Origin of the sequence: Streptomyces sp. SID5643 (assembly GCF_009872555.1) — a bacterium.
Lineage (GTDB): Bacteria > Actinomycetota > Actinomycetes > Streptomycetales > Streptomycetaceae > Streptomyces > Streptomyces iakyrus.
In genome coordinates this window covers 56,586-101,127 of record NZ_WWIC01000051.1, presented here as the reverse complement: position 1 = coordinate 101,127, position 44,542 = coordinate 56,586, and the positions used below count along the sequence as shown (strand labels likewise).

At 72.0% G+C, this 44,542-nt stretch carries 35 protein-coding genes and 2 pseudogenes; 26 read left to right on the top strand and 11 right to left on the bottom strand.

What is annotated here, in order from left to right; genetic code table 11:
- The 4 genes and pseudogenes from GTY56_RS05920 to GTY56_RS05905 form a co-directional block, all read right to left on the bottom strand.
- Positions 1 to 621: pseudogene (locus tag GTY56_RS05920) on the bottom strand (RHS repeat-associated core domain-containing protein); the annotation flags it as partial.
- Between the two features lie 292 nt (positions 622 to 913).
- The gene (locus GTY56_RS05915) at positions 914 to 2,215 is read right to left on the bottom strand and encodes a cation:proton antiporter (RefSeq protein ID WP_237524395.1); all 1,302 of its coding nucleotides are present in this window, start codon (positions 2,213 to 2,215) and stop codon (positions 914 to 916) included.
- A 164-nt stretch (positions 2,216 to 2,379) separates the two neighbouring features.
- Positions 2,380 to 2,571, bottom strand: a complete 192-nt coding sequence (locus GTY56_RS39795; RefSeq protein ID WP_202509769.1) for a hypothetical protein — start codon at positions 2,569 to 2,571, stop codon at positions 2,380 to 2,382.
- 505 nt (positions 2,572 to 3,076) lie between these two features.
- Positions 3,077 to 3,598, bottom strand: coding sequence for a nitroreductase family deazaflavin-dependent oxidoreductase (locus GTY56_RS05905; protein ID WP_161363168.1), 522 nt, complete (start codon positions 3,596 to 3,598; stop codon positions 3,077 to 3,079).
- A 171-nt stretch (positions 3,599 to 3,769) separates the two neighbouring features.
- Here GTY56_RS05905 and GTY56_RS05900 point away from each other — a divergent pair.
- From GTY56_RS05900 to GTY56_RS05875, 6 genes and pseudogenes are all read left to right on the top strand, one after another.
- Positions 3,770 to 4,869, top strand: a pseudogene (locus tag GTY56_RS05900) (PP2C family protein-serine/threonine phosphatase).
- A 34-nt stretch (positions 4,870 to 4,903) separates the two neighbouring features.
- Positions 4,904 to 5,440: a MarR family winged helix-turn-helix transcriptional regulator gene (locus GTY56_RS05895; RefSeq protein ID WP_161363166.1), complete on the top strand. Its 537-nt coding sequence runs from the start codon at positions 4,904 to 4,906 to the stop codon at positions 5,438 to 5,440.
- 229 nt (positions 5,441 to 5,669) lie between these two features.
- Positions 5,670 to 6,338, top strand: coding sequence for a hypothetical protein (locus GTY56_RS05890; RefSeq protein ID WP_161363164.1), 669 nt, complete (start codon positions 5,670 to 5,672; stop codon positions 6,336 to 6,338).
- A gap of 240 nt (positions 6,339 to 6,578) precedes the next feature.
- Positions 6,579 to 7,892, top strand: coding sequence for a bifunctional 3-oxoadipate enol-lactonase/4-carboxymuconolactone decarboxylase PcaDC (pcaDC, locus tag GTY56_RS05885; RefSeq protein WP_161363162.1), 1,314 nt, complete (start codon positions 6,579 to 6,581; stop codon positions 7,890 to 7,892).
- 34 nt (positions 7,893 to 7,926) lie between these two features.
- Positions 7,927 to 8,562, top strand: a complete 636-nt coding sequence (locus tag GTY56_RS05880) for an MBL fold metallo-hydrolase (protein WP_161363160.1) — start codon at positions 7,927 to 7,929, stop codon at positions 8,560 to 8,562.
- 45 nt (positions 8,563 to 8,607) lie between these two features.
- Positions 8,608 to 9,387 carry an exodeoxyribonuclease III gene (locus GTY56_RS05875; protein WP_161363158.1) on the top strand — a complete coding sequence of 260 codons (780 nt, stop codon included), beginning with the start codon at positions 8,608 to 8,610 and terminating at the stop codon, positions 9,385 to 9,387.
- 5 nt (positions 9,388 to 9,392) lie between these two features.
- Here GTY56_RS05875 and GTY56_RS05870 read toward each other — a convergent pair whose 3' ends face one another.
- On the bottom strand, positions 9,393 to 11,159 hold the full coding sequence (locus GTY56_RS05870) for a GDSL-type esterase/lipase family protein (RefSeq protein WP_161363156.1): 1,767 nt from the start codon (positions 11,157 to 11,159) through the stop codon (positions 9,393 to 9,395).
- A gap of 221 nt (positions 11,160 to 11,380) precedes the next feature.
- Here GTY56_RS05870 and GTY56_RS05865 point away from each other — a divergent pair, with 221 nt between their 5' ends.
- Together GTY56_RS05865 and GTY56_RS05860 are read left to right on the top strand one after the other, a co-directional pair.
- Positions 11,381 to 11,788 (top strand): DUF6278 family protein, encoded by a 408-nt coding sequence (locus tag GTY56_RS05865; protein WP_107453738.1) that lies wholly within the window; start codon positions 11,381 to 11,383, stop codon positions 11,786 to 11,788.
- 140 nt (positions 11,789 to 11,928) lie between these two features.
- Positions 11,929 to 12,672 carry an amino acid ABC transporter ATP-binding protein gene (locus tag GTY56_RS05860; RefSeq protein ID WP_161363154.1) on the top strand — a complete coding sequence of 248 codons (744 nt, stop codon included), beginning with the start codon at positions 11,929 to 11,931 and terminating at the stop codon, positions 12,670 to 12,672.
- Positions 12,673 to 12,894: 222 nt separating this feature from the next.
- Here the strand turns inward: GTY56_RS05860 and GTY56_RS05855 are convergent, their stop codons facing one another.
- A complete protein-coding gene (locus GTY56_RS05855; RefSeq protein ID WP_161363152.1) occupies positions 12,895 to 14,463 on the bottom strand; it encodes a CocE/NonD family hydrolase in 1,569 nt (522 codons plus the stop codon).
- A 116-nt stretch (positions 14,464 to 14,579) separates the two neighbouring features.
- Positions 14,580 to 15,341 carry a hypothetical protein gene (locus tag GTY56_RS05850; RefSeq protein ID WP_161363151.1) on the bottom strand — a complete coding sequence of 254 codons (762 nt, stop codon included), beginning with the start codon at positions 15,339 to 15,341 and terminating at the stop codon, positions 14,580 to 14,582.
- A 104-nt stretch (positions 15,342 to 15,445) separates the two neighbouring features.
- On the opposite strand from GTY56_RS05850, the gene ggt reads away from it, so the two are divergent.
- Positions 15,446 to 17,248 carry a gamma-glutamyltransferase gene (ggt, locus tag GTY56_RS05845; protein ID WP_161363149.1) on the top strand — a complete coding sequence of 601 codons (1,803 nt, stop codon included), beginning with the start codon at positions 15,446 to 15,448 and terminating at the stop codon, positions 17,246 to 17,248.
- 48 nt (positions 17,249 to 17,296) lie between these two features.
- On the opposite strand, the gene GTY56_RS05840 is transcribed toward ggt, so the two are convergent.
- Positions 17,297 to 19,834 carry an ATP-dependent Clp protease ATP-binding subunit gene (locus GTY56_RS05840; protein ID WP_161363148.1) on the bottom strand — a complete coding sequence of 846 codons (2,538 nt, stop codon included), beginning with the start codon at positions 19,832 to 19,834 and terminating at the stop codon, positions 17,297 to 17,299.
- Between the two features lie 179 nt (positions 19,835 to 20,013).
- Positions 20,014 to 20,781: a type I methionyl aminopeptidase gene (gene map, locus GTY56_RS05835; RefSeq protein ID WP_161363146.1), complete on the bottom strand. Its 768-nt coding sequence runs from the start codon at positions 20,779 to 20,781 to the stop codon at positions 20,014 to 20,016.
- A gap of 32 nt (positions 20,782 to 20,813) precedes the next feature.
- Between map and GTY56_RS05830 the strand changes: the two genes are divergently transcribed.
- The 9 genes from GTY56_RS05830 to GTY56_RS05790 all read left to right on the top strand — a co-directional run bounded on the left by GTY56_RS05830 (position 20,814) and on the right by GTY56_RS05790 (position 32,421).
- Complete coding sequence (locus tag GTY56_RS05830; protein ID WP_161363143.1) at positions 20,814 to 21,065, top strand: helix-turn-helix domain-containing protein; 252 nt, start codon at positions 20,814 to 20,816, stop codon at positions 21,063 to 21,065.
- A 98-nt stretch (positions 21,066 to 21,163) separates the two neighbouring features.
- Positions 21,164 to 23,317, top strand: coding sequence for a hypothetical protein (locus tag GTY56_RS05825; RefSeq protein ID WP_161363142.1), 2,154 nt, complete (start codon positions 21,164 to 21,166; stop codon positions 23,315 to 23,317).
- Positions 23,318 to 23,487: 170 nt separating this feature from the next.
- Complete coding sequence (locus GTY56_RS05820; protein WP_161363140.1) at positions 23,488 to 24,330, top strand: nitrilase-related carbon-nitrogen hydrolase; 843 nt, start codon at positions 23,488 to 23,490, stop codon at positions 24,328 to 24,330.
- A complete protein-coding gene (locus GTY56_RS05815) occupies positions 24,327 to 25,613 on the top strand; it encodes an aminotransferase class III-fold pyridoxal phosphate-dependent enzyme (RefSeq protein ID WP_161363137.1) in 1,287 nt (428 codons plus the stop codon). Before GTY56_RS05820 ends, GTY56_RS05815 begins: the two co-directional genes overlap by 4 nt.
- A gap of 28 nt (positions 25,614 to 25,641) precedes the next feature.
- Complete coding sequence (locus tag GTY56_RS05810; RefSeq protein WP_161363135.1) at positions 25,642 to 27,240, top strand: PucR family transcriptional regulator; 1,599 nt, start codon at positions 25,642 to 25,644, stop codon at positions 27,238 to 27,240.
- A 155-nt stretch (positions 27,241 to 27,395) separates the two neighbouring features.
- Positions 27,396 to 28,238 carry a nitrilase-related carbon-nitrogen hydrolase gene (locus GTY56_RS05805; protein ID WP_161363133.1) on the top strand — a complete coding sequence of 281 codons (843 nt, stop codon included), beginning with the start codon at positions 27,396 to 27,398 and terminating at the stop codon, positions 28,236 to 28,238.
- A gap of 76 nt (positions 28,239 to 28,314) precedes the next feature.
- A complete protein-coding gene (gene hydA, locus GTY56_RS05800; protein ID WP_161363130.1) occupies positions 28,315 to 29,718 on the top strand; it encodes a dihydropyrimidinase in 1,404 nt (467 codons plus the stop codon).
- Positions 29,719 to 29,729: 11 nt separating this feature from the next.
- Positions 29,730 to 30,752 carry a TIGR03842 family LLM class F420-dependent oxidoreductase gene (locus GTY56_RS05795; RefSeq protein WP_161363129.1) on the top strand — a complete coding sequence of 341 codons (1,023 nt, stop codon included), beginning with the start codon at positions 29,730 to 29,732 and terminating at the stop codon, positions 30,750 to 30,752.
- A gap of 148 nt (positions 30,753 to 30,900) precedes the next feature.
- On the top strand, positions 30,901 to 32,421 hold the full coding sequence (locus tag GTY56_RS05790; RefSeq protein WP_161363127.1) for an NCS1 family nucleobase:cation symporter-1: 1,521 nt from the start codon (positions 30,901 to 30,903) through the stop codon (positions 32,419 to 32,421).
- A gap of 26 nt (positions 32,422 to 32,447) precedes the next feature.
- On the opposite strand, the gene GTY56_RS05785 is transcribed toward GTY56_RS05790, so the two are convergent.
- Positions 32,448 to 33,116 carry a hypothetical protein gene (locus tag GTY56_RS05785; RefSeq protein ID WP_161363125.1) on the bottom strand — a complete coding sequence of 223 codons (669 nt, stop codon included), beginning with the start codon at positions 33,114 to 33,116 and terminating at the stop codon, positions 32,448 to 32,450.
- 265 nt (positions 33,117 to 33,381) lie between these two features.
- Here GTY56_RS05785 and GTY56_RS05780 point away from each other — a divergent pair, with 265 nt between their 5' ends.
- From GTY56_RS05780 to GTY56_RS05765, 4 genes are all read left to right on the top strand, one after another.
- A complete protein-coding gene (locus tag GTY56_RS05780) occupies positions 33,382 to 35,208 on the top strand; it encodes a gamma-glutamyltransferase family protein (RefSeq protein WP_161363123.1) in 1,827 nt (608 codons plus the stop codon).
- A gap of 125 nt (positions 35,209 to 35,333) precedes the next feature.
- On the top strand, positions 35,334 to 36,179 hold the full coding sequence (locus GTY56_RS05775) for an inositol monophosphatase family protein (RefSeq protein ID WP_161363121.1): 846 nt from the start codon (positions 35,334 to 35,336) through the stop codon (positions 36,177 to 36,179).
- Positions 36,180 to 36,358: 179 nt separating this feature from the next.
- Complete coding sequence (locus tag GTY56_RS05770; RefSeq protein WP_161363120.1) at positions 36,359 to 37,768, top strand: phytoene desaturase family protein; 1,410 nt, start codon at positions 36,359 to 36,361, stop codon at positions 37,766 to 37,768.
- Positions 37,765 to 38,274: an O-acetyl-ADP-ribose deacetylase gene (locus GTY56_RS05765; RefSeq protein WP_161363118.1), complete on the top strand. Its 510-nt coding sequence runs from the start codon at positions 37,765 to 37,767 to the stop codon at positions 38,272 to 38,274. The genes GTY56_RS05770 and GTY56_RS05765 overlap by 4 nt, the downstream gene beginning before the upstream one ends.
- Before the next feature lie 18 nt (positions 38,275 to 38,292).
- Here GTY56_RS05765 and GTY56_RS05760 read toward each other — a convergent pair whose 3' ends face one another.
- On the bottom strand, positions 38,293 to 39,126 hold the full coding sequence (locus GTY56_RS05760) for a class II glutamine amidotransferase (RefSeq protein WP_161363116.1): 834 nt from the start codon (positions 39,124 to 39,126) through the stop codon (positions 38,293 to 38,295).
- Positions 39,127 to 39,316: 190 nt separating this feature from the next.
- On the opposite strand from GTY56_RS05760, the gene GTY56_RS05755 reads away from it, so the two are divergent.
- The 4 genes from GTY56_RS05755 (at position 39,317) to GTY56_RS05740 (ending at position 44,505) form a co-directional block, all read left to right on the top strand.
- Positions 39,317 to 41,980 (top strand): winged helix-turn-helix domain-containing protein, encoded by a 2,664-nt coding sequence (locus GTY56_RS05755; RefSeq protein ID WP_161363114.1) that lies wholly within the window; start codon positions 39,317 to 39,319, stop codon positions 41,978 to 41,980.
- A gap of 124 nt (positions 41,981 to 42,104) precedes the next feature.
- A complete protein-coding gene (locus GTY56_RS05750) occupies positions 42,105 to 43,664 on the top strand; it encodes an MFS transporter (RefSeq protein ID WP_202509775.1) in 1,560 nt (519 codons plus the stop codon).
- Positions 43,664 to 44,182 (top strand): hypothetical protein, encoded by a 519-nt coding sequence (locus tag GTY56_RS05745; RefSeq protein ID WP_161363111.1) that lies wholly within the window; start codon positions 43,664 to 43,666, stop codon positions 44,180 to 44,182. The genes GTY56_RS05750 and GTY56_RS05745 overlap by 1 nt, the downstream gene beginning before the upstream one ends.
- A 125-nt stretch (positions 44,183 to 44,307) precedes the next feature.
- Entirely contained in the window at positions 44,308 to 44,505 is a 198-nt protein-coding gene (locus GTY56_RS05740; protein ID WP_161363109.1) for a DUF8691 family protein, read from the top strand.
- Positions 44,506 to 44,542 lie beyond the last annotated feature (37 nt).

Genomic DNA, 44,542 nt, shown 5'->3' with positions numbered 1-44,542 from the left:
GTGCGTGCGCTTGCCCGTGTCGTCGGCGAGGCCGAGGACGTTGCCGGTGGCGTCGGTGAGGTAGTAGTAGGACTTCCGCACCCAGGCGTCATGGAGTTCAAGGTGTCCGCCGGTTCGCGGATGAATCCGGTTCGACGCCGTTGGCCGTCGTGGACGCCAGACCCAGTGCGGTGTGGTGGCACCAGGTCGAACCCAGCTTCGTGCGCGCGGAGTTGTCCGTGCCCGCGTGGACCAGGTCGTAGCTCTTGCCGCCGCGGTGATGGCGGAGAGCTGGCTGCGGTCCGTCCACGCCTCGTTCGTGCGGGCGGTGGTGCTCGCGCCTGCCGTCTCCTTGCCGAGCTTGTCGTAGGACCAGCCCGTGGTGGAGCCGTTCTTGCCGGTCAGCTCGGAGGCGTCGTCGTTGGTGTAGGTGGTGCCGCCGGGGCAGGCGTTCTTGCTGCCGTCCTGGGAGGAGAGGTTGCCGGCCCTGTCCCAGCAGTACAGCCACGACGCCTTGCGGGCACCCGTGGAGTCGGCTTCCAGGGCGTGGCGCAGGCGGTCCTGGGAGTCGTAGTCGTAGGTGGTCTTGTACTTGGTGAGGTTGTCGGTGCGGGTGCGGATCTTGGTGGTGTCCTTGCCCACGGTGTTCTTGTAGCCGTAGGTCAGGGCGTCGGCGGCAGGGTTTCACCCGGGCTTGCCCAGCCGCCGGCAGGGCGGTGACCATACAGCGGCACGCCTCTTAGCTGTCGCCATACTGGACCGGCCTGGTCCGTCGCCGCGCCCTGGACCTGTACGAGGCGATCCCTGCCAAGCACCACCGCGAGAGCTGCTGTACGGGAACTACGCGACGTCGGGGCCCGACTAACAGCGAAGGCCGCGGACGGGCAAGCCCGGTCCCGTCGCCGTGAAGGCATTCTCCTTCCTGGGGCCGCGATCAGCGGGGCGGCTCATCTCTCCCGCCCTCAGCTTGGGACGGACTCGGGTGCAACGGGAGAGAGCCCCGGATGGGGTGAGCAGACCTGTCACGGGCGGTAGCGGGAGCCGAATCGTCGCTGGGGATGCCCGCGATGTCCTCGACCTTGAAGAGACGGGCGATCGGCACATCGGTGGAGCTGTGGGCGACGATCGAGAAGGCGATGCACACGGCGATCAGGGTGAATGCCTCCTGGCCCTGCGGGATCCCGGCCTGGAGCACCAGCAGGCCGTACACGACGGAGGCGAAGCCCTTGGGCCCGAACCAGGCGGCGACCAGCTTCTCCTGCCGGGTGAACCGGGTGCCGAGCAGCGACAGCAACAGCGAGGCCGGCCTGATCAGCGCGATCGCGAGCACCACGGTGACATAACCGCCGAAGGACAGGGCGCCGAACAACTGCGGTGTCAGCAGCGCCCCGAACACCAGCAGCGCGGCGAACTTGGCCAGCTCCGCAAGCATCTCGCCGAGCGGCTCGAACACCTCCTTCGCCTCCAGCGACCGCGCGGTGAGCACCGCTCCAGCGGAGAACGCCGCGAGGTAGGGGTTGGCGTGCGTGAGGTGGCACAGGGCGTAGAGGATCACGCCGATGGCCAGGGGCAGCAGCGGCTGCAGCTTGGGCTCGGCGCCCAGCAGCCTGAACCGTACGAGCTCGATCACCACGAAGGGCAGGACCACGCCGAAGACGAGGCCGAGCACCAGCTCCAGCGCGATCTTCCCGAGCGACGCCTCCGCGTGCCCGGAGGTCGGCCCGGCCGCGGCGATGAGGATGAGGACCACCGGCAGGGCGAGCCCGTCGTTGATGCCGCTCTCGACGTTGAGCAACTGCCGCAGCTTCGACGGGACTTCCTTGCGGCCGACGATGGCGGAGGCGAACACCGGGTCAGTGGGCGCGAGTACGGCACCGATCAGGAAGGAGGTCGTCCAGTCCAGGCCCACCAGGAAGTGCGTGATCAGCGCCATGCCGACGAACGCCAGCGGCATGCCGAGCCCGAGGGCGCGGGCCGGGTTGCGCCAGTTCTCCCGCAGCTTGGGGAAGGAGACGTGCATGCCGTCGGTGAACAGCACCGCGAACAGCGCCAGGTCGGCCGTGCCGGACACGATCTCGCTGTCCGGCGTGATGTGGATGAGCCCGAGGAACCCGTCACTGACGAGGGCTCCGCCGACGAGGAAGAGGAAGGACGTGGACAGCACGGTCCGGGCGGCGAGCCCCGACAACAGGACCGCTATGAGCAGCGCCACCCCGAAGACCACGATGAGCACCATGACCAGAACCCCCGATCGGCGAAGAGACGTGTCCTCTGACCGCCGACCAGACTTCCCGGCACACCGCTGGGAACCCTACAGGTCGTTGACGCCACATTGACAGGTCCGTGGCGTACATCCATGACGCGCCGTAGGTTGCCGGGTTCCGGAAGGGCGAGGCTCCTTCACCCGATGGGTGCGGTCGGCGCCGGTTCGACGGCGGTGGACCCCGGGCTGGTCGTGGGGAGGGCCTCCGGCACTTCCTCCACTTCCTGGACCGTACCGCCGCGCGGCCCGTCGTTCGGTGTGCCCGCCATGGTGGACAGCAGTGACCAGGCCCCGAGAGCCAGGCCGATGGCCGCGACCGTCGCGATCACGCGGCCCGCACGGCGGAGTCTGGCGGGGCCGTCGAGCTCTCGCCAAGTCGGCCCTGAGCCTTCGGGCTGCCACAGGTCACCCACGGCATCCGACCTGTGGTTCGTCGGTGCGTGATCCGGACTCCGGCCAGGCGGGTTCTGTCGGCCGGCGGCGAGTCGGCGAGGTGGACGGGCCGATGCCCGTTCCTGTGCGGAGGGCTCCTTGGGGGCGGACTCGCGGATGGCGCGCTCGTTGTCCGTCAGGAACTTCAGCCAGACATCACCGGCGCGGGACGGCGTGGCATCCGAGCCGTCCGGCGTCCCTTTACTGTCGGGTTCTGGCGTGGTCACGTCCCTGTTTCCTCCTGGAAGGGCCGTGCGACCGGTGGGGCCGCCGCATCCTGTAGGGGGCCGGCCCACGGCCGGAAGGTTGTCCTGTGCCGATCGGCCGTCGGCCGGCCCTTGGTCCCCGATATTTGCATAGTGCAAAATATGATCACCAGTGCTCTTGAGTGACGTTTCGATATCACGAGTTCCTGCGCGCGGCCCGACCGTACCCGCCGGAGGCTTCGAGTCGCATGAAGGGGACGGCCTGTCCTGCCTCGCGGAACGATGCCTCGCCGCCGGCAACGGGGAGTCCCGTGAACGCGCACAGCCGGCGGGCGGTGCGCGGGTGTCTGCACGCGTAGCCGGCCATGATGTCGGAGCCTTCCTCGGGCGGCAGGAAGTGAGCGGTGACCGCGTGCGGGCGGTTTCCGAACCGGATCAGGGTCTGGGGCTGGGCACGCAGGTTCAGATACCAGTCGGCCCCCGCGCCGAAGCCGGAGGCGACCGTCCAACTCGGCTCCGCCGGGTCGAAGGACACCACTTCCAGAACCGTCATGCGGTCGAGGCCGGAGACCCGGCCGGTGTGGTGCAAAAGCAGCAGCCGCTTTCCGAAGAGAGGGCCGAGCCCCGCGCGGTAGAGCAGGATCGGCAGGCGCAGGGCCAGGCGTCGCCACCCGCTGGGAGGCCGTGGGCGGCGGGGCTCGGTGTCTCTGGCGGCCATGCTGGGGCCTTCCATGTGTCGGGAATGACGTCTTTCGGACTCGATCGAGTAAAGGACCCCCGGCAGGAGTCGTGCCGCGGAAGCCACCTTTGCATAGTCTAAAGGTCGGGGAGGGGCGCCTGCGGGGAAGACCGGCGGCTCTCGACAGCCGCGACATCGCAGGAGTGCCGCATGAGCGACCGGAAGCCGCCGTCGAGCTGGACGCTGCTGTCCTGCATGCCGGTCCTGGTGATGGCGATGGTCGCGGTGACGGACGTCGTGGCAGGGCCCGGTGTCGGATTCCTGCCGCTGGTCTCTCTCGGGCCGGCCTTCTCCGGGCTGGTCGGAGGGTGGCGCCGTACGGCCTGGTTCGGGCTCGCGGCCCTGGTGCTGTGCGTCGCGCTCGGGCTGTACGACGGGCTGTTCGACGGACGTCGGGGCTACACCGCGCTGGCCTCCGTGGCCGGTGTCACCGGTGTGGGTGTCGCGGCCGCGGTGATGCGCTCGCGCCGGGAGGCGGAGCTGGCCAGCGTTCGGTCGATCGCGGAGGTCGCCCAGCGGGTACTGCTGCGGCCGGTGCCGTTGACCGCGGGCCCGCTACAGGCGGCGGTGTCGTACACATCGGCGGTCGCCGAAGCCCGGATCGGCGGGGACCTGTACGAGGTGGTGGCCTCCCCGCACGGCGTGCGGGTCATCGTGGGAGACGTCCAGGGCAAAGGTCTGGCCGCGGTGGAGACGGCAGCGGTGGTGCTGGGCGCCTTCCGGGAGGCGGCGTACGACGAGGCCGATCTGTCGGGCTCGGCGAGCGCTTGGAACGCAGCGTCGCCAGGGAGCTGGAGGGGGAGAAGTTCGTGACCGCGATCCTCGCCGAGATCGGCACGGCTCACGAGGCGGTCTTCCTCAACTACGGACATCCGGCCCCGATGATCGTTCGCAGGGACGGCACGGTCGACTTCCCGCAACCGGACTCGTTCGCCCTGCCGTTGGGCCTCGGGACGCACGGAAGCGAGGGCCCGAAACCCTATCGGGTGGGCTTCTCCCCAGGGGAGCAGCTTCTGCTGTACACCGACGGCGTCACCGAAGCCCGCGACGAGGACGGCCGCTTCTATCCCGTCGGCGAGCGCGCGCACCTGCTGAAGGACCCGGACGCGCACCGCGCCCTGGAGACCTTGCGCGAGGATCTCGCCCAGCACTCCGTCGGACCGCCGCACGACGACGCCGCGATGCTTCTGCTGCGCTACCACGGTCATGGGGACGGTCAGGGGGAAGGAAAATCTGGTTCCGTCACGTGAGTGAGCAGGTACGTCCGCACGGTAGAAAGGACGCATGCCGGAGCGTGAGACCCCTACGGGGGCGATGGACGACGTGGACGTGGTGACCCGGTCGGTGCTGACCGCGTCCCGCCTGCTGGTGGGGATCTCCGCGCGCTCCCTCGCCGCTGTCGAGGAAAGGGTGACACTGCCGCAGTTCAGAATGCTCGTGGTGCTCTCCACCCGCGGCGCCACCAAGCTCGTCACGCTCGCCGACCTGCTCCAGGTCGCCCCGTCCACCGCCATGCGGATGGTCGACCGGCTGATCGCCGCCGGGCTCGCCGACCGGCAGTCCAACCCCGGCAACCGCCGCGAGACCCTGCTTCGGCTCACGGAGGAGGGCCGCCGCACGGTCGCGGACGTCACCGGACGCCGCCGCGCCGCGATCGCCGAGATCGTGGAGCGGCTCACCCCGACACAGCGACTGGCCCTCATCGAGGCGCTGGCCGCCTTCAACGAGGCCGGGGGAGAGCCTCTCGCCCCGGCCCAGGACGAGACGGAGTCGCACCCGCTGGGGTGGGCGATGGATGTTCCCGTGGCCGGCGACGCCTGACGCGCTCGGGTCGGTCTTCTCCGCCCGCGGCCTGTTTTGCATAATGCAAGGGAATCGTGAGGAGAACTGGCCTTGCCGGATCCCGGCAATGGAGACCCCGCGGGCCCGTCCGGAGCGGGGCAGTGCGGTGCGTTCCCCTGGCGCACCAGGATGGCGGAGGCCGAAGCGAGGCGGAAGGGGGCGCATGAAGCGTGGACAGCACTCTGCCAACACGGCGGAACCTCACCTGATGGCGCGTCTGCGCAGCATGGTGTGGGGGCCGGCCGAGTTCGTCGGGCCGCCGCCGATCCGCCTGACCGCGAAGGGCTTCCTCGCGGGAGGTCTGGCGGCGGGTGCGATCGTCGGCAGTGCGGTCGCCGGTGCCTGGTACGGGATCACCGGGCTTGCCGCAGGCGAGGGCGGCCTGATCTGCGCCGCCCTGCTCGTCCTGTACCTGTGCCGGCTGCGGGCAGGTCGTGCCCTGGTCGGTGTCGCCGCGGTGCTCGCGGTCTGCCTCGCCCTCCAGACGCCCCAGGCCGCGGCGGGTTTCGTGCTGGCGGAGCGGGGGCGCGTGGAGTCCGTAGTGGTGACCTCGGTCAATGGCGGCTCGACGGATGTCTCCGGCCGTGGCCGCTACCTCTGCTCGGTGATCGACCGGCACGGCGTTCCCATGAAGGTCCGTATCTGGCGCGGCTGCGAGCAGACCACCCGGCCTGGTGACGCGATCGCCGTCGTGTACGACGCGAAGGGACGGGTCCCGCCGCGTGGTGCGGAGGGAGGAGGGTCCGCCCTCGACGCCCTGAGCGGACTCGGCGGCTGGCTGGCCGGGCTCGTGTCCGCATGTGTGGTCGGCGTCGTGCGTTCCTACCGGCTCACTCTTTCTTCCCGGCCGAGCGGCTCGGCTCCTACGATGCCCTGAGGCCGACCGAGGGGGCGCACTCCGGTTCCGTCGGTCCCGTGGGGCGACCCGATACGAGCAACGCCCTCGGCGGCCGGAGCGGCGCGGCGGAGGGCTGGAGTTGCTCACACTGGGGCGTGCACCGCCCGATCATCCGATGCCTCAAGCGGTATGCCGCCCGCGAGGTCTTCAACCTGGTCAGACCGGTTTCCCACACCCCCGCGTTATAGGGGCGTCGTGACAGATGAGAGGCTCAGACGGGTGAGCGAGACACCACCGAACACCCTGCAATACCGCTTTGACGGGCCGGAGGAGGCCCCGGTCCTGATCCTGGGTCCCTCACTGGGTACCACATGGCACATGTGGGACCGCCAGGTCCCCGAGCTGACCAAGCAGTGGCGCGTCTTCCGGTTCGACCTGCCCGGCCACGGCGGCGCTCCCGCGTACCCGGCGGGATCGGTGAGTGACCTCACCACGCGGTTGCTGGCCACCCTCGAAGGGCTCGGCGTGCAGCGCTTCGGCTACGCGGGCTGTGCGCTCGGCGGCGCCGTCGGCATCGAGCTGGCCCTGCGCCACCCGGAGCGGCTCGCCTCGCTCGCGCTGATCGCCGCCTCGCCCCGCTTCGGCACGGCCGACGAGTTCCGGCAGCGGGGCGTGATCGTCCGCACCAACGGCCTCGACCCGATCGCCCGCAGTGCGCCCGAGCGCTGGTTCACCGGCGGGTTCGCCGCCGCGCAGCCCGCGATCACCGAGTGGGCCGTGCAGATGGTGCGCACCACCGACCCCGGCTGCTACATCGCCTCCTGTGAGGCGCTCGCCTCCTTCGACGTGCGTCCAGAGCTCGGGCGGGTCGGCGTCCCGACCCTGGTCCTGGTCGGATCGGACGACCAGGTCACCGGCCCGGCCGAGGCCCGCACGCTGGTCGCCGGCATCCCGGACGCCCGCCTCGCCGTCGTCCCCGGCGCCTCCCACCTGGTCCCGGTGGAGCAGCCCGGGGCGGTCACCGACCTGCTGGTGCGGCACTTCTCCACCGCCTGGCAGCCCGTCTTCGAGACCTCCACCGGCCAGAACGCCCTGCCCGCGGCCGCCCTCAAGCCGGTCCTGTCTGCCGCCCCGCCGCAGCCCCCGCAGACCGGGCCCGTCGCCGAGATCGCCCCGCTCGCCGTCCCGCCGCAGGCGCAGGCGCAGGGCCGGCCCGACCCGTACGACGCCGGGATCAAGGTCCGCCGCGAAGTGCTGGGCGACGCGCACGTGGACCGGGCGCTCGCCCAGGCCGACGAGTTCTCCGGGGACTTCCAGGAGTTCATCACCCGTTACGCCTGGGGCGAGATCTGGGACCGCCCCGGCCTGGACCGGCGCACCCGCAGCTGCGTCACGCTCACCGCCCTGGTCGCCGGCGGCCACCTGGACGAGCTGGCCTTCCACACCAGAGCCGCCCTGCGCAACGGCCTCACCCCGGGGGAGATCAAGGAAGTGCTGCTCCAGGCGGCCGTCTACTGCGGTGTGCCGGCCGCGAACAGCGCGTTCAAGGTGGCCCAGCAGGTCATCCGCGAGGAGACCACGCCCCAGGAGTGAGTCCGCGTGACGAGCGCGGAGGCAGGATGGACCCATGAAGCTCACGAAGATGTCGCACGCCTGCGTCCGTCTGGAGAAGGACGGCCGGACCCTCGTCCTCGACCCCGGCGGCTTCACCGAGGAGGACGCCGCGCTCGGCGCGGACGCGATCCTCGTCACCCACGAGCACCCCGACCACTTCGACGAGTCCCGGCTGCGCGCCGCGATGGAGAGCAACCCGGCCGCGGAGATCTGGACCCTGCGGTCGGTCGCGGAGAAGATCTCCTCCGCCTTCCCCGGCCGCGTCCACACCGTCGGCCACGGCGACACCTTCGGCGCCGCCGGCTTCGACGTCCAGGTTCACGGCGAACTCCACGCGGTGATCCACCCGGACATCCCGCGCATCACCAACGTCGGCTACCTCGTCGACGGCGGCGCGGTCTTCCACCCCGGCGACGCCCTCACCGTCCCCGACCACCCGGTGGAGACGCTGATGCTCCCCGTCATGGCCCCCTGGAACAAGATCTCCGAGGTCATCGACTACGTCCGCGAGGTGAAGCCGCAGCGCGCCTACGACATCCACGACGCCCTCCTCACCGACCTGGCCCGGCCGATCTACGACCGGCAGATCGGGCAGCTCGGCGGCGCCCAGCACCTGCGGCTGACGCCGGGGGATTCCGCCGAGGTCTGACGGGGCCGGGCGGGGTTGTCAGACCCGGCGGGTAGGTTGTGGGGCATGCGCATCGCGACCTGGAACGTGAACTCGATCACCGCCCGCCTGCCGAGGCTCCTGGCCTGGCTGGAGAGCAGCGGCACGGACGTGCTGTGCCTCCAGGAGGCCAAGGTCACCGAGGAGCAGTTCCCCTCGGAGCAACTGCGCGAGCTGGGTTACGAGTCGGCGGTCCACGCGACCGGCCGGTGGAACGGCGTGGCGGTGCTCTCCCGCGTCGGCATCGAGGACGTCGTCAAGGGCCTGCCCGGCGACCCCGGCTTCGACGGCTCGGTGGAGCCCCGCGCCATCTCGGCGACCTGCGGCCCGCTCCGCGTCTGGTCGGTCTACGTGCCGAACGGCCGTGAGGTGGACCACCCCCACTACGCCTACAAGCTCCAGTGGTTCGAGGCGCTCAAGGCGGCCGTCGCCGGGGACGCGGCGGGCAGCCGCCCGTTCGCGGTGATGGGCGACTACAACGTGGCGCCGACGGACGACGACGTCTTCGACCCCGCCTTCTTCGAGGGTTCCACCCACGTCACCGCCGCCGAGCGAGCCGCCCTGGCCTCCCTGCGCGAGGCCGGCCTGTCGGACGTGGTCCCGCGGCCCCTCAAGTACGAGCACCCGTTCACGTACTGGGACTACCGCCAGCTCTGCTTCCCGAAGAACCGCGGCATGCGCATCGACCTGGTGTACGCCAACGCGCCCTTCGCGAAGGCGGTCGGCGACGCGTACGTGGACCGCGAGGAGCGCAAGGGCAAGGGCGCCTCGGACCACGCCCCCGTCGTCGTGGACCTGGACGTCTAGGAGCTTCAGGGCCGCAGCAGCCGCAGATCGACCGAGTCCGCCAGGGCCGCCAGCCCCGCGTCGCCCGGGTGCAGACGGTCCCCGCTGTCGTACGCGGGGAGCATCCGGGACGGCCGCTGCGGGTCGCGGACCACCGCGTCGAAGTCGAGCACGCCGTCGAAGGCCTCGCCGCCGCGGATCCACTCGTTCACCGCGACCCGCTCGGCGTCGACGGCGGCGGTGCACCGCGCCTCGCCCTCGCAGGGCAGGATCGTCGCAGCGAGCATCCGCAGCCCCCGGCCGTGCCCCCGAGCCGCCAGCTCGCGCAGCCCGGCGATCACCGCCTCCGCCGACGTGCCCCACCGCAGATCGTTGACGCCCTCGAAGACGACGGCCGTACGCGCCGACGGCTGGGCGATGACGTCCCGGTCGAAACGGTGCAGGGCGCTCACCCCGGCCGTGTCCGTGGACACCCCGTCGCCGGGGTACCGGTCGGTGACCACGCGGTTGCCCGAGATCCCGAGGTTCAGCACGCCGTAGCGCGGGACGGTGCTCTGCCTCAGGAGCCGGCCGGCCAGGACGTTCGGCCAGCGCCGGTTCGCGTCCACCGTGGACTTGTCACCATCGGTGATCGAGTCCCCGAGCAGCACCACGGAGCCGGGACCGCCGCTCACGTCGACCCCCGCGAGCAGCGGCCAGCGGGTGATCACCGAGGTGTAGGCCCCGGCGGCGGCGTCCGCCGCGTGGTCGCCGGGCTCGCTGACGTACGAGCGCTGCTGGGCGAGCCCGTGCACGGGCGCGGCCGTCACCGTCCCCGGCAGATGGAAGCTCACCAGCAGATTGGCGTCCGCCGGTACGGAGAAGCCGAGCGGATCGCTGTACGCCTGGCCCCCGGCCGGGATCGTCACGCCCGCCGCGCCGCGGAACGACAGCGCCACCGGGGTGCCCCGCGAGGCCGCGGCCGACGCCTGCACCGCGACCGTCGCGCTCCCGATTCGCACCGGAGCGGCCGCGAAGGTGTTGTCGAACCGCACCCGCACCCGGGGCCCGCCGGCGGACGTGTGCACGACCAGCCGCAGCGTCCGGTCCGTCCAGGGGCCCACGGCGGCGTAGCCGCCCGTGGCCGTGGTCCAGCTGCCGGTCCAGCCGTGCGGGGCGGTCCGCACCGACACCGCGAAGACGTGCAGACCGGCCGCGCTCGGCAGCCGGACCGAGCTCACCGCGCGCCCCGGCACCAGCGGCACCGTCACGACGTACAGGCGGGCCTGCCGGTCGAGTCGGCCGCCGGGCGTGTTGATGTGCGGCAGGGCCACCGCCTTGGTCGCGAGCGGCCCGGTACGCCAGTCGGGCGCGGTCAGCCGGTACCCGGAGCGGGCGCCGTTCGCGTACGTGACCGTGCCCCGGCCGCCGACCTCCGTGCCGGCGGTGCCCGCCACGAGGAAGGCCAGGGCGTCCCCGCGCCCGGTGACCCGCACGTCCTGCCCGGCGGCGCGGACGTTGTCCGGCTCGCCGGGCCCGCGCTTCGGCCAGGTCAGCCGGGCGCCCTGCACGGTGAGCACGCGGCCGGGCGTCCAGCCCGCTGCCGTGAGGTCGCGCGCCGACAGCGAGGCACCGAAGCCGTCGAAGTCGGCCTCCCCGGGCCGGCTGTCGTCGCTGACCGCCACGTTGTCGAACAGCCGCTCCAGCGGCAGCGGCGCCGCCCGCCCCTGCTCGGCAGCCTGCGCCGACACCGCCGGCACCAGCGACCCGCACAGGGTCAGGGCGACCAGGATCCCCCGGACACATCGGCGCACGGCCGACTCCTCCCGCTCATCGACACACGACGCAACAGACGAAACGCAGAGACGAAAACCGAAGAGACAACGACAGCCGGGACACAAGACGCACGGTGAAGTTAGGGAGACGGGAGTGACCCGTCAACGCGCCCTGCGTGAACTCGGCCTGAACTCGTCCGGGGCCGGCGGACCCGCGCGCCCTGTGGTGCGTACGGCGGTACGAATGACACGCTGGGAGTATGAACATCCCTTTCCTGGGCAACCGGCGCCAGAAGGTCGGGTTCCCCGACCCCGCAGGCATCGCGGAACTCCTCGCCGAGTGCGAACTGCTCCGCTCCCAGGCGTACCGGGAGGGCGTCCGGCTGGACGACTCGGCGGCCTCCCTGGAGGCGCTCGACCAGCTCGTGCCGCGCTGGCGGGACGACGAGGAGACGCTGCACTGGCTCGGCAACGACGCCGGGCTCTACCTCGGCACCGTCATCGTGCGCACGGTGCCGGGAGCCGCCTGGGAGATCCGGTCCGACGGGCAGCCGGTCGTACGACTGGTCTCCGGCCGGGAGTTCGACGTCGTGGACTCCGGTCACGAGTGGGCGGTGAACGGGGTCCCCGAGCTGTCGCAGCTGTACGCCGAAGTCGCGGAGTCGTGAGCCTCATGACCGCAACCTTTGGCCCAAAGTCCGGCGTAAATACGGCTAATGATCGAAAAGTGCGTGTCGCCCGACAAGTTCGATCTTGCCTGGATACGTTGCGGCAACCACCACACAGCTGAGAGTGAGTAGGGCTGAGCATGGCCGTCGAGCCGCTGATCGAGCTGCGTGACGTCAACAAGCACTTCGGGGAACTGCATGTCCTTCAGGACATCAACCTCACCGTCGGCCGGGGGGAGGTCGTCGTGGTCATCGGCCCGTCGGGGTCGGGAAAGTCGACCCTCTGCCGGGCGATCAACCGGCTGGAGACCATCGAGTCCGGGGAGATCGTCCTCGACGGGCAGCCGCTGCCGGAGGAGGGCAAGCCCCTGGCCCGGCTGCGTGCGGACGTCGGCATGGTCTTCCAGTCGTTCAACCTCTTCGCCCACAGGACCGTCCTGCAGAACGTCTCTCTGGGCCAGGTCAAGGTGCGCGGCCGCCGGAAGGAGGACGCCGACAAGCGCTCCCGTGAACTCCTGGACCGGGTCGGTGTCGCCAACCAGGCGGACAAGTACCCGGCACAGCTCTCCGGCGGTCAGCAGCAGCGCGTGGCCATCGCCCGCGCCCTGGCCATGGAGCCCAAGGCGATGCTCTTCGACGAGCCGACCTCCGCCCTCGACCCGGAGATGATCAACGAGGTGCTGGAGGTCATGAAGCAACTGGCCCGCGACGGCATGACCATGATCGTCGTCACGCACGAGATGGGCTTCGCCCGCTCGGCCGCCAACCGGGTCGTCTTCATGTCCGACGGCCGGATCGTCGAGGACCGCAGCCCCGACGAGTTCTTCACCAACCCGAGCAGTGACCGCGCCAAGGACTTCCTCTCCAAGATCCTCAAGCACTGAACGGGCAGGCACCGGACGGCTCATCGGATCGGACCTCGACTACGATGTGCCCTTCATCCCTGTCGGAGAGGGGGACTTCGCCGAAGACCGCCGATCCCGCCAGGGGTGAGCAGACCGCCCGCCCGGTCCGCGGGGCACTTCCCACCGGGTACGGCCCCCACGGCCGAAGGCCACGGGGGCGGCGGTTCACATCGGCCAGGCCCGTCCGGCGGCAGCCGGAGATCACTGCTCGCGCAGCGGAACCGACACGTACGACGGGTCGTTCGCCGGTGAGGAGAAGGTCAGCTGCGCGCCGGACGGGTTGTGCTCGATGTAGAGCGGGTCGACCGTGTCGACGACCAGGGCGAGGCGATGCCCGGCCGGGACGTCATAGGCCGTGGAGTACAGCTCCAGGTCGACGCCGAACGGCTTTCCGGGGGTGCGCCCGTGGAAGGTGTACGGCGCGTGGGTGACCAGCTTGCCGAGGCCGAGCGGCCCCACGTCGTACAGGTAGGCGACGAGGGTGCCGCTCTCCTTGGTGGGGGTGAGGGTCGTGTGCAACTTCGTCGTCCCGCGCACCTGTTGGGCCGAGGCCGCCTTCTCCGACTGCCACACGGCGGCCCAGCGGCGGGGGAGCAGCGGGATCGAGGCCATGGGCGGCAGCTGGGCCACCTGGTCGAGGATGCTGGACAGGAAGACGACACCGCCGTCCGCCCCCGAGTTCACGTTCGCGCGGATCGTCTTCGAGCCGCCGAGAGCGATCTTGCGGTTCGTTACGCCCGCCGACTTCCAGTCCGGGTAGCCCTCGTAGCCGCCCGTGGAGCGGGACTTGAGCTGGACGGGCTGCTCGCGGTCGATGCCGTTGTCCTCGCCCCTCAGGTAGTGGTCGAACCAGCGCTCGGTGTCCTTCCACACGTCGTTGGGCAGACCGAACAGGCCGGTCAGTTCGGCCGTCGCATGGTCGCCGGGCCGCATCTCCAGCCGCTTCGGGCCGGTCAGCTTCTCGTAGAAGTCTGCGTACTGGTTGGGCGGGAAGACGCTGTCGCCCCAGGCGTTGGCGAGCATGATCGCGGCGCCGTTCTCGTTGATCCGGTCGACGTACATCGCGGCGGAACGTTTCTTCCCCCAGGCGATGAGTTCCGGCTCCTTCGCCAGGTTGGAGCTGTAGAAGTCGTCGAAGATCTGCCGGAGTTCGGCGCCCTGGCGGCCCGTCACCACGCTCGCGCCGTCCAGCAGGGCGGCGGCCTGGAGGTGCTGGGTGCGCCCGGCGTAGATCGAGTCGATCAGGTCGGCCCAGCCGCTGAGCGAGGCGACCGCCCGGACCCGCTTGTCGTGCGCGGCGGTGAGCAGGCTGATGCCCGCGCCGTAGGAGACGCCCGCCATGCCGATGTGCCCGGCGTCGGCGGGGGTGTGGGCGAGCGCCCAGTCGATGACCTTCGACGCGTCGGCTATGTCGGGTGGGCCCGCCACTTCTATCTCGCCGCCCGACTGCCAGAAGCCGCGCACGTTGTACGTGACCACGACGTACCCGGAGTCGGCGAGCTTCTGCGCCTGGGCCAGGTACTCGACCTGGGGCAGGCCCCAGCTCGTGGGCATGACGAGCAGCGGGTAGCGGTCGGCGCCGCGGGCGCCGGCCGGGGTCACGACGTTGGCCTTGAGGACGGTGCCGCCGTCGCCGGCGATGTCGACGAAGCGGACGGGGTTCGGCGCCGCCTGGGCGGTGGGGGCGAATCCGAGGGCGGTGCCGGCGACCAGGGTCGCCGAGACGGCGCCTACGGCGGTGGTGCGCAGGGCCTTGCGGTGGGGTCCCACGGGTCACTCCTCACTCGTGTCAGTGCAAAGTGACCGAACGGTAACCTCGACCTCTTACCAGGGGTAACCCGTTGGTAAGTTACGTGCCAGTAACGATTATTGAGCGGTGGAGGACTTCAGGAGGCGCGGTGTGTAGTGCGTGGAGCCGTCGCCGCGGCGGGCAGCGCGGTCTGCGCCGCCCGCGTCACGTCCTCCACCAGCTCGACGACGTCCGGGCCGTACGCCTGCGAGTTGATCACCTTGAGCAGCAGGACGAAGGAGTTGTTGGCGTACGTGCGGGTCAGTCGCTCGTGGTTGCGGGCGAGGTAGCGGGTGGCGGCCTGGTTGGTGATGGCCCGCTGGCCGCAGAAGAGGAACACCGGACGGGCGTCGCGGCGGTCGCCGACGGTGAGGCGGGCCAGCAGCACGTACTCCGTGATGCCCGGGTCCATGCGGTAGCGCTCGCCGCCGATCTGGAAGGCGCCCCGGTCCGGCCCCGGTTCGGCGTCGATGTTGACGCGCACCCCGGGCAGCATGGCCGACATGTGCGCCATCATGCGGCGGTTCGACCCCGGGCCGCCCACGCAGAACTCGGTGCGCTCCCCGAAGCCCTGATGCGCCGCGTCCTGGGTGACGACATGGAGGTGCGCGCCGCAGTCCTTGATCAGCGCGGAGAGCTCCAGGAGCGCGTACACGTCGAAGCGGTGGACCGCCGGTTCGCTCGCGGCCGGATCGCGGTTGACGACGAGCAGGGACTCGGAGTTCTCGGGCAGCCCGAAGAAGGCCTGCTTGCGCCGGAGTTTGCGCCTCCACAGGAACGTACGGGCGAGCCAGCCCAGCGTCGCGCTGATGCCCGCCGCGACCACACCCAGAACGATGTTGCGCACGTCGTCATTCATGGGCGCGCATGGTAGCGGGCCCGACGCACCGGTGTTCGACGCTTGCCTGACGCGGCCATGGCGATGAATTAAGCTGCGCGGACGGCCTTTGACTGGAGGTGCGGATGCGTCGCCCTGTCGCACGGAATCTGACGGTCCTGGCGGTTTCGGCCGCCGTGGTGGTGTCGGTGGGAGCGGCGGCGCCGCCACCCGCCGCTCCGGGCACCGGCGGTGGGAAGACCCCGCTGGCCGTCGGCTACGGGGGCGCAGTCTCCAGCGTCGACCCCGATGCTTCCGCCGCCGGGATCGAGGTCCTGAGGAAGGGCGGCAACGCCGTCGACGCGGCCGTCGCCACGGCCGCCGCGCTCGGCGTCACCGAGCCCTACTCCGCCGGCATCGGCGGGGGCGGCTACTTCGTGTACTACGACGCCAAGTCCCGCACGGTACGCACCATCGACGGCCGCGAGACCGCCCCGCTCACCGCCGACAAGAACCTGTTCACCGAGAACGGCAAGCCCCTGGCCTTCGCCGACGCCGTCAGCAGCGGCCTGAGCGTCGGCACCCCGGGCACGCCCGCCACCTGGCAGACGGCTCTCGACCGGTGGGGCAGCAAGCGGCTCGGGAGTGTCCTGAAACCGGCCGAGCGGCTGGCGCGTGACGGTTTCACCGTCGACGAGACCTTCCGCTCGCAGACGGCGTCCAACGAGACCCGCTTCCGCTACTTCCCGGACACCGCCGAACTGTTCCTCCCGGGTGGCGAACTCCCTGTCGTCGGCTCCACCTTCAAGAACCCCGACCTCGCCCGTACGTACGCGGAGCTGGGGCGCGAGGGTGTCGATGCGCTCTACCGCGGCCGGCTCGGACGGGACATCGTCGACACGGTCAACAAGCCGCCGGTGGACCCCGCCTCCGGCTGGAACGCCCGGCCCGGCGACCTGTCCGCCAAGGACCTGGCCGCCTACCGCACCAAGGCCCAGGCGCCCACCCGGACCTCCTACCGCGGCCTCGGCGTCTACTCCATGGCGCCGTCCTCCTCCGGAGGCACGACGGTCGGTGAGGCGCTCAACATCCTGGAGCGGACGGACCTGTCGAAGGCGAGCGAGGCCCGCTATCTGCACCGCTTCATCGAGGCCAGCCGGATCGCGTTCGCGGACCGGGGGCGGTGGGTCGGTGACCCGGCGTTCGAGGACGTGCCGACGAAGGAACTGCTCTCGCAGCGGTTCGCCGACTCGCGCGCGTGCCTCATCAAGGACGACGCCGTGCTCTCCAGCCCGGTGCCGCCGGGTGATCCGCGTCATCCTGAGCGGTGCGGCTCCGGTGGCAAGGCCGCGCCGACGACCTACGAGGGCGACAGCACCACACACCTGACGGTGGCCGACAAGTGGGGCAACGTCGTCGCCTACACCCTCACCATCGAGCAGACCGGCGGCAGCGGGATCACCGTGCCGGGGCGGGGGTTCATCCTCAACAACGAGCTGACGGACTTCTCCTTCACCCCGGCGAACCCGGCCGTGCACGATCCGAACCTGCCGGGGCCGGGCAAGCGGCCGCGGTCGTCGATGTCGCCGACGATCGTGCTGGACCGGCACCACCAGCCCGTGGTGGCGCTCGGGTCACCGGGCGGCGCGACGATCATCACGACCGTGCTTCAGACGCTCACCGGGTTCGTCGACCGGGGGCTGCCGCTGGTCGACGCGATCGCGGCGCCCCGGGCCAGTCAGCGCAACGCCGCACAGACCGAGCTGGAGCCCGGCTTCGACAGTGGTGTCAGGCAGCAGCTGGAGGCGATCGGGCACTCCTTCAAGGCGAACCCGGAGATCGGTGCGGCCACGGGTGTTCAGCGGCTGCCGGGCGGGAAGTGGCTGGCAGCCGCTGAGACCGTGCGGCGGGGTGGGGGATCGGCGATGGTGGTACGGCCTGTGCGTTGAATGCCGGGTGCGGGGGTGTGGGGGCTGAGCGCGCGGTTCCCCGCGCGCTCAGGGCGAGGGCGCAGCCGCCTCTTCGGTCTCGAAGGCCAAGGTGCCGTCCTGCACATCGACCGTCACTCGGCCGTTCTTGGAGACCCTGCCGTCCAGCAACAGGCGTGACAGCTCGTTGTCCACCTCCCGCTGGATGGTGCGGCGGAGCGGGCGGGCGCCGTACTCCGGCTGGTAGCCGCGTTCGGCCAGCCACTCCACCGCGCGGTCGGTGAAGGTCACCGTGACGCCCTTGTCCTGTACGAGGGAACGGGTGCGGTCCAGCAGGAGGTTGGTGATCCGGCGCAGCTGCTCCGTCGTGAGCTGGCGGAAGACCACGATCTCGTCGATGCGGTTGAGGAACTCGGGGCGGAAGTGCTCGCGCAGGGGCCGCAGGATCTGTTCGCGGCGGGCCTCCTCGTCCGCGTCGGCGCCGCCCGCGGCGAAGCCCGTCGTGGCGCCCCGGCGGGTGATCGCCTCGGATCCGAGGTTGCTCGTCATCACGATGACCGTGTTGCTGAAGTCCACCGTGCGGCCCTGGGAGTCGGTCAGCCGGCCGTCGTCGAGGACCTGGAGCAGGATGTTGAAGACGTCCGGGTGGGCCTTCTCCACCTCGTCCAGCAGCAGCAGTGAGTAGGGGTGGCGGCGCACGACCTCGGTGAGCTGGCCCGCCTCCTCGTGGCCCACGTAGCCGGGCGGGGCGCCGATCAGCCTGCTGACGGTGTGGCGCTCCTGGTACTCGCTCATGTCGAGCCGGACCATGCGGTCCTCGCTGCCGAACAGCGCCTCGGCGAGCGCCCGGGCCAGTTCGGTCTTGCCGACGCCCGTCGGGCCGAGGAACAGGAAGCTGCCGATCGGGCGGTCGGGGGCGGCCAGCCCGGCGCGGGAGCGCAGCACCGCGTCCGAGACGACCCGCACGGCCTCGTCCTGGCCGACCACCCGCTGGTGCAGATGCTCCTCCAGGCCCAGCAGACGGTCCTTCTCCTCCTGGGTGAGGCTGCTGACCGGGATGCCCGTCTGCCGGGACACCACCTCGGCGATCGACTCGGACCCGACGACCAGGTCCTGGCCTTCGTCGACCTCGCCGTCACCGCCGGCCTCGGTGATCCGCTGCTTCAGGTCCACGATCCGGTCGCGCAACTGGGTGGCCTGCTCGTACTGCTCGTCGGCGACGGCCTGGTCCTTGTCCCGGGTCAGCTGCTCCAGCTCCCGTTCCATGGACCGGACGTCCGTGCCCTTGGTCCGGGCCCGCAGCCGCACCCGGGCACCGGCCTGGTCGATGAGGTCGATGGCCTTGTCGGGCAGGCGGCGGTCGGTGAGGTAGCGGTCGGACAGCTCCACGGCCGCGACCAGGGCCCCGTCGGTGTAGCGGACCTGGTGGTGGGCCTCGTAGCGGTCCTGGAGGCCGCGCAGGATCTCGATGGCGTCCGCGGCGGTGGGCTCCGGCACCATGATCGGCTGGAAGCGGCGGGCCAGCGCCGCGTCCTTCTCGATACGGCGGTACTCCTCCAGCGTGGTGGCGCCGACGATGTGCAGCTCACCCCGGGCGAGGGCCGGCTTGAGGATGTTGCCGGCGTCCATCGAGCTGCCGTCGCCGCCGCCGGAACCGGCGCCCACGACCGTGTGCAGCTCGTCGATGAAGATGATCAACTGGTCGGAGTGGGCGCGGATCTCACCCACGATGTTGTTCATCCGCTCCTCGAAGTCACCCCGGTAGCGGGTGCCCGCGACCACACCCGTGAGGTCCAGGGCGACCACGCGGCGTCCGATCAGCACGTCGGGCACGTCCGCTTCGGAGATGCGCTGCGCGAGCCCCTCCACGATGGCCGTCTTGCCGACTCCCGCGTCACCGATCAGCACCGGGTTGTTCTTGCCGCGCCGGGAGAGGACCTCGACGGTCTGCTCGATCTCCTGGTCCCGGCCGATCACCGGGTCGATCCGGCCCTGCCGGGCCAGCTCGGTGAGGTCCCGCCCGTACTTGTCGAGGGTCGGCGTGTTCGTCGGGCGCGGACGCTCGGACGGGGGGACCTCCGGCGCCTCGGGCGGTTCGGAGGGCGCGAAGCGGGCCGCGTTGAGGATGTGCCCGGCGGCCGAGTCGGGGTTCGAGGCCAGGGCGCTCAGCACGTGCTCCGGGCCGATGTAGCCGTAGCCGCGGGCCCGGGCCATGTCGTGCGCGTCCAGCAGGGCGCGCTTGGCGGCCGGGGTGAGGGAGAGCGCGGTCGGGGGCGGGGCGTCGTCCGGCGTGTGCTGGGCCGGGCCAGAGCGGTCGTCGATCTGCGACGCCAGTGAGTCCGGGTTCGCACCGGCCTTGCTGAGCAGGGTGCGTGTGGGTTCGGTGGCGAGCGCCGCCCGCAGCAGGTGCTGCGTGTCGAGGTCCCGGCTGCCGTGCTCGGCGGCGTACTGGGCGGCGCCGCGGACGAGCTCCCGGGCCGGCTGGCTGAGCAGCCGCCCGAGATCGATCTGCCGGGGACCGGGACGCGGTCCGCCGAAGAAGCGTGCGAGGAATTCTCCGAAGGGATCCGAGCCGTAGCCCTCCGGGCTGGTGAAGCCGCTGCTCATGGGCCTTCCGTTCCCGGCGTCCCCGGCGCGCGGGCGGGGGACGCCCTCGCTGGTCGACGTGCCGGGGTCGGGTAACCCGGGTGGCAGCCGGTTACACCTGGGGCGCGCTCGTAGAACACCTTCGCACGATCGTCGGCTAGGGGCACCTTTGGGATGTATCCGGGTAATCCCGGCGCAGGTCAGCGTGCGGTCAGGATCCTCGGCCCCGAGTCAGTGATCGCCACCGTGTGCTCGGCGTGGGCGGCCCGGGAACCGTCGTTCGTCTTCAGGGTCCAGCCGTCGGGGGCCGCGTGGAAGTCGTCCCTGCCGCCCGCGACGACCATGGGCTCGATGGCCAGCACCATGCCGTGCCGCAGCCGCATGCCGCGCCCGGGGCGGCCCTCGTTCGGCACCCCGGGGTCCTCGTGCATGCGGCGGCCGATGCCGTGGCCGCCGAAGCCGTCCGGGATGCCGTAACCGGCGCCCCGGCACACCGTGCCGATCGCGTGGGCGATGTCGCCGATGCGGTTGCCGACGACGGCCGCCTCGATCCCGGCCGCGAGGGCCTGCTCGGCGGTCTCGATCAGGCGGAGGTCCGCCGCGCGCGGGGTGCCCACGACGAAGCTGAGCGCGGAGTCGCCCACCCAGCCGCCCAGTTCGGCGCCGAAGTCGATCGAGACGAGGTCGCCGTCGCGCAGGCGGTAGCGGGTCGGGATGCCGTGCACGATCGCGTCGTTGACCGAGACGCAGAGGACGGCGGGGAAGGGGGTCGGTGCGAAGGACGGGTGATACCCCAGGAAGGGTGAGGTCGCGCCCGCCTTGCGCAGCACGCCGTGCGCCACCTCGTCCAGTTCCAGCAAGGACACGCCCACGGCGGCCGCCTGCCGGGCAGCCGTCAGGGCCCGGGCCACGACCTGGCCCGCCTCGTACATCGCGTCGATAGAAGTGTCTGTCTTCAGCTCCACCATGCCAATTACTATACCGGTATTAGAATGGGGTCATGGTGCGCACCCCTCTCACCCCCGAAGAGCGCGAACGCGGCGAGCGGCTCGGCAGGCTGCTGCGTGAGGCGCGTGGCGACCGGAGCATGACGCAGATCGCGGCGAGCGCCGGCATCTCCGCGGAGACCCTCCGGAAGATCGAGACCGGCCGGGCCCCGACTCCGGCCTTCTTCACGGTGGCCGCGCTGGCCGGCGTGCTCGGACTGTCCATGGACGAACTGGCCGGACAGTGCGTGCCCGTACCCTTCTGAGGCTCCTGCGCCGCGCGTGAAAACTCCCCGTAGCACGCCCGTAACACGACTGGTGTTGCCTACGGATCGGAGTGCTCCGGTCTCACGGGAGTTGAGCGATGGCGGCGGATCAACTCCCGGCAGAAGTCGGGGAGTTCGCGACCTACCTGGACGGTCTGCTGGCGCGCCTTGACCCCTCCGGCGGCTGGTGCGCGGTGTTCTGGCAGCGCGACCCGGAGGGCATGCGGGCCTGCCTCGACGGGCGCGAGATGCCGCCCTGGGACGTGGTCGAGGCCCTGCTGCGGGATCTTGCCGGGCAGTACGGCCCCGGGGGCGCCGGCCCGGAGACGGACCGGGCCCGCGCCCTGCACGCCGCGGCGCTCGCCGCGTACGACGGCCGGCCCGGGGGCCGCGCCGCCCTCGGCGATCGCCTCGACGTCATGCTTCGCGAACAGAAGTACGCCGCCGAACGCCAGGCCGCCCTGGCCCGCCACCTGACCTCGGCCGCCACCCGCGAGCAGGCGGACGCCCTGCGCGTCGACCTGGCCTGGGCGCGGGATGACCACGAACGGGCCGTCGCGCGCTGCGCGGAACTCCGGGCGCGGATGGCCCACCTGGACCGACGGGACCGGGAGTTCCTCCCGAGGGCGTGGGAGGACGCCGCCGGGCCGTCCACGACTGGTGGTGGTTACGAGCCCGGGGGCCGGCGGGCGGGGACCGGCGCTCCCGGCCGGCAGGGCGCCGGAGGCCTGGAAGCCGGGCGGCGCACCCCGACGAGCCGGCCCGCCCAGGGGGAAGCCGCCGGGGTCGACGCGCTGCCGGCCCGTGCCCGGGCGGGAGCCGGCGCCGAGAGTAGGTATGACGCCGGAGGCCGGGAGGATCGGCGGAGCGCCCGGCAGTACCTCCCGGGCCGGCCCGCCTCCGGGGAAGCCGCCGGGGCCGACGTCTTCCCTGCCCTTGACCCGGCCGGGGCCGACGCCGCCGGCCACTACGACGCCGTAGAGCGAGAGGCTCGCCGGCAGGCCCGGCCGTACCCCGCGAGCCGGCCTGCCCCGGGGGGAGCGGCCAGGGCCGCCGGATCCGAGGCTGTCCTCGCCTCTGACCCGGCCGTGGCCGATGTCGCCGGTCAGTACGACGCCGGAGGCCATGAACGGCGGTCGGCCCCGCAGTGGCTCCCGGGCCGGCCCGCCTCCGGGGAAGCTGCCGGGGCCGACGCGCTCCCCGCCCGGGACCCGGCCGGGGCCGACACGGTCGGCCGCTACGACGCCGTGGGCCAGGCGGCCCGGGGGTACGCCCCGCAGCATCCCGCGAGCCGGACCACCCACGGGGGAGCCGCCGCACCCGGTACGTCCGGCCGTGTGACCGCCGGGGGCGCAGACCCGGCCGCGACCGCCCCCGGCGCGTTCGGCACCCCGGCCGCGGGCTCCACCCCCGTAGCGTCCGGACCCCCACCCACCGGCTCCACTCCCCTGGCTTCCGAACCCCGACCCACCGACCCCACCCCGGCCGCCCCCCGGCCCCCCACCGCCAAACAGCGCAAACGACGTCGCGGCAGTGCTCGTTTCGCCGGGATGGCGGACGAGGGTGGCGCAGCCGTAGTCGTGCCGCCGGCAGCCGTCGTGCCGGAGCTGCCCGCGCCCGCCCCCACGGCCCCCGGCCGGACCCCACGCGGCGCCCGCTTCGCCGGGGCCGCCGAGGAGGCGGTGGTGGGACAGGCGGTACCGGAGGCGGACCGGCCCGGGGCCGTGGAGCCGGCCGAGGTCGGGCGGACCGTCGACCTGCTGGCCCGGCTGCGGAGCGAAGGGCGCAGCGGGGAGGCACACGCGCTGCTGACCGAGATCGCCGCGTGGGAGCCCGCCCGGTTTCCGCTGCTCGCGGAGCGGCTGCACCGCGCCGGCCTGGACGCCGACTGGCAGACCCTGCTGTGGGAGGCCGCCTCGCTGCCCGCCGGGCGACTGGTCGCAGCCGCCGACGCCCTGGTCGCCGCCGGGCGGGCGGGGGACGGGCAGCAGATGCTGCGGCAGGGCGTCGCACGGCCGCCCGGCGAGGTCGGGGACGCCGTCCTCGGCCTGGCCGCCGAGGGGCGCCATCGCGAGGTGCGCGTGCTGCTCGACGCGTACGTGAGGGCCCGGACCCCCGAGGAAGCCGCCCGCAGCGCCGCACCCGACCCGCAGCGCCTCGTGCCGCTCCTCCTGGAGGCCGCCCGGGGGGTGTCGGACGAGCGCAGCTGGGATCTCGTGCACGCCCTGCGAGTCGCCGGATTCCCCGCCTGACCGGCGACGTCGCACCCGGGGCGACTCACCCACAGGAGTGCGAATCGCGCAATGCCCCGCGGGTTGGCGACGATGGTCTTGGCAACCCCGTGCCAGAGGCTTACGTTCGTGGCTCTACGGCCCGCTTCTACGGGCGTAGAGGCGCAGACGTCGCGTCGAAGGAGCAGCTCATGGCCAACGTCGTACGTGCCGCCCTGGTCCAGGCCACCTGGACCGGCGACACCGAGTCCATGGTGGCGAAACACGAGGAGCACGCCCGCGAGGCGGCCCGCCGGGGCGCGAAGATCATCGGTTTCCAGGAAGTCTTCAACAGCCCCTACTTCTGTCAGGTCGAGGAGCCGGAGCACTACCGCTGGGCCGAGCCCGTCCCCGACGGGCCGACCGTGCGGCGGATGCGGGCGCTCGCGCGCGAGACCGGCATGGTGATCGTCGCGCCGGTGTTCGAGGCGGAGCAGCCCGGCTTCTACTACAACACCGCGGCCGTGATCGACTCCGACGGCACCTATCTCGGCAAGTACCGCAAGCACCACATCCCCCAGCTCAAGGGCTTCCGCGAGAAGTTCTACTTCAAGCCCGGGAACCTCGGCTGGCCCGTCTTCGACACGGCGGTCGGCAAGGTCGGCGTCTACATCTGCTACGACCGCCACTTCCCGGAGGGCTGGCGCCAACTCGGCCTGGCCGGCGCCCAGCTGGTCTACAACCCCTCGGCCACCCACCGGAGCCTGTCCTCCCACCTGTGGCGCCTTGAGCAGCCCGCGGCCGCCGTCGCCAACGGGTACTACATCGCCGCGATCAACCGCGTCGGGCAGGAGGAGTACGGGGACAACGACTTCTACGGCACGAGCTACTTCGTCGACCCGCGCGGGCAGTTCGTGGGGGACGTCGCCAGCGACAGCCAGGAGGAACTCGTGATCCGGGACATCGACCTCGACCTCATCGAAGAAGTGCGGCAGACGTGGGCCTTCTACCGCGACCGCCGTCCCGACGCCTACGAAGGGCTGGTGCAGCCGTGACCAACGACCTCCTGGGCCGCCACCGGGCCGTGCTCCCGGACTGGCTCGCCCTCTACTACGAGGAGCCCCTGGAGATCACCCACGGCGAGGGCCGCCACGTCTGGGACGCGCAGGGCAACCGGTACCTCGACTTCTTCGGCGGCATCCTCACCACCATGACGGCGCACGCGCTGCCCGAGGTGACGAAGGCGGTGAGCGAGCAGGCCGGGCGGATCATCCACTCCTCCACCCTGTACCTCAACCGCCCGATGGTCGAACTCGCCGAGCGCATCGCCCAGTTGAGCGGCATTCCGGACGCCCGCGTCTTCTTCACCACCTCGGGCACCGAGGCCAACGACACCGCCCTGCTGCTGGCCACGGCGTACCGGCGCAGCAACACCATCCTCGCGATGCGCAACAGCTACCACGGCCGCTCCTTCAGCGCCGTCGGCATCACCGGCAACAGCGGCTGGTCCCCGACCTCGCTCTCCCCGCTCCAGACCCTGTACGTACACGGCGGCGTGCGCACCCGCGGCCCGTTCGCCTCCCTCAGCGACGACGCCTTCATCGCGGCCTGCGTCGACGACCTGAAGGACCTGCTCGGCCACACCCGCCCGCCGGCCGCGCTGATCGCCGAACCCGTCCAGGGTGTCGGCGGCTTCACAGCACCACCGGACGGGCTCTACGCCGCCTTCCGCGAGGTGCTGCACGAGCGCGGCATCCTGTGGATCGCCGACGAGGTGCAGACCGGCTGGGGCCGCACCGGCGAGCACTTCTGGGGCTGGCAGGCCCACGGCCGCAACGGGCCGCCCGACATCATGACCTTCGCCAAGGGCATCGGCAACGGCATGTCCATCGGCGGGGTCGTCGCCCGCTCCGAGATCATGAACTGCCTGGACTCCAACAGCATCTCCACCTTCGGCGGCACCCAGATCACCATGGCCGCGGGCCTCGCCAACCTCAACTACCTGCTGGAGCACGACCTCCAGGGCAACGCCCGGCGCGTCGGCGGTCTGCTCATCGAACGGCTGCGGGCCGTCGCCGCGCACGTCCCGGCCGTACGGGAGGTGCGCGGACGCGGGCTGATGATCGGCATCGAGATCACGAAACCGGGGACCGACGAGGCCGATCCGCAGACCGCGGCGGCCGTCCTGGAGGCGGCCCGCGAGGGCGGCCTGCTGATCGGCAAGGGCGGCGGGCACAACACCAGCTCGCTGCGCGTCGCCCCGCCGCTGTCCCTCAACGTCGCGGAGGCCGAGGAGGGCGCCGCGATCCTGGAGAACGCTCTGCGGAGCATCCCGTAGCAGTGCACCGATCAAGGGGCCCGCCATCATGACCATCACCCCGGATTCCCTGGAGCCCGCCCTGTCGGTCCGGCAGGTCCTCACCCTGGAACGGGTGCTCGCCGGGGAGCCCGAGGTGGTGGCCGGCGCGCGCCACCTCGACCGGCCGGTGCGCTGGGTGCATGTCGCCGAGGCCGCCGACGTCGGTGTGATGCTCAGCGGCGGCGAGATGGTCCTCACCACCGGTGTGCTGCTCGCCGGTGACGAGGACAAGCAGGCCGAGTACGTCCGGTCGCTGCACCGCGCGGAGGCCGCCGCCGTCGTCCTCGGACTCGGCCGCGCCTTCCCCGCGGCGCCGGACGTGATGCGCCGGGCGGCCGAGCGGTGCGGGCTGCCGATGGTCGTCCTGCACCGTCCCTTCCCCTTCGCCGAACTGACCGAGGAGGTCCAGTCGCGGCTCGTGCGGCGCAAGTTCGCAGCCGTCAGCCTCTCCGAGGCCGTCCGCACCGAACTCACCGCCCTCATCACCGCCGGCGCCCCGCTGCAACGCCTGCTCGACGAGGTGGCCCGGCACAGTGCCTGCCCGGTCGTCGTCACCAACCTCGCCCATCGCGTCCTCGGCACGGCGGGGGAGCGGTCCGCGGTCGACGACGTGCTGCGCGACTGGGAGCGCATCGCCCGGCAGGCGTGGGGGCACCACCCAGGCCGTTCAGGCACTGGGGGAGGCGTCGAGGGCGACGGCTGGATCCGGGCCGAACTGGGTGGGCGGGGGGAGCGGTGGGGACGGATCGTGCTGTGCGGCTACCGCGGCGACACCGCCACCGGACGGCTGCTGGCCGACCGCGCCGCCGAGGCTCTCGTCCTGCACCGCATGCTCGCCGGCGGCGCCGCGTGCTCCTGGGAGGAGCAGTCCGCGCAGAGCCTGCTGACCGACCTGGTCAGCGGCGTCGTACCGGCACGGCAACTGCTGCCCCGGGCCCGGGCGGCCGGGCTGCCGGTCAACCGGCGCACCTTCGTGCCGCTGGTCGTCCGCGACGGCGACCCCGCCCGGCTCGAACGGCTCCTGCGGCTGCTGGGCCTGCCCGGGCTGGTGGCCGAACTGGCCGACGGGGCGACCGCCGTGCTGCTGAGCCTGCCCCGGGACCAGGACGCGGGCGCCCTCGCCGCGCACTTCGCGACCCGGCTGCGGACCGAGACCGGTCCGGACCACACCGTCGTGGCCGCGGCCGAAGCCCGCGCCGCCTGGGACGACGTACCCACCGGACTGCGCGAGGCCCAGCACGTCGCGGACGCCGTGGCCGACTCCTCCGCGGTCCTCGACCTCCCGCCGGTCGTGCGCCTGAAGGACGTCCACCTGCGCGGCCTGATCCGGCTGCTGCGCGACGACCCGCACGTGCAGTCCTTCGCGGAGCGGGAGCTGGACGGGCTGCTGCGCGAGACCGACGAGGACCTGCTGTCGGTGCTGCGCACCTACCTCGCCACCGGCCGCAACAAGTCCCGCACCGCCCAGCTCCACCACGTCTCCCGGCCGGCCCTCTACCGCCGCCTGGAGGCGATACAGGTCCGCCTCGGGGTGGACCTCGACGACTTCGAGCAGGCCGCCTCGGTGCACATCGCTCTCCTCGCGCACGACGCGCAACAGCAGTGAAACACGCGACCACCTGGGAAAACGGCGGTGAAACATGGGACTCCGACAGAGTGACACGGTGGCACGCTGCACGCCCTCGGACGTGACACGCTGCAACTCAAAGGCGCCCTTCGCCCTCCCTAGGCTCACGGCACACCGAGCGACCGGAGGTCCCGATGAGCCGAGTGATCCGCGCCGCCGTCTTCCAGACCGCCTGGACGGGCGACAAGGAATCGATGATCCAGGTCCACGAGCAGGCGGCCCGCGACGCGGCCGCGCAGGGCGCTCAAGTCCTGTGCTTCCAGGAGCTGTTCTACGGCCCGTACTTCTGCCAGGTCCAGGACCCGGCCTTCTACGAGTACGCCGAGCAGATCCCCGAGGGCCCGATCGTGCGCCGCTTCCAGGCACTCGCCGAGGAACTCGGCATCGTCCTGGTGCTGCCGATGTACGAGGAGGAACAGCCCGGCATCCTCTACAACACCGCCGCCGTGATCGATGCCGACGGCTCCTACCTCGGCAAGTACCGCAAGACGCACATTCCGCAAGTGCGGGGCTTCTGGGAGAAGTTCTACTTCCGCCCGGGCAACAGCGGCTGGCCCGTCTTCGACACGAAGGTCGGGCGGGTCGGCGTGTACATCTGCTACGACCGCCACTTCCCCGAGGGCTGGCGCGCCCTGGGTCTCGCGGGCGCCGAGATCGTCTTCAACCCGTCGGCGACCTCCCGCGGCCTGTCCGGCTATCTCTGGCAACTGGAGCAGCCGGCGGCGGCCGTGGCCAACGAGTACTTCGTCGGCGCGATCAACCGGGTCGGTGTCGAGGAGTACGGCGACAACGACTTCTACGGCACCTCGTACTTCGTGGACCCGGAGGCCCAGTTCGTCGGCGAGGTGGCGAGCGACAAGGAGCCCGAACTGGTCGTCCGCGACCTGGACATGGCCAAACTCCGAGAAGTCCGCGACCGCTGGCAGTTCTACCGGGACCGCGCGCCGGGGGCGTACGGGCCACTGACAGCACCCTGAGAAACCCGGGGGCGCGGGGAACTGCGCGACCAGCCACAGCCAACCGTCACGTTCAAACGGCGAGGAGCGACAGAGCATGAGCACCCGAACCGTCATCCGCGGCGGCCTCGTCATCACCGCATCCGACGAGATCCACGCCGATGTCCTGATCGAGGACGGCCGCATCGCCGCCCTCGCCGCGTCCAGCACCCCGGCGGCGCGGGCCTTCACCGCAGACCGCACGATCGACGCCACCGGAAAATACGTCATCCCCGGCGGCGTCGACGCCCACACCCATATGGAGCTGCCCTTCGGCGGCACCTTCGCCTCCGACACCTTCGAGACCGGCACCCGGGCCGCCGCCTGGGGCGGCACGACGACGATCATCGACTTCGCCGTGCAGAGCGTCGGCCACAGCCTGCGCGAGGGACTCGACGCCTGGCACGCCAAGGCCGAGGGCAACTGCGCCGTCGACTACGGCTTCCACATGATCGTCTCCGACGTCAACGAGCACACCCTCAAGGAGATGGACCACCTGGTCGAGGAGGGCGTCACCTCCTTCAAGCAGTTCATGGCCTACCCGGGCGTCTTCTACAGCGACGACGGACAGATCCTGCGCGCCATGCAACGCTCCGCCGACAACGGCGGCCTGATCATGATGCACGCCGAGAACGGCATCGCGATCGACGTCCTGGTCGAGCAGGCACTCGCCCGGGGCGAGACCGACCCGCGCTACCACGGCGAGGTCCGCAAGGCCCTGCTGGAGGCCGAGGCCACCCACCGCGCCATCAAGCTCGCGCAGGTGGCCGGCGCGCCCCTGTACGTCGTGCACGTCTCGGCGACGGAGGCGGTCGCCGAGCTGGCCCGGGCCCGCGACGAGGGGCTGCCCGTCTTCGGCGAGACCTGCCCGCAGTACCTGTTCCTGTCCACCGACAACCTCGCCGAGCCGGACTTCGAGGGGGCCAAATACGTGTGCAGCACGCCGCTGAGGCCGAAGGAACACCAGGCCGCACTGTGGCGCGGCCTGCGCACGAACGACCTCCAGGTCGTCTCCACCGACCACTGCCCCTTCTGCTTCGTGGGCCAGAAGGAACTCGGCCGCGGCGACTTCTCCAAGATCCCCAACGGCCTGCCGGGCGTCGAGAACCGCATGGACCTGCTCCACCAGGCGGTCCTGGACGGCCACATCTCGCGCCGCCGCTGGATCGAGATCGCCTGCGCGTCCCCGGCCCGCATGTTCGGCCTGTACCCGAAGAAGGGCACCATCGCGCCGGGCGCCGACGCCGACGTCGTCATCTACGACCCGCACGCCGAGCAGGTCATGTCGGCCGAGACGCACCACATGAACGTCGACTACTCGGCGTACGAGGGCAGGCGCACCACCGGCCGGGTCGAGACGGTCCTCTCGCGAGGCGAACACGTCATCACCGAGCGGGAGTACACCGGACGCGCCGGGCACGGCGTGTTCACCCCGCGATCCACCTGTCAGTACCTCAACTAGGAGTGGCGCAGATGGACTTCGGACTCGTCCTGCAGGCCGACCCGCCGGCCTCGCGGGTGATCAGCCTGATGAAGCGCGCGGAGCGGAACGGCTTCTCGTACGGCTGGACCTTCGACTCCGCCGTGCTGTGGCAGGAACCGTTCGTGATCTACAGCCAGATCCTCGCCAACACCACGACCCTGAAGGTCGGGCCGATGGTGACCAACCCCGGCACCCGCACCTGGGAGGTCACCGCCTCCACCTTCGCCACCCTCAACGACATGTTCGGCAACCGCACCGTCTGCGGCATCGGCCGCGGCGACTCGGCGATGCGGGTGGCCGGCCGCAAGCCCAACACCCTGGCCCGGATCAGCGAGGCCATGAAGGTCATCCGGGACCTCGGCAGCGGAGGGGAGGCCGACCTCGGCGGCGGCACCGTGGTCCGGTTCCCCTGGATCAAGGAGGGCGCCGAACTGCCCGTCTGGATGGCCGCGTACGGCCCCAAGGCCCTGAAGATGACCGGCGAGGAGGCGGACGGGTTCATCCTCCAGCTGGCCGACCTCTATCTCACCGAGTACATGGTCAAGGCCGTGAAGGACGCGGCCGTCGCCGCGGGCCGGGACCCCGCCGAGGTGACCGTCTGCGTGGCCGCCCCGGCCTACGTCACCGAGGACGACTCGCCCGAGGCGCTCGCCCACGCGCGCGAGCAGTGCCGCTGGTTCGGCGGCATGGTCGGCAACCACGTCGCCGACCTGGTCTCCAAGTACGGCGAGCACTCGGCCGCCGTCCCCGACGAACTCACCGACTACATCAAGTCCCGCGAGGGCTACGACTACTCCCACCACGGCCGCGCCGGCAACCCGGACACCCGGTTCGTGCCCGACGAGATCGTCGACCGGTTCTGCCTGATCGGCCCGGTCGAGAAGCACATCGAGAAGCTGGAGGCGCTGCGCGCGCTCGGCGTGGACCAGTTCGCCGTCTACGACATGCACGACGCACAGGAGGCCGTGATCGAGGCCTACGGATCCCGGGTGATCCCGGCCGTCAACGGCTGACCTCCACCGCCCCACCCCCTGTGAACTCCCCCTTCCCAGCGGCTCGGGAAGGGGGCCCAGGACGCTCACCCATGCACCCGGAGCGCACCCCCCCATCGGCGCCACCGCACGGCCTTTCCCGTCCCACCTCCCCTGATTGGCCCGGCCCATGACCGATACCGCTCCCACCGCCCCACCGCCGACCACCCAAGTCACCCTCGCCGACGGCCGGGTGGAGATCGCCCCGGGCGCTCCCGCACCGACCGGCCCCTACGCCAACGAGGACCTGCTCCCGGTCCCGGTCGAGAAGCGCACCTGGACCACCTACAACTTCTCCGCGCTGTGGGTCGGCATGGCCCACAACACCGCCTCCTGGACCCTGGCCTCCGGGCTCATCGCCGTCGGCATGGACTGGAAACAGGCGGTGCTCACCATCGCCCTGGCCAACGTCATCGTGCTGATACCGATGCTGCTCACCGGGCACGCAGGGCCCAAGTACGGCATACCCTTCCCGGTCTTCGCCCGGGCCTCCTTCGGTATCCGCGGCGCCAACCTCCCCGCCGTCGTACGGGCGTTGGTGGCGTGCGGCTGGTTCGGCATCCAGACCTGGATCGGCGGCGAGGCCATCTACTTCCTGGCCGGGAAGCTGATCGGCAGCGGCTGGACGGACGCGGCGGAGGTCGGCGGCTACGCCTGGACGATGTGGCTGTCGTTCGCGCTCTTCTGGGCGCTCCAGGTCGTCATCATCTACCGGGGCATGGAGACGATCCGCCGCTTCGAGAACTGGGCGGCGCCCTTCGTGCTCGTCGGCGCGTTCGTGATGCTGTGGTGGATGAGCGACAAGGCGGGCGGCTTCGGCCCGCTGTTCGACCAGCCCTCCGAGCTGGGCTGGGGCGCCGACTTCTGGAAGCTGTTCGCGCCCGCGCTCATGGGCATGATCGGCTTCTGGTCCACGCTGTCGCTGAACATCCCCGACTTCACCCGCTACGGCAAGAGCCAGAAGGCGCAGACCCGGGGCCAGGCCCTGGGCCTGCCGACCACCATGACCCTCTTCGCGTTCCTGTCGGTGATGGTCACCTCCGGCTCCCAGGCCGTCTACGGCGAGGCCATCTGGGACCCGGTCCAGCTCGCCGCCAAGACCGACAACACGGTGGGCCTGCTCTTCGCACTGGTCACCGTGCTGGTGGCGACGCTCTCCGTCAACGTGGCGGCCAACCTGGTCTCGCCGGCGTTCGACTTCTCCAACATCGCGCCCCGCCGCATCAGTTTCCGGGCCGGCGCCCTCGCCACCTGCGTCCTCGGCGTGCTGATCTTCCCGTGGAAGCTCTACTCCGACCCGCAGGGCTACATCTTCACCTGGCTCGGACTGGTCGGCGGCCTGCTCGGCACCGTCGCGGGCATCCTCATCGCCGACTACTGGATCCTGCGCCGCACCCGGCTCGACCTCGCCGACCTGTACCGCCCGGACGGCCGCTACTGGTACGAGGGCGGCTGGAACTGGCGGGCCGTCGTCGCCTTCGCGGTCGGCGGTGTCCTCGCCGTCGGCGGCGCGAGCTTCAAGCCGCTGATCGACGGCCGTCCCATCCCGGCGCTGGCCGATCTGGCCGACTACGGCTGGGCGGTGGGCCTGGGCACGTCGATGGTCCTGTACCTGGCGCTGATGGCCACACGGGGCCGCGGCACCGTCTGAGGAAGCCCGGCGCGCTGGAGGGCCGTTCAGCCCTTGTCGCTCTCCAGCGCGGCCACGGCTTCCTTCGCGGCCTTGATGGCGCCCTTGTTGATCGCGTCCGTGCTGGGCGCCTTCTTCGACTCGAAGTCACTGCCGTTGTAAGTGATCATCACCAGCGCGTTGGAGGCGCGGGCGATCACGACGCCCTCGCGGGTCTCCTGCTTGTCCTCAGTGGTGAGGTTCACGACAGAGTAGGCGCTGTCCCCCAGACCGGGGACGGCCCCGCCGCCGCTCTTCTTGTCGACGTGCGCCGCGTACGACTTCTCCGCGGCGTCGTCCGACTCCATCACCTCGAACGACACGTCGAGCCAGCGGTAGTCGTACCCCTTGAGCGCGTTCCAGGAGCAGGTGCGGCGCAGTTCCGAGTCCGTGGACGGGATCTCCTTGCCGGCCGTCTTGGCGCCCGGCACCAGCGACTCGATCGTCTTCTTGGCGACGCTCTCGCACGGGGCGGGCGCGGCCGGGTACGCCTTCGACACCGTCGACGTCGACGGGGAGGACGCGGACTGTGTCCCGGTCTTCTCTTCCGCCTGCTTGTGCTCCGCGGCCTGCGGCGCGGCGAGCGGACCGGACGACAGCGCCCAGCCCGCCGCGGCGAGCACCACCACCGGGGACAGACGGGCGGTCAGGGCGAGGGGCAGAGGTAGGGAACGCACGGCGCCCTTCTCGTGGGGGACGGAAGGTGCGGAGCGGGTCCGCACGGCGGACGGGACGACAGTCTCACACGAGTGTCTGTGGTGCGGAAGTGCGAACTCGCTCCGTGGCTGCGCGGTGACGGGAGACCCCTTTCCACCGCCCGGAAATCGGTCGGTTCAGCAGCCGGTGGGTGGTTTACCCGAGGTTTTGCCGGGACCCCGACCAGGGGAGGGGGACGGATGGCGTGGCCCCTGAGCGCCCCGGACGACGAGAGAAGAAGGCCGTATGTTCACCACCCGCCCCACCCTCCAGGGCACCTTCGGCATGGTCTCCTCCACCCACTGGCTCGCCTCGCAGTCCGCGATGGCCGTCCTGGAGAACGGCGGCAACGCCTACGACGCGGCCGTGGCGGGCGCCTTCGTGCTGCACGTCGTCGAGCCGCACCTCAACGGCCCGGCCGGCGAGGTGCCGATCCTGCTCGCCCCGGCCGGCGGCGAGGTGCGGGTGCTGTGCGGGCAGGGCGTCGCACCGGCCGGGGCGACCGTCGCGCACTACCGGGGCCTCGGCCTGGACCTCGTCCCCGGCACCGGGCCGCTCGCGGCCGCCGTACCGGGCGCGTTCGACGCCTGGATGCTGCTGCTGCGCGACCACGGCACCCTGGCCCTCGAAGACGTCCTGACGTACGCCATCGGCTACGCCGAGCACGGCCACACGCCGGTGGAGCGCGTCGGTGAGACCGTCGAGACCGTGCGCGAGCTGTTCGAGACGGAGTGGACCTCGTCGGCGGACGTCTACCTGCCCGGCGGCAAGACACCGCGCCCCGGTGAGCTCTTCGCCAACCCCGCACTCGCCGCCACCTGGAAGCGCCTGCTCGCCGAGACCGCCGGCGCGGGCGACAGGGAGGCGCGGATCGAGGCCGCCCGGCAGGTGTGGCGCGGCGGGTTCATCGCCGACGCCCTCGTCCGCCAGGCCGGCCGCCCCACCAAGGACACCAGCGGCCGGCGGCACACCGGCACCCTCGCGGCGGCCGACCTCGCCACCTGGTCCGCGACCTACGAGACACCGGCGACGTACGACTGGAACGGCTGGACCGTGTGCAAGCCGGGCCCCTGGAGCCAGGGCCCCGTCCTCCTCCAGCAACTCGCCCTGCTCCCGCCGGACCTGCCCCCGTACGGTTCGGCCGACTACGTCCACCTCCTGGTCGAGAACTGCAAGCTCGCCATGGCCGACCGGGAGGCCTGGTACGGGGGCGCCGCCGACGTACCGCTCGACGACCTGCTGTCCGACTCGTACAACACCGCCCGCCGCGCCCTCGTCGGCGAGCGGGCCGGGAACGACCTGCGGCCCGGCAGCCCCGGCGGACGCACTCCGCGCCTGTGCGCGCACGCGCGCGTGGCCGCCGCAGCGCAGGAGGGGTTCGACGCCCTGGGCGTCGGCGAACCGACCGTCGCCAAGAGCCCGGCGTCCCCCGTACCGGGCGAACCGGAGATTCTCGCCGACGGCACCACCCGCGGCGACACCTGCCACCTCGACGTCGTCGACCGCTGGGGCAACATGGTCTCGGCCACCCCCAGCGGCGGCTGGCTCCAGTCCAACCCCGTCGTGCCCGAACTGGGCTTCCCGCTCGGCACCCGGCTCCAGATGACCTGGCTGGAGGAGGGCCTGCCCAACTCCCTCACCCCCGGCCGCCGTCCCCGCACCACCCTGACGCCCTCGATCGCCCTGCGCGACGGCGTGCCCGTCATGGCGTTCGGCACGCCCGGCGGTGACCAGCAGGACCAGTGGCAGCTGCACTTCTTCCTCGCGGTGGCGCTGCGCGCCCCCGTGCGCGGCGGACCCGACCTCCAGGGCGCGATCGACGCCCCGAACTGGCACAACGACAGCTTTCCCGGTTCCTTCTACCCGCGCGGCATGCGCCCGGGCAGCGTCACCGTGGAGTCCCGCACCGACCCGGCCGTCGTCGCGGAACTGCGGCGCCGCGGCCACGACGTGACCGTGGGCGGCCCCTGGTCGGAGGGCCGGCTGTGCGCGGTCGCGCGGGACCCGGAGACCGGCGTGCTGTCGGCCGCGGCGAACCCGCGCGGGATGCAGGGATACGCGGTGGGCCGCTGACCCGGCGGGGAACCGCCGACGCGCTGCGCGCGTCGGCGTCCGGCAGACCCCGCTGTTCATCGCGAGGTCACCCGGGGTGCACCCGGCGGGCGGGGGCTGTCAGTGGCACGTGTTGTCATGGAGGGGTGATCGACAGCAACGAAACCATCGAAGAGTTTCTCGCACAGCACGCCTTCGACGTCGAAGAGGCGATCCGCAAGGCGGCCGCCTCCGAGATCATGCCCCGCTGGCGCCGGCTGGCCGCACATGAGGTCGACCAGAAGAGCGGCCCGCACGACCTGGTGACCGACGCCGACCGCAAGGCCGAGCTGTACCTGACCGAGACGCTGGTCGCTCTGCTGCCCGGCTCGGTCGTGGTCGGCGAGGAAGCGGTCCACGCCAACCCGGCGTCGTACCAGGCGATACGCGGCGACGCCCCGGTCTGGATCGTCGACCCGGTCGACGGGACACGCCAGTTCGTCCGCGGCGAGGCGGGGTTCTGCACCCTGGTCGCCCTGGCTCACCGCGGCACCCTTCTCGCCTCCTGGACGTACGCGCCCGCCCGTGACCGGCTCGCCACCGCCCAGCGGGGCAAGGGCGCCCACCTCGACGGGGAGCGGCTGTTCGCCGGAGTGCCGGAGCCCGGCCGGGACCTGCGCGTGGCCACCTCCCACCCCGACTACACGACGGACGAGGAGAAGCACGCCCTGCTCGGCCTGCGCGCCGACGGCGTGGCACCGCGCCCGTGCGGCTCGGCCGGACTGGAGTATCTCGCCATCGCCCGCGGCGAGTCGGACGCGGTCGCGTTCTCCTGGGAAGCCGCCTGGGACCACGCGGCCGGGCTGCTGCTGGTCGAAGAGGCCGGCGGCACGAACCTGACGCTCACGGGCGAGCCGTTCCGCATCGCGGGCGGCAACGCCCTGCCCTTCACCGCCGCCCGCGACGCGGCCACGGCCCGCCGGGTGGTGAGCCTGTTGTCGGGCGGGGCCTGAGAGGCATCCCGTCGCGTGGTGCACACAGGCGACTACACGGTGTGTGCGAGCGAGGGGTTTCGGTCGCCGCAAAGCGGCCCTACCCGCCGGAAATCACCGGCGGCCGGTGACTGTCAGTCCCCGGGCATATCCTGATCCCCAGTGGCCGTCGGCTGACGAAGGGGTCCGAGGTGCCGTCGATGCTCGATGCCGTCGTAGTGGGTGCGGGGCCGAACGGACTGACCGCGGCCGTGGAGCTGGCCCGCCGCGGCTTCTCCGTCGCCGTCTTCGAAGCCCGCAGCACCGTGGGCGGCGGAGCCCGCACCGAGGAGCTCACCCTCCCCGGCTTCCGGCACGACCCGTGCTCCGCGGCCCACCCCCTCGCCATCAACTCCCCGGCGTTCCGCGCCCTGCCGCTGGAGCGGTACGGCCTGGAGTGGCTGCACGCCGAGCTGCCCATGGCGCACCCCTTCCCGGACGGCACGGCGGCCGTCCTGGCCCGCACGGTCGGCGAGACGGCCGCCTCCTTCGGCCCGCGCGACGCCGGGGCCTACCGCAGGCTCATCGAGCCCTTCCTGCCCAAGTGGGACACCCTCGCCCGGGACTTCATGTCCCTGCCGCTGACCGCGCTGCCCCGCGACCCGGTCACGCTCGCCCGCTTCGGCCTGACCGGGCTGCCCCCGTCGACGCTGCTGATGCGCCGCTTCCGCGACGAACCGGCCAAGGCCCTGTTCTCCGGGCTCGTCGCCCACGTCATGGCCCCGCTCGGCGGCCTGGCCACCAGTGCCATCGGCCTGGTCTTCGCCCTCGCGGCGCACGCCCGCGGCTGGCCCGTCGCCCGCGGCGGCTCCCAGTCCCTCTCCGACGCCCTCGCCGCCTACCTGCGGGACCTCGGCGGCAGCGTCCACACCGACTACGAGGTCAAGCGCCTCGACGACCTGCCACCGGCCCGGGCGTACGTCTTCGACACCTCGCCCACCGCCCTGGCCCGCATCGCCGGTTTCGGCAACCACTACGCCGGCTACCGCTACGGACCGGGCGTCTTCAAGGTCGACTACGCGCTGGACGGCCCCGTGCCCTGGACCGCGAAGGAGGCCCGCGCCGCCGGCACGGTGCAGGTCGGTGCGAGCAGCGCGGAGATCGGCGCGGCCCTGGTCGCGGCGGCCCGGGAGGGCCGGGCCCCCGACAAGCCGTTCCTGATCACGGTCCAGCCGAGCGTCGTCGACCCCACCCGGGCTCCGGCCGGCAAGCACGTCTTCTGGGCCTACGGACACGTCCCGCACGGCTGGACCGGCGACCTCACCGACACCATCGAGCGCCAACTGGAGCGCTTCGCCCCGGGATTCCGCGACCGCGTCCTGGCCCGGGCCACGGCCGGCCCGCCCGAACTCGCCGCCCGCAACGCCAACTACGTCGGCGGGGACATCGCCTCCGGCGCGGCCTCGGGACTCCAGCTCCTGCTGCGCCCCAAGCTCACCCCGTTCCCGTACCGCACCCCGCACCCGGCCGTCTTCATCTGCTCGTCGGCGACCCCGCCGGGCCCCGGAGTGCACGGCATGTCGGGGCACAACGCGGCCAAGGCCGTCTGGAAGCGGCTGAGGCGGATATGACGACCATCGAGCTGGTCCAGGGCGACATCACCCGCGAGAGCGTCGACGCCATCGTCAACGCCGCCAACTCCTCACTGCTGGGCGGGGGAGGGGTCGACGGGGCGATCCACCGCCGCGGCGGCCCCGCCATCCTGGAGGACTGCCGCAGGCTCCGCGCGGCGCACCTCGGCAAGGGCCTGCCCACCGGCCGGGCGGTCGCCACCACCGCGGGCGACCTGGACGCCCGCTGGGTCGTCCACACCGTCGGCCCGGTGTTCAGCACGACCGAGGACCGCTCCGGCCTCCTCGCCTCCTGCTACCGCGAGTCGCTCCGCGTCGCCGCTGACCTCGGCGCCCGCAGCGTCGCGTTCCCCGCCATCTCCACCGGCGTCTACGGCTGGCCGATGGACGACGGCGCCCGCATCGCGATCGAGACCGTACGGGCGGCCGGCACGACGGTCGAGCAGGTCAGGTTCGTCCTCTTCGACCGGCCCGCGTACGAGGCGTTCGCCGCACACCTTCACTGAACCGCGCGACGGCGGCGCTCAGACGGGCTCGGGCTCGAAGTGCCGCAGCAGGTCCCGGCCGGGCTGCACGACGCCGTAGCTGTTCTCCGGCACGCTGTTCCACACCCCGGGGAGATCGCCCAGCGGTTCCGACACCACCAGCCGGGTCTCGTCCGAGATGTGGTTCAGGAAAGCGAGATCGGGATGCAGGGCGCGCACGTCCTCCACCCGGCTGCTGTAGTACAGCGAGCGAGAGGCCCCGCCGCTGGAGTACCGGAAGAACCACACCCGCTCGCCGTCGGTCACCGCGATCGTCATCTGGAGCGGCTCCGGCACCCCGTGCTCGTGTCCGAGCCGCTCGACGAGCCCCGCCATCCGGGCCACCGCGCCCGGCGGATCGGCGTCGAGACCGAAGGTGAGGGCGACGTGGAACATCACCTCGGAATCCGTCGTGCCCTCCAGCGAAGGGAACAGCTCCGGCGCTATGGACATCATGAGATCCCGGCGCATCGCGGAGAACCCGGTGATCGCCCCGTTGTGCATCCACATCCAGCGTCCGTGCCGGAAGGGGTGGCAGTTGGTCTGCTGCACGGCGGTGCCGGTCGAGGCCCGCACATGGGCGAAGAACAGCGGCGAGCGGACGTGGTCGGCGATCTCCCGCAGATTGCTGTTGCTCCAGGCCGGACCCGTGTCGCGAATGACAGCGGGAGTGCGCAGGTGCCACGCGTACCAGCCGACGCCGAAGCCGTCGCCGTTGGTGGTCTCGACCCCCATCCGCGCGTGCAGACTCTGGTCGATCAGCGAGTGCTCGGGGCGGTAGAGGACGTCGTCGAGCAGTACGGGGGTGCCCGAATAGGCGAGCCAGCGGCACATGGTCGGTCCTCCCGTTCCGAGCGGTGACCTCAGGAGACTGCGGCCGGAGCGGTGGCCGCATCGCCCGCCACGGGTGGTTGAGGGGGGACGGCGAAGCCCGGGCATGCGCGGCAGGGCGAAGCTTGAGATGCTGAGCGGGACGATCGCCAGTTCAGGACCGACTGACGGACGGCAGGCAGGGGTGAGCCCCATGGCCGCAACCGATGAGACGCCGGAGGCGGGGTTCGCCGACCCCACCGGAGACCCGCTGCTGCGCACCCGGTTCGCCCTGTCGGCCAGGCCCGCGACCTTCGTGCACCGGCCGCGCCTGACCAGGCACCTCGACCAGGCCCTGACCACGCCCCTGACGATGGTCAACGGCTCGGCCGGCGCGGGCAAGACGCTCCTGGTCGCCGACTGGGCATCGGGCCTGAACCGTCCGGTCGCGTGGCTCACCGCAGAGAGCACCGACCAGGCCCCCGGCGTGTTCTGGGCGCACGTGCTCCAGGCCCTGCGTGCGGCAGGCGTGCCGGTGGCGAGCGAGGTCGGCAGCCCGGCGGAGGCCGGTCGCGTGGACCAGCGGACGCTCACCCGCCTCGCCGCCGATCTCGAAGGCAGGGTCGATGGGACGCTCGTCGTCCTCGACGAGTTCGACCGAGTGGTCTCCCGGGAGATCGCCGAACAGCTGGAGTTCGTCCTGCACCACGCCGGGCGGGGCCTGCGTCTGATCCTGGTCACCCGCACCGAACCCCTGCTGCCGCTGCACCGCTACCGGGCGTCGGGCGAGATGACGGAGATCCGGGACGCCGAGCTGGCCTTCACCCCCGAGGAGGCGCACGAGCTCCTGACCCGGCACGGCCTGGACCTGCCCGCGAGCGCCGTGCTGGCCCTGGTGGAACGCACCCGCGGCTGGGCCGCGGGTCTCCGGCTCTCCGCGCTCGCCGCCCGGCAGGGGACGGACCCGCACGCCTACCTGAAGCAGTTCGAGGCGGACCACAGTGCGGTGGCCGACTTCCTGCTCGCCGAGGTGCTCGACCGGCAGGCACCCGGCACCCAGGATCTGCTGCTGCGCATCAGCGTTCTGGAGCGCTGCTGCCCCGACCTGGTCAACGTGCTGACGCAGCGCACGGACGCGGAGCCCATCCTGGCCGCGTTGCAGCGCGAGAACGCCTTCGTCCACTACCTCGGCCACTCCTGGTACAGCCTGCACCCCCTGTTCGCCGAGATCCTCCGCGCCCACCTGCGCGAGCGCTTCCCCGGCCTGGAGCCGGAACTGCGCAGCCGGGCGGCCCAGTGGCTGCGCAGCTCCGGAGCCCTGCCCGAAGCGCTCGCCCAGGGAGCGGCGGCGGACGACTGGGAGTTCACCGCACGGGCCGTGGTCGACGACCTCGCCCTCGGTCAGCTCTTCACCGGCCTGCGCTCCGACGACCTGTCCGCGCTGTTCGAGCGGATGGGCCCCGACGTCAGGGGCCCGGCCCCGGACCTCGTCCGCGCGGCCCGCGAGCTGGCCGGCCGCGACGTCGAACACGGTCTGGCGCACCTGCACCGGGCCGAGGAGGAACTGGCCCGGGACGACGCGACGGACCCCGCGGCGGCCGGGCTCACCTGCGCCCTGCTGGAAGCCCTGGCGGCGCGCCTGACCGGAACCCCGGGCAGGGCCGAGCGCGCCGCGGAGCAGGCACGGGCCCTCCGGCCGGAGGTTCCCGGACACCTGCTCGACGAGCACCCTGAGCTGAACGCCCTGCTGCTCACCCACCTGGGTTCCGCCCGGCTGTGGGCCGGGCGCTTCGAGGACGCCCGGACCGTCCTGTCGGCGGTGGCCGGACGACCCGGCGGCGCGGCCATGGCGCTGCCCCGGTGGGAGGCGCTGGGGCACCTGGCTCTGATCGACTACCTGAACGGCTGGCTCGGCCGGGCGGAGCACAAGGCCCTGGCGGCGGCCGGCCAGGCACAGCGCTACAGCCTCCCCCAGCGGTCCGGTGCAGGTCTCGGCGCGCTGGTCCGGGCCGCCGTCCTCATCGACCGTGACGAACTCGACGAGGCGCAGGCGCTCCTCGACGAGGTCGCCGCCTCCCACCTGCTCGGAGAGGATCCCGTCGAGGAGGCGGGCCGGGTCCTCACCCGGGGCCGGCTGCTGCTCGCCAGGGGAGACGCCCGGGCCGCCCTGGCGGCGGCGGACGCGATCGTCCCGGCCGTCGTGGGGTCTCCCTGGGCCGAGGACCATGCCGCCGCCCTCGCCTGTGCCGCCTACCTGGCCCAGGGGCAGCCCGAGTCGGCCCGCAGGGCCGTCGAGCGGGTGGCCGACCGCCGGGCGGCCTGCACCGTGCAAGCCGCCCGGGCCCGGCTCGCCGCGGGTCACCCCGATCAAGCGCTGGAGATGCTCCACAGTCTGCCGGAGACCGAGCGGCCCGGGCCGGCGGTGACCGTCCGGGCCACACTCGTCCGCGCCCAGGCCGCCCACGAACTCGGCGATCACACCGCCGCCCACCGCCTGCTCGGCCGGGCCCTCCGGGACGGTCGGCGCGAGCAGCTGCGCCTGCCGTTCCTGGAAGCCGGTCCCTGGATCCGCCCTCTGCTGAGCACCGGCCGCCTGCGGGAGCTGGCGGCCGGCTGGCTCGTCCCCGGGCCCGGGCACGGTCCGTCCGCCCCCACGGCGCAGCCGCCGCCACCGGCGCTCGTCGTCGAGGAACTGAGCGCGCGCGAGCGTGACGTGCTGCGCAGGCTGGCCGAGATGAGGTCGACGGAGGAGATCGCGACCGACCTCCACGTCTCGGTGAACACCGTGAAGACCCACCTCAAGAGCATCTACCGCAAGCTCGCGGTGAGCCGGCGCGGCGACGCGGTACGCCGTGCCCGCGACGCGCGGATCCTCTAGACCGTACGGACCGGACCGGCACCCCTCGCCCGGGGCGGGTGAGGCGCGACGACGGCTCTGCGGCTGCGATGGACGGGTGAGAAGCCGGCGCCCCCTGTTCGTCCTCGGCACCGCCCAGTTCCTGATGGTGCTGGACACCTCCGTCATGAACGTGTCCATCAGCCGCCTGGTGGAGGACTTCGACACCGAGGTCACCGCCATCCAGGCGGTCATCACCCTGTACGCCCTGGTCATGGCGGCGTTCATGATGGTCGGCGGACGGCTCGGGGACGTCCTGGGCCGCCGGCGCATGTTCCTCCTCGGGCTGGCGGTCTACGGCACCGGCTCGGCCCTGACCGCCGTCGCGCCCAGTCTGTGGGTCCTCGCGCTGGGCTGGTCGGTCATCGAGGGGCTCGGCGCCGCCATGGTCCTGCCGTCCATGGCGGCCCTCGTCGCCGAGTCCTACCGCGGACGGGACCGGGCCGTCGCCTACGGCGTGATAGGCGGTCTCGCCGGCGCCGGCATCGCGGTGGGGCCGCTGCTGGGCGGCTGGATGACGACGTACCTCACCTGGCGTCTGGTCTTCGCCGGCGAGGTCGTGGTCGTCGTGGTGGTGCTGCTCTGCCACCGGGTGATCCCCCGGACGGCCCCGAGGAAACCGCGGCCCCGGCTCGACGGCGTGGGTGTGGTGCTCTCCGCCTCCGGCCTCGGACTGGGCGTGCTCGGAGTGCTCCAGAGCACCACCTGGGGCTGGGTGCAGCCACGCGACCCGCCCTTCACCGTCCTGGGCTTCGCCCCCACCCTGTTCGTCGTCGGCGCCGGAGCGGTGGTTCTGTCCGTCTTCGTGCACTGGGAGCGCCGGCGGGACGCCCGGGGGACCGACGCTCTGGTCCACCTGTCGCTGCTGGGCAGACCGGTCCTGCGGTCCGGACTCCTGATGCTCCTGAGCCAGAACCTCATCCTGCTGGGGCTGTTCTTCGCGATCCCGCTGTACTTGCAGGTGGTGCAGGGCTTCGACGCGTTCGAGACCGGCCTGCGGCTGCTCCCGGTGTCCTTCACCATGCTCGCGGCCTCCCTGTTCGCCGCACGGCTCGGCCGGCTGGCGGGTCCGCGGCGGGTGGTGCGGCTGGCTCTGCTGACCCTCGCGGGATCGATCGTGTGGCTGCTGGCGACCATCGACCCCGCCATCGACGACGCCCAGTTCGCCGGGGCCATGGCCCTGCTGGGCGTGGGCATGGGCCTGCTCGCCTCGCAGCTGGGCAACGTCGTCCAGTCGGGCGTCGGCGAGGAGGAGCGCAGTGAGGCGGGCGGGCTCCAGTTCACGGCCCAGAACCTGGGCTCCGCGCTGGGCACCGCGCTCATCGGGTCGCTGCTCATCGGAGCCCTGGTGCACGCCTTCAGCACCCAGGTCGAGGCCGACCCCCGGCTGTCGGACGAGGCCCGCAAGCAGACCGGCGTGGCCCTGGAGGCCGGGGTCAGCTTCGTGTCCACGGGCCAGGTCCGCTCGGCGGCCGAACGGGCCGGTCTGCCGCCCGCGGAGGTCGAGGCGGTCACCGACTCCTACGCCTCGGCCCAGCTCGACGGGCTGAAGGCGGCCGTCCTCGCGACCGGCGGGATCACCCTCGCCAGTTTCCTGGTCACATCGCACCTGCCGACCGCGGGGCAGAGCTCCGCGCGGCGGCCCGGCGGCGAAGGAGAGGTCTGATGGCCATGGACCGCGGTGCCGCACGCAGGGCACGGGGCGTGGAGCGCCGGGCCCACGCCGACTACACCGGCGGCGTCTACGGGTCCATGCTCGCCGCCTCCGTGGTGATCGGGGCCGGAACGCTGGGGTCGCTGCCCCGGCTGGAACTGGTGCTGCTGCTCGTGCTGACGGGTGCGGTGTTCTGGCTGGCGCACGTGCACGCGCAGCTGTTCGGAGCGCGGCTGGCGCAGCGGACCGTCGACCGTGCGACCGTTGTGCACGTGTGCCGCGACGAGTGGCCGATCCTGAAGGCCGCGGTCCCGCCCGCCGCCGCTGTCGCCGTCAGCCCTCTGCTGGGGCTGGACGTGCAGGGCGCCGTGTGGCTCGCACTCGCCGTGGCGGTGGCGGAGCAGGTCGGCTGGTCGGTGGCCGCGGCGGTGCGGGCCGGGGCCTCCCGGGGGCAGCTGGCCGGCTCGGCGGCGGTGAACCTGCTGCTCGGTCTGCTGATCATCGCCTTCAAGTTCGTCGTGAAGCACTGACGTGCCCCTCGCGGGCCGGGCGGAGGTTCACCTGCGCCGGGTGAGGGCGCACGGTTCGCCGAGGCGGACCATCGCTAGGGAAGGGCGTGCCTCACCCTCTCGGGCCGTCCGCGGGAGAGCAGCTCATGCGCTACGAGATCCGCATCGCCGGACAGATGTCGGAGACACTGGCCAAGGTCTTCCCGGAACTGGACCACGTGGTGGTGTCCGGGCAGACGCTGCTGTTCGGGCCCGTCGTGGACGACGCCCACCTGTACGGTCTGCTGACCCGTTTCCAGTCGCTGGGGCTCAGGGTCGTGGAGATGCGGCAGTTGCCGGAGTGACAGCAGTTGCCGGAGTGACCGGCTCACCGGGGCGACG

Coding starts and splice junctions, on each gene's coding strand:
- GTY56_RS05825 (WP_161363142.1), top strand. CDS start 21,164: ATGGCGGCGGATCAACTCCCGGCAGAAGTCGGGGAGTTCGCGACCTAC.
- GTY56_RS05770 (WP_161363120.1), top strand. CDS start 36,359: ATGCTCGATGCCGTCGTAGTGGGTGCGGGGCCGAACGGACTGACCGCG.
- GTY56_RS05830 (WP_161363143.1), top strand. CDS start 20,814: ATGGTGCGCACCCCTCTCACCCCCGAAGAGCGCGAACGCGGCGAGCGG.
- map (WP_161363146.1), bottom strand. CDS start 20,781: ATGGTGGAGCTGAAGACAGACACTTCTATCGACGCGATGTACGAGGCG.
- GTY56_RS05820 (WP_161363140.1), top strand. CDS start 23,488: ATGGCCAACGTCGTACGTGCCGCCCTGGTCCAGGCCACCTGGACCGGC.
- GTY56_RS05860 (WP_161363154.1), top strand. CDS start 11,929: ATGGCCGTCGAGCCGCTGATCGAGCTGCGTGACGTCAACAAGCACTTC.
- GTY56_RS05840 (WP_161363148.1), bottom strand. CDS start 19,834: ATGAGCAGCGGCTTCACCAGCCCGGAGGGCTACGGCTCGGATCCCTTC.
- GTY56_RS05915 (WP_237524395.1), bottom strand. CDS start 2,215: ATGGTGCTCATCGTGGTCTTCGGGGTGGCGCTGCTCATAGCGGTCCTG.
- GTY56_RS05740 (WP_161363109.1), top strand. CDS start 44,308: ATGCGCTACGAGATCCGCATCGCCGGACAGATGTCGGAGACACTGGCC.
- GTY56_RS05895 (WP_161363166.1), top strand. CDS start 4,904: ATGCCGGAGCGTGAGACCCCTACGGGGGCGATGGACGACGTGGACGTG.
- GTY56_RS05780 (WP_161363123.1), top strand. CDS start 33,382: ATGTTCACCACCCGCCCCACCCTCCAGGGCACCTTCGGCATGGTCTCC.
- GTY56_RS05875 (WP_161363158.1), top strand. CDS start 8,608: ATGCGCATCGCGACCTGGAACGTGAACTCGATCACCGCCCGCCTGCCG.
- GTY56_RS05745 (WP_161363111.1), top strand. CDS start 43,664: ATGGCCATGGACCGCGGTGCCGCACGCAGGGCACGGGGCGTGGAGCGC.
- GTY56_RS05865 (WP_107453738.1), top strand. CDS start 11,381: ATGAACATCCCTTTCCTGGGCAACCGGCGCCAGAAGGTCGGGTTCCCC.
- GTY56_RS05805 (WP_161363133.1), top strand. CDS start 27,396: ATGAGCCGAGTGATCCGCGCCGCCGTCTTCCAGACCGCCTGGACGGGC.
- GTY56_RS05880 (WP_161363160.1), top strand. CDS start 7,927: ATGAAGCTCACGAAGATGTCGCACGCCTGCGTCCGTCTGGAGAAGGAC.
- GTY56_RS05905 (WP_161363168.1), bottom strand. CDS start 3,598: ATGGCCGCCAGAGACACCGAGCCCCGCCGCCCACGGCCTCCCAGCGGG.
- GTY56_RS05755 (WP_161363114.1), top strand. CDS start 39,317: ATGGCCGCAACCGATGAGACGCCGGAGGCGGGGTTCGCCGACCCCACC.
- GTY56_RS05750 (WP_202509775.1), top strand. CDS start 42,105: ATGGTGCTGGACACCTCCGTCATGAACGTGTCCATCAGCCGCCTGGTG.
- GTY56_RS05890 (WP_161363164.1), top strand. CDS start 5,670: ATGGCGCGTCTGCGCAGCATGGTGTGGGGGCCGGCCGAGTTCGTCGGG.
- GTY56_RS05850 (WP_161363151.1), bottom strand. CDS start 15,341: ATGAATGACGACGTGCGCAACATCGTTCTGGGTGTGGTCGCGGCGGGC.
- GTY56_RS05760 (WP_161363116.1), bottom strand. CDS start 39,126: ATGTGCCGCTGGCTCGCCTATTCGGGCACCCCCGTACTGCTCGACGAC.
- GTY56_RS05795 (WP_161363129.1), top strand. CDS start 29,730: ATGGACTTCGGACTCGTCCTGCAGGCCGACCCGCCGGCCTCGCGGGTG.
- hydA (WP_161363130.1), top strand. CDS start 28,315: ATGAGCACCCGAACCGTCATCCGCGGCGGCCTCGTCATCACCGCATCC.
- GTY56_RS05765 (WP_161363118.1), top strand. CDS start 37,765: ATGACGACCATCGAGCTGGTCCAGGGCGACATCACCCGCGAGAGCGTC.
- ggt (WP_161363149.1), top strand. CDS start 15,446: ATGCGTCGCCCTGTCGCACGGAATCTGACGGTCCTGGCGGTTTCGGCC.
- GTY56_RS05790 (WP_161363127.1), top strand. CDS start 30,901: ATGACCGATACCGCTCCCACCGCCCCACCGCCGACCACCCAAGTCACC.
- GTY56_RS05810 (WP_161363135.1), top strand. CDS start 25,642: ATGACCATCACCCCGGATTCCCTGGAGCCCGCCCTGTCGGTCCGGCAG.